Origin of the sequence: uncultured Paraglaciecola sp., from assembly GCF_937123705.1 — a bacterium.
GTDB lineage: Bacteria > Pseudomonadota > Gammaproteobacteria > Enterobacterales > Alteromonadaceae > Paraglaciecola.
In genome coordinates this window covers 1-47,003 of sequence record NZ_CAKZKO010000142.1, presented here as the reverse complement: position 1 = coordinate 47,003, position 47,003 = coordinate 1, and the positions used below count along the sequence as shown (strand labels likewise).

The 47,003-nt window shown below is 41.1% G+C and carries 42 protein-coding genes, 1 tRNA gene, 1 other RNA gene and 1 pseudogene; 19 read left to right on the top strand and 26 right to left on the bottom strand.

The features are described 5' to 3' along the window. A partial coding sequence (locus Q0688_RS19795) for a hypothetical protein (RefSeq protein ID WP_299081388.1) occupies nucleotides 1–236 on the bottom strand: 236 nt, incomplete at its 3' end. A gap of 145 nt (nucleotides 237–381) precedes the next feature. Here Q0688_RS19795 and Q0688_RS19790 point away from each other — a divergent pair. Beyond that, entirely contained in the window at nucleotides 382–807 is a 426-nt protein-coding gene (locus tag Q0688_RS19790; protein ID WP_299081385.1) for a hypothetical protein, read from the top strand. Between the two features lie 405 nt (nucleotides 808–1,212). On the opposite strand, the gene Q0688_RS19785 is transcribed toward Q0688_RS19790, so the two are convergent. The 7 genes from Q0688_RS19785 to ssrA all read right to left on the bottom strand — a co-directional run bounded on the left by Q0688_RS19785 (nucleotide 1,213) and on the right by ssrA (nucleotide 6,758). Next, entirely contained in the window at nucleotides 1,213–2,499 is a 1,287-nt protein-coding gene (locus Q0688_RS19785; RefSeq protein WP_299081382.1) for a VapE domain-containing protein, read from the bottom strand. Then, nucleotides 2,496–3,527: a hypothetical protein gene (locus Q0688_RS19780; protein WP_299081379.1), complete on the bottom strand. Its 1,032-nt coding sequence runs from the start codon at nucleotides 3,525–3,527 to the stop codon at nucleotides 2,496–2,498. The genes Q0688_RS19785 and Q0688_RS19780 overlap by 4 nt, the downstream gene beginning before the upstream one ends. A gap of 59 nt (nucleotides 3,528–3,586) precedes the next feature. Then, nucleotides 3,587–3,922 carry a hypothetical protein gene (locus Q0688_RS19775; protein ID WP_299081376.1) on the bottom strand — a complete coding sequence of 112 codons (336 nt, stop codon included), beginning with the start codon at nucleotides 3,920–3,922 and terminating at the stop codon, nucleotides 3,587–3,589. Nucleotides 3,923–3,924: 2 nt separating this feature from the next. Beyond that, a complete protein-coding gene (locus tag Q0688_RS19770; RefSeq protein ID WP_299081373.1) occupies nucleotides 3,925–4,209 on the bottom strand; it encodes an AlpA family transcriptional regulator in 285 nt (94 codons plus the stop codon). Between the two features lie 96 nt (nucleotides 4,210–4,305). Continuing rightward, complete coding sequence (locus Q0688_RS19765; RefSeq protein WP_299081370.1) at nucleotides 4,306–4,986, bottom strand: hypothetical protein; 681 nt, start codon at nucleotides 4,984–4,986, stop codon at nucleotides 4,306–4,308. Beyond that, nucleotides 4,983–6,224 (bottom strand): integrase domain-containing protein, encoded by a 1,242-nt coding sequence (locus tag Q0688_RS19760; RefSeq protein ID WP_299081367.1) that lies wholly within the window; start codon nucleotides 6,222–6,224, stop codon nucleotides 4,983–4,985. Before Q0688_RS19760 ends, Q0688_RS19765 begins: the two co-directional genes overlap by 4 nt. Before the next feature lie 176 nt (nucleotides 6,225–6,400). Then, nucleotides 6,401–6,758: a transfer-messenger RNA gene (ssrA, locus tag Q0688_RS19755) on the bottom strand. 154 nt (nucleotides 6,759–6,912) lie between these two features. Between ssrA and Q0688_RS19750 the strand changes: the two genes are divergently transcribed. From Q0688_RS19750 to Q0688_RS19725, 7 genes and pseudogenes are all read left to right on the top strand, one after another. Next, nucleotides 6,913–8,151, top strand: a complete 1,239-nt coding sequence (locus Q0688_RS19750; RefSeq protein ID WP_299081364.1) for an NADH:flavin oxidoreductase/NADH oxidase family protein — start codon at nucleotides 6,913–6,915, stop codon at nucleotides 8,149–8,151. A gap of 258 nt (nucleotides 8,152–8,409) precedes the next feature. Then, on the top strand, nucleotides 8,410–9,801 hold the full coding sequence (locus Q0688_RS19745; RefSeq protein WP_299081361.1) for an efflux transporter outer membrane subunit: 1,392 nt from the start codon (nucleotides 8,410–8,412) through the stop codon (nucleotides 9,799–9,801). Continuing rightward, nucleotides 9,794–10,999, top strand: a complete 1,206-nt coding sequence (locus Q0688_RS19740) for an efflux RND transporter periplasmic adaptor subunit (protein WP_299081358.1) — start codon at nucleotides 9,794–9,796, stop codon at nucleotides 10,997–10,999. The genes Q0688_RS19745 and Q0688_RS19740 overlap by 8 nt, the downstream gene beginning before the upstream one ends. Further along, nucleotides 10,996–14,247, top strand: coding sequence for an efflux RND transporter permease subunit (locus Q0688_RS19735; protein WP_299081355.1), 3,252 nt, complete (start codon nucleotides 10,996–10,998; stop codon nucleotides 14,245–14,247). The genes Q0688_RS19740 and Q0688_RS19735 overlap by 4 nt, the downstream gene beginning before the upstream one ends. 243 nt (nucleotides 14,248–14,490) lie before the next feature. Then, nucleotides 14,491–14,955: a DUF4124 domain-containing protein gene (locus Q0688_RS19730; protein ID WP_299081352.1), complete on the top strand. Its 465-nt coding sequence runs from the start codon at nucleotides 14,491–14,493 to the stop codon at nucleotides 14,953–14,955. A gap of 198 nt (nucleotides 14,956–15,153) precedes the next feature. After that, nucleotides 15,154–15,417: pseudogene (locus Q0688_RS27675) on the top strand (type II toxin-antitoxin system RelE/ParE family toxin); the annotation flags it as partial. A 27-nt stretch (nucleotides 15,418–15,444) separates the two neighbouring features. Continuing rightward, on the top strand, nucleotides 15,445–16,215 hold the full coding sequence (locus tag Q0688_RS19725) for a tRNA isopentenyl-2-thiomethyl-A-37 hydroxylase MiaE (protein ID WP_299081349.1): 771 nt from the start codon (nucleotides 15,445–15,447) through the stop codon (nucleotides 16,213–16,215). Between the two features lie 17 nt (nucleotides 16,216–16,232). Here Q0688_RS19725 and Q0688_RS19720 read toward each other — a convergent pair whose 3' ends face one another. The 4 genes from Q0688_RS19720 to Q0688_RS19705 all read right to left on the bottom strand — a co-directional run bounded on the left by Q0688_RS19720 (nucleotide 16,233) and on the right by Q0688_RS19705 (nucleotide 18,731). After that, nucleotides 16,233–16,841, bottom strand: a complete 609-nt coding sequence (locus Q0688_RS19720; RefSeq protein ID WP_299081346.1) for a FlgO family outer membrane protein — start codon at nucleotides 16,839–16,841, stop codon at nucleotides 16,233–16,235. Then, nucleotides 16,838–17,362, bottom strand: a complete 525-nt coding sequence (locus Q0688_RS19715) for a FlgO family outer membrane protein (protein ID WP_299081343.1) — start codon at nucleotides 17,360–17,362, stop codon at nucleotides 16,838–16,840. The genes Q0688_RS19720 and Q0688_RS19715 overlap by 4 nt, the downstream gene beginning before the upstream one ends. A 202-nt stretch (nucleotides 17,363–17,564) precedes the next feature. After that, a complete protein-coding gene (locus tag Q0688_RS19710) occupies nucleotides 17,565–18,257 on the bottom strand; it encodes a FlgO family outer membrane protein (protein ID WP_299081340.1) in 693 nt (230 codons plus the stop codon). A gap of 9 nt (nucleotides 18,258–18,266) precedes the next feature. Continuing rightward, nucleotides 18,267–18,731: a FlgO family outer membrane protein gene (locus Q0688_RS19705; RefSeq protein WP_299081337.1), complete on the bottom strand. Its 465-nt coding sequence runs from the start codon at nucleotides 18,729–18,731 to the stop codon at nucleotides 18,267–18,269. Nucleotides 18,732–19,031: 300 nt separating this feature from the next. On the opposite strand from Q0688_RS19705, the gene Q0688_RS19700 reads away from it, so the two are divergent. Beyond that, on the top strand, nucleotides 19,032–19,583 hold the full coding sequence (locus Q0688_RS19700; RefSeq protein WP_299081334.1) for an NAD(P)H nitroreductase: 552 nt from the start codon (nucleotides 19,032–19,034) through the stop codon (nucleotides 19,581–19,583). A 12-nt stretch (nucleotides 19,584–19,595) separates the two neighbouring features. Here the strand turns inward: Q0688_RS19700 and Q0688_RS19695 are convergent, their stop codons facing one another. The 4 genes from Q0688_RS19695 to Q0688_RS19680 all read right to left on the bottom strand — a co-directional run bounded on the left by Q0688_RS19695 (nucleotide 19,596) and on the right by Q0688_RS19680 (nucleotide 23,539). Beyond that, entirely contained in the window at nucleotides 19,596–20,627 is a 1,032-nt protein-coding gene (locus tag Q0688_RS19695) for a GGDEF domain-containing protein (protein ID WP_299081331.1), read from the bottom strand. Nucleotides 20,628–20,764: 137 nt separating this feature from the next. Then, nucleotides 20,765–22,090, bottom strand: coding sequence for a DEAD/DEAH box helicase (locus Q0688_RS19690; RefSeq protein WP_299081328.1), 1,326 nt, complete (start codon nucleotides 22,088–22,090; stop codon nucleotides 20,765–20,767). A gap of 68 nt (nucleotides 22,091–22,158) precedes the next feature. After that, the gene (locus tag Q0688_RS19685; RefSeq protein WP_299081325.1) at nucleotides 22,159–22,815 is read right to left on the bottom strand and encodes a 3-oxoacid CoA-transferase subunit B; all 657 of its coding nucleotides are present in this window, start codon (nucleotides 22,813–22,815) and stop codon (nucleotides 22,159–22,161) included. A 10-nt stretch (nucleotides 22,816–22,825) separates the two neighbouring features. Next, a complete protein-coding gene (locus Q0688_RS19680) occupies nucleotides 22,826–23,539 on the bottom strand; it encodes a CoA transferase subunit A (RefSeq protein ID WP_299081322.1) in 714 nt (237 codons plus the stop codon). A gap of 124 nt (nucleotides 23,540–23,663) precedes the next feature. Here Q0688_RS19680 and Q0688_RS19675 point away from each other — a divergent pair, with 124 nt between their 5' ends. Next, nucleotides 23,664–24,593: a LysR family transcriptional regulator gene (locus Q0688_RS19675; protein ID WP_299081318.1), complete on the top strand. Its 930-nt coding sequence runs from the start codon at nucleotides 23,664–23,666 to the stop codon at nucleotides 24,591–24,593. Between the two features lie 13 nt (nucleotides 24,594–24,606). Here the strand turns inward: Q0688_RS19675 and Q0688_RS19670 are convergent, their stop codons facing one another. Together Q0688_RS19670 and Q0688_RS19665 are read right to left on the bottom strand one after the other, a co-directional pair. Beyond that, on the bottom strand, nucleotides 24,607–25,374 hold the full coding sequence (locus Q0688_RS19670; protein ID WP_299081315.1) for a hypothetical protein: 768 nt from the start codon (nucleotides 25,372–25,374) through the stop codon (nucleotides 24,607–24,609). A gap of 68 nt (nucleotides 25,375–25,442) precedes the next feature. After that, on the bottom strand, nucleotides 25,443–26,135 hold the full coding sequence (locus tag Q0688_RS19665) for a HAMP domain-containing sensor histidine kinase (protein WP_299081312.1): 693 nt from the start codon (nucleotides 26,133–26,135) through the stop codon (nucleotides 25,443–25,445). 240 nt (nucleotides 26,136–26,375) lie between these two features. Here Q0688_RS19665 and cysB point away from each other — a divergent pair, with 240 nt between their 5' ends. Continuing rightward, complete coding sequence (gene cysB, locus Q0688_RS19660; RefSeq protein ID WP_299081309.1) at nucleotides 26,376–27,350, top strand: HTH-type transcriptional regulator CysB; 975 nt, start codon at nucleotides 26,376–26,378, stop codon at nucleotides 27,348–27,350. A gap of 109 nt (nucleotides 27,351–27,459) precedes the next feature. On the opposite strand, the gene Q0688_RS19655 is transcribed toward cysB, so the two are convergent. From Q0688_RS19655 to pabB, 3 genes are all read right to left on the bottom strand, one after another. After that, nucleotides 27,460–28,833 (bottom strand): L-serine ammonia-lyase, encoded by a 1,374-nt coding sequence (locus Q0688_RS19655; protein WP_299081306.1) that lies wholly within the window; start codon nucleotides 28,831–28,833, stop codon nucleotides 27,460–27,462. Between the two features lie 145 nt (nucleotides 28,834–28,978). After that, entirely contained in the window at nucleotides 28,979–29,545 is a 567-nt protein-coding gene (locus tag Q0688_RS19650; RefSeq protein ID WP_299081303.1) for a CoA pyrophosphatase, read from the bottom strand. After that, nucleotides 29,538–30,980: an aminodeoxychorismate synthase component I gene (pabB, locus tag Q0688_RS19645; RefSeq protein WP_299081301.1), complete on the bottom strand. Its 1,443-nt coding sequence runs from the start codon at nucleotides 30,978–30,980 to the stop codon at nucleotides 29,538–29,540. The genes Q0688_RS19650 and pabB overlap by 8 nt, the downstream gene beginning before the upstream one ends. A gap of 160 nt (nucleotides 30,981–31,140) precedes the next feature. Between pabB and Q0688_RS19640 the strand changes: the two genes are divergently transcribed. Together Q0688_RS19640 and rmuC are read left to right on the top strand one after the other, a co-directional pair. Further along, the gene (locus tag Q0688_RS19640) at nucleotides 31,141–32,658 is read left to right on the top strand and encodes a fumarate hydratase (protein ID WP_299081298.1); all 1,518 of its coding nucleotides are present in this window, start codon (nucleotides 31,141–31,143) and stop codon (nucleotides 32,656–32,658) included. Nucleotides 32,659–32,736: 78 nt separating this feature from the next. Beyond that, nucleotides 32,737–34,212 (top strand): DNA recombination protein RmuC, encoded by a 1,476-nt coding sequence (gene rmuC, locus Q0688_RS19635; protein ID WP_299081296.1) that lies wholly within the window; start codon nucleotides 32,737–32,739, stop codon nucleotides 34,210–34,212. A gap of 821 nt (nucleotides 34,213–35,033) precedes the next feature. Here the strand turns inward: rmuC and Q0688_RS19630 are convergent. Next, the gene (locus Q0688_RS19630) at nucleotides 35,034–35,936 is read right to left on the bottom strand and encodes a LysR family transcriptional regulator (RefSeq protein ID WP_299081293.1); all 903 of its coding nucleotides are present in this window, start codon (nucleotides 35,934–35,936) and stop codon (nucleotides 35,034–35,036) included. A 143-nt stretch (nucleotides 35,937–36,079) separates the two neighbouring features. On the opposite strand from Q0688_RS19630, the gene Q0688_RS19625 reads away from it, so the two are divergent. The 3 genes from Q0688_RS19625 (at nucleotide 36,080) to Q0688_RS19615 (ending at nucleotide 39,955) form a co-directional block, all read left to right on the top strand. Continuing rightward, the gene (locus tag Q0688_RS19625; protein WP_299081290.1) at nucleotides 36,080–36,529 is read left to right on the top strand and encodes a MaoC family dehydratase; all 450 of its coding nucleotides are present in this window, start codon (nucleotides 36,080–36,082) and stop codon (nucleotides 36,527–36,529) included. Between the two features lie 275 nt (nucleotides 36,530–36,804). Next, nucleotides 36,805–39,498 (top strand): TonB-dependent receptor, encoded by a 2,694-nt coding sequence (locus Q0688_RS19620; protein WP_299081287.1) that lies wholly within the window; start codon nucleotides 36,805–36,807, stop codon nucleotides 39,496–39,498. 157 nt (nucleotides 39,499–39,655) lie between these two features. Next, a complete protein-coding gene (locus Q0688_RS19615; protein ID WP_299081284.1) occupies nucleotides 39,656–39,955 on the top strand; it encodes a 4a-hydroxytetrahydrobiopterin dehydratase in 300 nt (99 codons plus the stop codon). Between the two features lie 196 nt (nucleotides 39,956–40,151). Here Q0688_RS19615 and Q0688_RS19610 read toward each other — a convergent pair whose 3' ends face one another. After that, nucleotides 40,152–40,763: an ester cyclase gene (locus Q0688_RS19610; RefSeq protein WP_299081281.1), complete on the bottom strand. Its 612-nt coding sequence runs from the start codon at nucleotides 40,761–40,763 to the stop codon at nucleotides 40,152–40,154. Between the two features lie 298 nt (nucleotides 40,764–41,061). Between Q0688_RS19610 and Q0688_RS19605 the strand changes: the two genes are divergently transcribed. From Q0688_RS19605 to nusA, 3 genes are all read left to right on the top strand, one after another. Further along, nucleotides 41,062–41,138 (top strand) — tRNA-Met (locus Q0688_RS19605). 449 nt (nucleotides 41,139–41,587) lie between these two features. Beyond that, the gene (rimP, locus tag Q0688_RS19600; RefSeq protein WP_299081278.1) at nucleotides 41,588–42,046 is read left to right on the top strand and encodes a ribosome maturation factor RimP; all 459 of its coding nucleotides are present in this window, start codon (nucleotides 41,588–41,590) and stop codon (nucleotides 42,044–42,046) included. Nucleotides 42,047–42,096: 50 nt separating this feature from the next. Then, entirely contained in the window at nucleotides 42,097–43,629 is a 1,533-nt protein-coding gene (nusA, locus tag Q0688_RS19595) for a transcription termination factor NusA (protein WP_367179822.1), read from the top strand. A gap of 5 nt (nucleotides 43,630–43,634) precedes the next feature. On the opposite strand, the gene prfB is transcribed toward nusA, so the two are convergent. The 3 genes from prfB to Q0688_RS19580 all read right to left on the bottom strand — a co-directional run. After that, nucleotides 43,635–44,760 (bottom strand): peptide chain release factor 2 gene (prfB, locus tag Q0688_RS19590; RefSeq protein WP_299081275.1). Its coding sequence is split into 2 segments (ribosomal slippage): nucleotides 43,635–44,684 and nucleotides 44,686–44,760, totalling 1,125 coding nucleotides; the frame shifts between segments, so codons are not numbered across the junction. 96 nt (nucleotides 44,761–44,856) lie between these two features. Then, nucleotides 44,857–46,635 (bottom strand): single-stranded-DNA-specific exonuclease RecJ, encoded by a 1,779-nt coding sequence (gene recJ, locus Q0688_RS19585; RefSeq protein WP_299081272.1) that lies wholly within the window; start codon nucleotides 46,633–46,635, stop codon nucleotides 44,857–44,859. Between the two features lie 21 nt (nucleotides 46,636–46,656). Then, the coding region (locus Q0688_RS19580; RefSeq protein WP_299081269.1) for a thioredoxin fold domain-containing protein at nucleotides 46,657–47,003 on the bottom strand (347 nt) is incomplete at its 5' end.

Below are 47,003 nucleotides of genomic sequence, written 5' to 3'. Positions count from 1 at the left end.
GTTTGCAGGGGGACAGGTATTTTTCTGTCATTGATAGTAAAAATCATAGCCCTCGGCCATTCGTCCGGCGCTATTAATTCAAATATACAATGCTCTTCGCTTTGCTTAATACCCTCAAAGATATAGCTGCCTACCTTAGCATCAAGCATCTTCTTAAATGAGTTTGCTTTCAGTTTTTGATATGACTCAATATAGTTGCGCGTTTGCGCATGACTTACATGAAAACCTTTAGGCATTATTCAACCTTAATTTTTTAATGTTTTTATTTTAACTATTTCTTATATGTTAAGCCGCTATTATCTTCATTTTTCTATAATAGATTGTTTGTTGAAAAATTTATGTTATCGTAATTTACGGAACACTTTATTTAAGGATGAAAAAATGTATAAATACTTATTTTTATTAATTAACACGTTTGCATTATTAGGCTGTGCAACATCACCAAGTTACGAGTCAAAGTCTTCAGTAAATTCACAACCACCTTCTACAACTATTACAGTTAATAAACCTGATAGTTCTACCTTTATTAGTCCAACAGTATATAAAGAATATACATGTGAAGAATTAAATGAGGAGTTTATCGGGGTGTCAAAAGCTTCTTTAAATAACTTACTTAATCAAGTTGATAACTTGTCCACAAACTCTAGAGAGACAGCATTAGACAAATACAGTAGAAACCAAAAATCACAAAATTTAGATAATAAATCAGAAGATCTTGCTGCTAGAAAATATGCGATAGTTAAAGCGGCAAATAAAATTAGTTGTGTAATGTATGTAAACAATAAAAAAATTGTATTAGCAGAGTAGTCAAAATTATTTATTACGAAAAACAGGCGCATTCTTACAGTTATTGATTTTATGTGGTCTAGATAAGACTGCCGAAAACTAACTGGTTACCTAACCATCACTTAACCATTTACTTAACCAAGCTATAGGCTATATAAAATAAGACTTCGTTAGCTTTGGTTAAGTGGTTAAGCATTTTACTACTCTACAGAATTATTAGCCTTTTCTGTGTGCTGATACTCATATTTGCACCACTACCACTGCTATTTACTATTAAAAAATCTTTATTCCTACTTTTACTTAACCACCTAACCAATACTTCGTTAAGCCATATAAATAAAGGGTTGTAGCGTGGTTAAGTAAATCAATTTCACCTAACCATCACTTAACCCACCTAACCATTCACAAGGATAGAAACGGCTAATACTACGGAAAATGGTATTCAGTTCTGTTAGCACGCCCTTTGCGGGTTCTGATTAAATCTTCATTGGCGAGTTTCTTTAACGCTTTGCCAATTAGACCAGTTTCACGGCTGGTTAAATTGTCATCTTCGTCGACTAATTCACCTGCGGTAATCCAGCTCAACCTAATATTTATATGGTCATTCTCTTTAACGTACTTATCTTTGATATATTCGTACCAACTGCCTTTGTCATTGAATGATTCATTAATTGATTGAGCTAAAGTAATTTCATGCTCTGACAACATCCAACCAAAACCATCTTGATAAAGTTGTTTAACCTCAAGCCAAAACTGTTTTAACAATTCAGGGTTAGTTTGTTTAATAGATCCAGTGCCGTCATAGTGCCAACCTAATATTGTATTAAGCTTGTCCATATCAGCGGCTTTGTTCATGGCTAACACGACAAAGCGACTTGAACCCGTTTCATCTTTTAGAAAGTTGTCACCGTTCACCGTCGCGATAAAATGCGTTTGTCTTGGCTTTTTAATGTCCGTTCTTGCATATGGAGGGCGCACTGTATCAATGCTCTTTGTGATAAATGCCTTTAGTGAGCCTTGAGAATTTTTATTAGTCCGTTCTAATTCCCCAAGCTCAACAATAAACGCTCTTGTGCAAGATATAAGGCTGTCTTTATTATCGGGATTAAGTTCAGCCCCTTCTAAAAAAGCATGAGGCATAATACTAGCGATACGCTCAACATAGGCGGTTTTCTTGTAAGACTGACTGCCTTGTAATACAGGCACAAGCTTACTTTTGAAACTTCCTTCATATAGCGAAGCAACACAACCCACCAGCCAGTGTTTTATAACAGCAACGGCTAATGATTCATGTTCGGCATTTAAGCACGTTACAACCCGATTCAGTCTTGCTATACCATCCCATTCGCCACTATCAAGCCAGTGTTTTACAGGATGGTACTTATTGTTTTCTGCTAACGCGACTAAGTGATCATCTATTGCGGCTTTTGGTAATCCGAATCGACTAGCAGCGGATACAAATTCACTTCTTAATTGGTCAAAAGAAAGATCTAACTTATCACCTGTTAAATCATGGGTTTCTGGCACAAATTCAAGCATGTTAAACCTAAAACCTACACCACAATATGTTGCTAACTCTTGTAAATTATCTGCTGTATTGACCACTCTTGGCGTACCACTTGCGCTAACAACAATGTCGCTAAATTTTGGCCTATCTCTAGTCGTATTTTCTGGTAGTTCTATATCTAATGGTTTGCTAGGTGCTGGCATCATGAGTTCACCACCTTATTAAACACAGACTTTGCTTTGGTGTTCTGTTGGTGAATCGCCCATTCTTTTTTGTTGTGCTTATCGACGGCGGTAAAGTGTGTTTTTGCGATGTCCTTAATTGCTTGCTTAGCGTCGCCGCCGTAGCTGCGAATAGTTATAAAGTCGAACTGGTCAATACATTTTCCTGTCGCGCATGGATCGCTTTCATGGTGCGAATAGTAACGAGGCCTGTTGTCTGTATGACTTGTTAATATATACGCACCAGCTTTATTACTGGCTGATTCAGGTGGCAGAAATGCCGCACCTTGACGTTTATAGCCATAAGATAGCAATAAGCTTTCCCATTCATAAGACGAATTCACAGCATCAATGATAGAGACTTGGTTACCAATTAAATTTTCATTAAAAGTAGGCTTGATTGGTGCGGTTTGTTTAGCCGTTTCTTGTTGTGCTTCCTGCTCACTGCCAAATACTTTTGCATCTGCTAATAGTGCTGAGTTTTGCCCAATAAAGGCATCGCCATCAATAATAAGATGTTCGTATTTATCACCTTTAAATCGTGCGGGTAAATACATAATTTGTTGAGGTCTAGTGGCGCAGTCATCAGCCATAAACACAGAACTTAAATAACTCTCTATGGCTGCCCAATCGGCATAACGTAAAGCAACGGCTAGTTGTATGTATACTCGATAACGATTGCCATTGTCGCCTTGCTGGTGGCTTGCTGTGCTATGAATGATGTAAGAGGTAAAACCTATATTATTAAGCGCATCACTAATGCTATCAATATCAAGCTTGGTATCATCCAAATCCAACCTGAGTAAGGTAAAATTATCATGTAGTAGCGCAGTTTCTTTAAGCTTGTCCGGCGCATCAGTGGCGGCTATCACCTCTGATTTATCTTTGGCCTTTTCTGGTGTGACACTGCCTAAATCAATGGGGATTCGTATTTTATCGCATAACGTTTTCCAATCAATATAAGTAAAGTTAGACGTCACGTTATGGCTTTTTGCTGTTAAATAAATAAGCATGGTATATACTCAATTTTGTGCTGGTGGACGGTCGCCAAACTCAATCCACCAGCTAAGTTTTAGGAAGGTCGCTTTAAATTGATTTTTTTAGCGGCTTTTTTATTGTTATAAATAATGATTTGCTCAGGTGTCATAAATACAATATCTACGTTCTGGGGTGGTGTTGTTTTGGTGTAATAGCATTTAGCTAAGTCATGCACTAATGTAAAATCCAGACCACTTTTAGCCAGCTTTGACACAATGCTGTGCAAATTGTGAATCCCGATATATCTAGCCAATCTAGTATTAAACTTATAGCCATTAGAGATTAGTTTTAAAACATAGGCGATTTGAGTGTCGTAACTTTCAGGCTCAGGTAATCCTAGTTCTAAACATTTGTCTTTATGGATGCTCATAATTAAAGTCCTCCTATATTGAATTTACGTTGTTCAACTAAGGATTTAACAAGGACTTTTATTTCATCTGTTGGTATGCCTGCTATTAAGGCTTGTAATACAAGTTCGCATTCGGATTGAACAAAGCCAACACTTCTGCCGCCTAAATTTACAGCTGGCGGAAAAGTACCGTCCTGATTGCGGTTATATAATGTGGATTTTGAAAAACCTGTCATTTGTAAAACGGCAGGACGTCTGATTATTTGAAGTGGTGTGTTATTGCTGTTTATGTGAGTGTTAATGCCCATAATTAATTCCTTGTTTGATTAATTATGGTTAGTCTAGGCATTTTCTGATAAGAATTATAAGAGTATAAGGCTCGCTGAAATGACGACCGATAATCTCTATTTTTTAAACTTATAATTGTCCACTAAATAAACTCCAACCCCTTTAGCCCAGTTAGAATGGTCAACTTCATCATAATGATTACGGATATCTGCCTTGTTGTTTCCAATGGCTACCGCTTGGAGTGCGTCAGTCTTTTGGCAGCCATCGACCATTAACTTTTGTACGTCAAGCCATATCATAATTTTTTTGTTTTCATTCTCAATAGTTTTCTTCTTACTTCTGTAACTTATTTCTGTTTGTTCGATATACCATAATAATAATTCATGAAAGGCTGGGTCTAACCATGTGTCACCACTGGCTTTAAGTAGGTATTTTGTTATATTTGTGTGAGCTAACGAGTCTGGTCTTATGCTATCTTTAGTATTTGGTGTGTAATATGAAATTTCGATAATACTCTTTACTAAATTTCTAAAACTGTTTACTTCCCATATTTCATCTTTGGCTATGGGATGGTTAATTGCTCGGAGAAGGGACTTATTAGTCTTGAAAGCCTCAAAATAATCTAACACCTTATAAATAGCACTCATTAAATAATGCTCTTTGGAATGCTTTATTGCAAAGTCCTTGTCGTCAAATTGAGATAACTTAATATTGTATTGGGATTCAAAGTCTAAAATAGCTTGAGCAATTATATTTTTCAGCCAATCTTCGAAAGATTTTTTACTTGTGAATATCATAACCCTACAACCTTTAGGCCTTGATTAGATATAGTTACCTTTCCAGTTTTAGCCTGTTCTATGTGTTCAGACCACCAAGTCATTAATATTTGTCTGCGTTCTAAATATTCTGCTCTATTGTATGCACGTCTTACTTCATTCTTGTCTACATGAGCTAGTGCGGCTTCAATGACGTCACCGTCAAAACCTTGTTCATTTAAGGTTGTGCTGGCTAATGCTCTCATTCCATGAGCAACAAGCTTTTGATGGAATCCCATACGTTTTAGTGCCATGTTTGCTGTTGAACTATTTATATGTAAACGGGGATTTCTGTCTGCTGGAAAAATATATTCTCTATGACCACTAATAGGTTGTAACCGTTCTAATAATTCTATGGTTTGTTTTGTTAGTGGTACGGCGTGTTCACGCTTCTTTTTCATGCGTTCTGCAGGAATAACCCAAAGTTTATTTTCTAAATCTATCTCTGACCACTTAGCACCAGCCGCTTCGGTTGGCCTAACCATTGTGTGAAGCTGCCATTCAATTAAACAACGAGTTACTATTTTTATGCTGGCGTAACTGATAGCGGTCATCAATTCAGGAAGTTGAGAAGGGGATAGGGTGGGCATGTTTTGTTTTTCAGGTTTTTTAAATGCCGCCTTTATTCCTGTTAGTGGATTAGCATGTATAAGGCCAGTATTAACTGCATAATTCATTATTTCATTCAAACGCTGTGTTAATCGCTTAACTGTTTCAAGGCTGCCTTTTGCCGCAATTGGTTTTAGTACATCAATAACTATAGGCGCGCTAATTTTACTTATTGGTTTTTTAGCTAATGCTGGAAAAATATGTAATTCTAATGAACGCCATAAGTCTTTAGCATGATCTGGACTTATTTCTGAATTCTTTACTTGAAACCAATTGGTCGCCACTTGCTCAAGTGTGTTACTCAACTGATCTGTTTTGTGGCGGGCTAATGCGTCTTTATGCTCTTTGGGATCAATATCTTTGGCTAACAACTCTCTAGCTTTATCTCTTAAAATTCTAGCCGCGGCTAATCCTATATTTGGATAAGTCCCGAATGCCAGTTCTGCACGCTTTTTAATAAATGGTTTATTGTAAATAAATACCCACGATTTAGATCCGTTGGTTCTTACTTTGAGCACTAACCCAAAGCCATCAAATAGTTTGTATGACTTATCTTTTGCCTTAGCTTGTTTTACTTCTGTAGGTGATAGTGGTTTAGTGTTTTTAGCCATAATAGGGGGCTCATATTGTATGTTTATATAGCGAACCCCCCAAAGACTACCCCAAAAAGGTTGAGTGTCAATAATTATAAATAAGCGTAAATAACCTCTGAATAGCCTTGTAGTCTGGTTTTTATTGATTTTTAGGCATAAAAAAAGCCGCTAAAAAGCGGCTTTAATTATCGAGTTGGTGGAGCTGGCGGGACTCGAACCCGCGTCCAAAACACGTCAACCGTCGGTACTACATGCTTATTTTGTCTTTTATTTAACTACGTGGAACTCCGACAAACAGGATTTCGTTGCAGCTGGCCTAATACTGTTTCGCGGTTCACCCTTAGACAAGGTTCCCTCGCTATCCTGCTGGGATGACCTTCCGAACCTCTACTAGCAGAAAGAGTATGAGTGGAAGGGCTTAGCCGGTTATTAAGCGGCTAGAGCGTAGTTTTCGTCGTTTGCGACTATTTAAATGCGGCTTTTTACGAGGCAAACCGCTCCTCGACATGCACCTAAAGCGTCTAGAATCTTGTCGAATCCAAAATCAGCCCCAAGTTGTTGGTTGCAAACTACCAACAGACACATACTAACATAGGCTGAGGTGCTGTGAATACCGTGTTTTGGGAAATCTTGTTACAAAGCTTGTTTGCTAAGCAAATAGCCCAATATAATGAGCATAATTTATGCAGTAATTAACAGGCTCCCCATGACAAGTTCAATATTCACGTCTTTCACATTACCCAATGGTCAAATTCTTAAAAATCGTATGGTGAAGGCGGCCATGGAAGAAAACCTTGCCACAGTTGAACATCTACCAGGAAAAGAGCTTAAGCAGCTGTATAAAACCTGGGCTGACGGTGGAGTAGGGCTGATCATTACCGGCAATGTGATGGTTGATCATTTAGCCATGACTGGCCCTGGTGGGGTGGTGTTAGAGCAAGATACTGATTTAGTCCCTTTTACAGAATGGGCGGCGTTATCAAAAGCCAATAACACTAAAGTCTGGATGCAAATTAACCATCCGGGGCGGCAGGTGTTTAAAAAAATGGGCGGCAAAGTATTGTCGCCTTCTGATGTGGCTTTGAATATGGGTAAACATTCGGGGATGTTTTCTACGCCAACGCCTATGGATGAAACACAGATCCAAGATGTGATTCAACGCTTTACCACTACCGCGCAAAAAGCCCAGCAGGCGGGTTTTGATGGCGTTGAAGTACATGCTGCCCATGGCTATTTGTTGGCGCAGTTTTTGTCGCCTCTTACCAATAAGCGTCAGGATAAATGGGGGGGGAGTCTAGAAAATCGCGCCCGGTTATTAATGGACATCATTCGCGCTATTAAAGCGGTATGCAGCGAGGATTTTGCCATAGCAGTTAAACTAAATTCTGCCGATTTTCAGCGAGGTGGTTTTGATGTAGAAGACGCCGAGCAAGTGGTAAAAATGTTAGCCGATTTGAATGTTGACCTCGTTGAGCTATCTGGTGGTAGTTACGAAGCACCTGCCATGCAAGGACGTTCGGGGGACGAGCGAACCTTAGCAAGAGAAGCTTATTTCTTAGAGTTTGCCAGTAAGATTGCCGAAAATGTGGCTATGCCTATTATGACCACGGGTGGTGTTCGCCGCTTAGAGGTGGCCAATCAAGTAATAGAAAGTGGCGTGCAACTTGTGGGCATAGCGAGTGCCTTGGCCATTACCCCAGATTTACCTAATAAATGGCAGAAAAATCCTCATGAACTAGGGCATATCCCTGTAGTGAATTGGAAAGATAAAACCCTAAGCGGATTGGCAGTCATGGCTTTAGTTAAACAACAATTACGCAGAATAGCGGCAGGAAAATCAACCAAAACAAAGGCGTCACCATTGTGGGCCGTTATTTCTGACCAATTACGCAGTGCAAAATTAACTAAGCGATATAAAAAACAACACAGCCAAGAGGTTTCGTAATTGATCTAGGCAGTCTATGCGTTAGGGGAAGCTTTTAAAAGAATTTACATTCCAAGTTTGAAAGTCAGCCCCTTTACGCCTCTACCTTATCCCAATAATGGATTTAAAATATATTGTTTAGTTTTGACTGAACGTAATAAACAAAGTACCTTATAGGCCTATTTAAAGCATCACTTAACTGCGTTTGTGATGAGATTATATGGATGAAAAAGTAATTCATATAAGCCATTACATTGCTAAATAATACAGAGCTTATTCATGTCTATTCGCTGCATCCCACTTTTTTCCATTATTTTTCTATCTGCTTGTGCCTCTGTATCTGTGCCTGATGACAGCAAAATACTTGAAAATGTGCCAAGTGAATGGGCAACAGACACAACCCAAGGGGCGGTAGAGGCCAGTTGGTGGTTAGGCTTTAACGATCCTGTATTAACGTCACTAATTGAAGAAGCCTTACTTAAGAATCCCCGATTATTGCAGACTAAGGCGCAAACTTCTCAGGCTTTGGCTCAAGCTACCATTGCTGGGGCGAACCGATTACCCCAATTGAGTGCCTCACTCAGCCCGTCTAAACAAAAAGTTTTAAGCAGTGGCGGTCAAGAGGGGACAAACAGGATCATTTCTGAATCCTATGGAAGTTCACTTAATGTGTCTTGGGAGGTTGACCTTTGGGGACGCCTAAGTGTGCTGTCGGCTGCGGCACAAGCAGAATTTTTAGCTTCAAAACAAAATTTTAGGGCAGTACAAACGTCAATTGCAGCGCAAACTGCTAAAGCCTATTTTAGCGTGATTGAAGCTAGGCAGCAGGTTGCTTTGTCCCAAAGTACAGTAGACATTATAGAAGAAACAACCCGTCAAGTGAGTAATAGGGCGGATGCAGGAGTCGTTGCCCCTACGGATAAGTTATTAGCCATTAATAACCTTGAAATGGCGCGGGCAGGGCTTGCTTTACGGCAAAATATGTTGCAAAACCTAACTCGACAGCTTGAAACGCTACTGGGCAATTACCCCAATAACAGTATTGAAACACCACAGCATTTACCGATCATTCCGTCTCTTCCTAAGGTGGGGGTGCCGGCAGATTTACTTAAACGAAGACCTGATTTGATGGCGGCCGAGCTAGGACTAAAGGCCGCAGGTTTTCGCGAAGCAGCGAGTCGTAAAGCGCTGTTACCTTCTATTACCCTTACAGGCTCAGCGGGCTTTCAAAGTAATGAGTTTTCTGAGCTTTTAAAAGGGAATTTTTCAGTATGGTCTATCGCTGGGCAGCTAGTTCAGCCTATATTTCAGGGGGGACGTTTGCGAGCCAATGTGGACTTTTCAAAAGCTCAACAGCAAGCAGCAGCGCAAGCCTATGTAGAATTGGCGCTGAGTTCATTTTTTGAAGTGGAGGCTGCTTTAGCCAGCGAAGCATTTCTACAAGACCGTGAAACCGCATTTGTAAAAGCCTCCGATGCCTCGTCCGAGGCCCAGCGTATTGCACTCAACCGCTATGAACAGGGGGTAACTTTGTTTTTAACTGTGCTTGAATCACAACAAAGAGCGCTGGATACCCGTAGTGCTTTAATTGAAACCCGTTTATCCCGCCTTAACAACCGAATTGACTTGCACCTAGCATTAGGTGGTGGCTTTGAGGCAAATCATGACTGAGACATTAACAATGAAACAAAAAGTTATAATATTGAGTGGGTTAGCATGGCTATTAAATGCCTGTGGCCAAGACGATAACCTCCAAGAATCTGCCGAGCCAACGCCTACCGAAATTAGCGTTGCGGCCACAAATGTTGTACGTGCTGATGTACATACTTGGATATTTGCTGAAGGCACCGCGAGGGCGCTTAATCGAGAGTTCTTGAGTTTTGAGAGTGCAGGGCGCATTGCCTTTGTTGATCCAAATTTAAAAGAGGGTGATAGGGTTAAAAAAGGGCAGCTAATTGCTTATCAAGAAAAAAACCTTCCGGCTAATGGCAACAACAGTGCAGAGTCGTTGTCTCATGCCTCGATTCGAGATGCTCAAGCTAATTTAAAGCTGGCAGAAAAAACCTATAACCGTTTTAATAAATTACTGCAGCAAAAGTCTGCTTCGCAACAAGAATATGACGAGGCAAAAGCGAAATTTGAGCAAGCCCGAGTGGCTTATCAAAATGCGTCTATTGTGGCTGACGAGTCACGTATCGTATCACCTATAAATGGGATGTTGGCGCGCTTAAATATTCAACAAGGTTTTTATTTTTCCCCTTCCCAAGTGCAGTCTACCAGCGAAGCTGGCGCCCTAAGCACAGTGCCCATTGTTATTATTGACCCTTCAGAATTTGAAGTGACAGTTAGTTTGCCGGCATTTTATTATCGTCAGCTTCAAGTCGGCTCGGCTGTGCTTTTTCAACAAGGTCGCGTGCAAAAAGCGTCAATGAGTGCCCTTGAATCGCAAAATGAAAGTGCAATTAAAGGGTTTGTGTATGCCATCAGTCCCTCAGTTGATCCAGATACCCGCACGTTTTCAGTAAAGCTTCGTAGCACTCAAGGTGAACAATTTTTACAAGATGGAGAGTATTTATCGGCTTGGATTGCCGGCCCGGTTAGTGAAAACGTATTAACAATTCCTATAGGAAGTACACGATTTGAAAATAACCAGCCCTATGTGTTCGTAGTCGATCCTAATACTAATAAAGTCGAAAAAGTATTTGTTACTCTGGGTTTACAGGGGCGAGATCGCCGAGAAGTATTAAAGGGCCTTGCCCTTGACGATATGGTGATCACTAAAGGCAGGTCGCGCCTGTCTGATGGCGATTTAGTGCGCATCATAAGCGATGATAGTAAAGCCAGTACTAAGCAGGGTACAGTATTGTGAGTCCCACTCAGCAACAGGTAACGGAACCAACAGCGGCCACTAAAAAGCCAATAAAAGAAAGCAAAGAAGTGGCTAGTGCCCATTCGTTAGCGCGCTTCTTTTTTCTGCAAACTACTTTCGGTATTTTATTTACCTTACTGTTAACTGCCGGTGGTTTTTTTGCCTATAACAACCTTACCCAAGAATCATTACCTGATTTAGATATTCCTAATGCGACTGTTACAACCTTATGGGCCGGAGCCGATCCTCAAACTATAGAGGAGCAAATTACTCAAGAGATTGAAGATGAAATAGCCACACTGAAGGGTTTGAAGACGTTTTCAAGTGCATCTTTTGATTCTTATTCAATAATTGCGGTGGAATTTACCGCCGAATCAGACACAGCGCAGGCCATGCAACGGCTGCGGGATGCGGTATCTGATGCGCAAAGTAGTTTACCAAAAGAAGCGGAGTCGCCAGATATTCAGCAGGTAGCCGTTGACGATAGACCCATTATGACAGTGACTTTACATGGTAATGCATCTGACGTGTCTCTTAATAATCTTGCGGAAACCTTACAAGAACGTATCGAAACCATAAGTGGAGTAAGTGAGGTTAATCTTGGGGGAGCGCGAGATGAAATAATTCAAATATTGCTCGATCCTGAGCGTCTTTTAGCCCTTGGGATTTCACCTACAAAAGTAAGTCAAGGGATTAATGCCGCGAACATTAATCAACCGTTTGGTGAAATTGACAGTCAGAAAATTGGTGCCGTCGTAAGATTAGAAGGCAAGATCACCAGTGTCGACAGCTTAAGCGACTTACCTATAGTTCGACTAGGAGGAGCGTTTGATAAACGCCCAGTACGGCTTAAGGAATTGGGTTCGATAACCAGGCAATTAGAGAAAGAACAAACCCGCGCTTTTTTCAGTGAAAGCGGCAGTGATTTTGGTAAAACCATCGAAGTCAGTATCAAAAAAGCGCCTGGGGCAGATACAGTAAAACTGATTGCTTCAATAGAAGAGTCATTAACGGCTTGGCAACAAAATAATTTTTGGCCTAAAGATATCCAGTTTTCTGTTACTCAGAATGAAGCCAATCAAATTCGAGACTCGCTAACTAACGTTTTTTCAAATGGCTTACAGGCTATGTTGGCCGTGTTTGTCATTTTATTTGTGGTCCTCACTTGGCGTGAAGGACTCGTCGCAGGCATTTCTATTCCTTTGTCATTTTGTGGTGCTCTGGTACTGATTTGGATGTTGGGGTACAGCCTGAACGAGCTAGTCATTATTGGCATGGTGTTGGCGCTCGGGCTGTTGGTTGATGTGTTTATTTTGATGATGGAAGGTTTACACGAAGAAATTTACACTCATAAAAAGACGTTTGGTCAAGCCGCGTTGGCCACTATTGCCAAATATGGTATGCCCGCATTTGCTGGACAACTCACAACTATTTTGGCCCTAGCGCCCCTAATGGCAATTGGTGGGATCTCCGGTAAATTTATACGAGTGCTGCCAGTAACAGCCATTGCCTGTTTAGTGGTGGCTTTTGCCGTTGCCTTATTGGCAAGCGTACCATTGTCACGGTACGTATTAGGTCGCGTGGCTAAACACGGGGCCGATATTAAAAAAACGCAAGCCGATAGGGTGTTAGAAAATGTATCAAGTTCAGTCAAAAAATGGAGCCTTAGTTCAACTTTAAAGTCTAAAAAGCGCGCTATGGTTTGGGTGACGGGAGCACTTTTACTTTTTATGCTTTCTTTAATTGCTGCAAGTCGCATTCCTATGGAGTTGTACCCAGCCGCAGATGGGCTTAATTTGGGTATTAATATCGAATTACCCCCTTCGACAACTATAGATACTAGCCAACAAGTTGCTGATGCCGTGGGTGAAATATTGCAGCAAAAGCCTTACTTTGACAGTGTTATCAAATTAGTTGGCCGTAAAAGTCCTTTGGCGTCAGCGTCAATTCTTTCGGCACTAGAGCCATCTCAAGCTGAAAATTTTATCGGTTTTTCAATCACCTTTGTTGAGCCAGAAAACCGTGAAAAATCCAGTTTTGTATTAGTTGACGAGCTTAGAAGTGAATTGAGAGACTATTTAAGCGCTAACGTAGTAGGAGCAACGCTTTTAGTCGTGGGTGAATCAGGCGGGCCCAGTACAGGCGATCCTATATCCATAACCATTACTGGTACCGACATGAATCAATTGCGCTCGCTATCAGCCCAAGTACAGGCGCGTCTAAAAGAGGTGCGAGGTACAACAGATGTTCGCAACAATCTAGGCAGTGTGAAAGGAGAAATCGCGTTAATACCAAACCGTGAAGCGGCAGATTTTTTTGGCCTAAGTCAACAAGACTTAGCTTCACAAATTCGTTTCGCGTTGGCTAATGATAAGATTGGTACGTTTGCCACTGTGGGCCCTGAAGACGATATTGATATTCGCTTAGGACTGGATTGGGCAAGTCGAGCAGGTTCGGGAGGAGGGCCAACCGAAGTAAAAGAGTTTTCAATGATTAGGGCATTTACCGCTGAAGGTAATACAGTGGCTTTGGGGTCTTTGCTATCAGCCAATATGTCAGAAGCTCCTACCTCGATCATTCATAAAGATGGGGATCGCTCAATCAGTGTGTTGGCGAAAATTTCCAGTCGCAACGTAAACGAAATCACTGCCGAATTTACTCCCATATTAAAACGCATCAGCGAAGACTGGCCTGCGGGTTACAACTGGTCCATTGGTGGGGAAGCCGAAGAAACTGCTGAAACATTTGGATCAGCAGGGGCCATGCTCGTTGTGGCCTTGATTATGGTATTTGGCGTATTGGTCATTGTTTTTGACTCATTTAAGCAAGCCTTTATTATTTTAGTCACTATGCCACTGGCGTTAACCGGCACCTTTTTGGGATTTTGGCTCACTGGCATGTCGCTGAGTTTCTTTGCGGTTATTGGGGTGATATCACTGATTGGTGTTGTTGCTAACAATGGTATTGTCATGGTAGATACAATGAATAATCTATTGCGAGAAGGCGCTACTATTGCTAATGCCGCTGCCGACGGTGCAGCAGCTCGATTACGCCCGATTTTAACTACATCTATAACCACAGTAGTTGGGTTAGTGCCTTTGGCAATAGGCAGTCCAATGTATGCACCACTTTGTTATGCAATCATTTTTGGTTTAGTGGCTTCTACCATTTTATCTATCGTGATTGTGCCTTGTTTATATCTATTATTAACCGGTGATAATGAGCGAGAAGCGAGTAATCTTGATTAATTGTGAAATAGGCTGGGTGATGAACCAGCGTGGTTACAAACCTGCCTAAAGTGCAGTCGCCAGTCATTATAAACTTGCTAATAATCAGCCTAGTTTAAATACAAAAATATACCTTAGGATAAAACCAACTTTGGGAAATGAGCGAACTATATGCTATCACTAGGAGATGATTAAAAAGGTGCATGATCGACTCTCAATAACACCTTAGTGAGGCTCTGCACATGTTTTAGGAACAAATAAGCTATGTGGGTACGTTATTTCTTGTTTTTTATTCTTATCAATCTGTTAGGTACTTTTGCTGTTGCTCAATCTAATCAGGTTTACAAATGGACCGATGAATTTGGGGTCACCCATTTGTCTCAATATCCCCCTGAAGATAAGGGGGATAATCTGAAGGTAGAAAAAGTGCAGGTTTTTATCCCCACTACAGAATTAACAAAAGAGAAAAGCAACAAGGCGCGTATAGAAAAAATAAACCAATATTTCGACCAAAGAAAAACTGCTAAACAAACGCAATTACAAGCCTCAAAAGCAGCACAAACAGATAAAGAGAACTGTACACTCGCCCGCAACAATCTAAAACTTTACCAAAGTGGCCAAAGAATAAGAACCCGCGCCGATGCCAACAGCGAACCACAAGTATTAACTGAAAAAGAGCGCGCTAAACGTATCGAGCGCTCAGAAAAAAATATTCAGTCTTATTGTTGAGTTATAGACTTAGCCGTAAAGTAGCTAAATATGCACGCTGGCAGCAAGAAAACAAACCAGACAGTTGCTATAAAGAGCAGAAAATATCTATAATCTCATCAATAGTATGATTTTTCATGTTTTTGGGGAAAATATGTCATCAATACGCAAAACTATTTCGGTTACTGAACAACAGGATGAGTTTGGCTTTCTCCAAAAGCATCGCAAGATTTAGAACCTATTTGGACCTACTCTTTTGAGCGATGGGGTCAAGTGAAGGCCGATCACTATACCGATAGTTTATTTTCAGCTTTTGGTGAGCTTGCGAACTCTTCTAAACTGGCAATTTCATGTGACCATATTAGGGTAGGGTATCGATTTTGTAGGGAAGGCAAACACGTTGTTTATTTCAAAATGACTGTTTATGGCATTGCGATTATCCGAATTTTGCATGAGCGCATGCTACCTAGTCTTCATCTTTAACGTTTAACCAACACTGGAAACGCTTTTTTGAATATTTCAGAACTACTTTCACCAATAAACTTTTTTCTACAATGTGAAACACCAGAAACCTGGATCCATGAAGCCATCAAAGCTGAAAACTTAGCTACTTTATTAGTTGATCACGCAAATTGCGAATTAAAAGCCGCCCAAACCGCGATGTTGTTACTGAGACGCTATGCGGTTGATCAGCAAAGTAGTGACGCATTGCTTGCTTGGTTAAAACCTTATGAAGATTTTGTTTATCGTAAAATTGGCAAGGGCGATTTTAGTCAGTATAAAAGTTTGTCAAAAAAGCTGATCAGTAAATCCGATTTTGAACATGGCGATGAGTTAATCAGCAAAATGGTGTTGTTGATTAAAGAAGAGTTGCATCATTTTCAACAGGTTTGGGAGATCATGCAGAGTAGGGGAATTGCTTACGATAACCTTGCCGCTTCACGTTATGCTAAAGGTTTGATGAAACATGTGCGTACCCACGATCCTGTAAAACTCAGTGACACGTTAATTTGTGGTGCTTATATCGAAGCGCGCTCTTGTGAACGTTTTGCCACACTTGCCCCTTGCCTTGATGATGAGCTAAATAAGTTTTATTTGTCATTATTGCGGTCAGAAGCTCGCCATTTTGAAGACTACCTTGCGTTAGCGAAGCAAATTGCTGATGAGGATATTAGTGACCGAATCCAATTTTTTGGAAAAATTGAATCAGAGTTAATCTCTACACCTGACACAGATTTTAAGTTTCATAGCGGAATGCCTGTGCTCAGTCGATCGATTTAATTTTCTATTATTTGTGGTTAATTAGCGCGAAGCTGAGTTTGGCCTAAGTGCTCTATTACAAAGTAAGGGATCACTAAGGTAGATGCTGCTATGACCCTTTTAGTGTCGATATCAAACAGTTTACTGTTCACTCGTACCCCATTACTTTGGTAAATAAGATTACCTGATAATGCACAGCATAGGTTGTTAAATTGTGATTGCTGCTTCCGAGAAAAAACAAAGCCTCCCTGGGTATTCACATTTATTGCCCCTGAAGCGTTTATATCGGCTACTGCGTATCCAGCTTGGTTCATTTCAATTAAAAAAGCTTCAGCTAATTGGTTACCTAGCATATTAGTTTTAATCAAAGAGTCATCAAACTCTACAAAAGAGGAAACTGCAATGGCTTGATTAAATGCGGGACTAAATTGAAAGTCCATGACCATTTGTTTGGCATAGTCGTTTAAGCTTTTGTTGTGATGGCGTGGCGCGTACAAAGAATAGTCACGAATATCCATTGCCCTGCTGGATTCGGCGTCAGCTTCGAGTAACTCAGATGTCACACTAAAATCCTGATTTTGATTGGTGGATAAGCAACCCGTAAAGACAATTGCTAATACTATGAAGCATAAAGTGTTTTGGTTCATTCGGAGGCCCCTTTTACTATGTTCGCCGGTTCGGCTCGTTTTTCGGCGGCGAGCATATTCACTAACTTACTAGGAATAAGGGTTTGCGCTGCAGCTAATATGGTTTTATTGGCGACATCAACAATTCTAGCGTGCAAAATATAGCCTGTTTTAGCATCAGTCATAGTGCCTACTAATACGTAATCGATATTGGCTTCATCTTTTATTTCAAGATGATCACGGGATAATGAAAAGTCTCCTTCTGGGGTAACGCGAATAAAATCGGTCACTTTATAATCCAAGGTCGTAATTCCCTGTCGATGAAGCTCTTGCATACAAGCATTAGCCAGAAAATGACCCAAATCATTAGTGGTTTGGTAGTTAGAGTTGGCAAAAACAAAATTGGTTACTGCTACAGCGTTAGATGACTCTAGGGATTGCAAATTACCTTCCATATCAGCAATAAGTTGGGCAACATAATCTTGCAACGCTAAGGGCCTATCAGTAATTGTTGGCACTGCCAATGTAGTATTTTGAAACATAACACCAGAATGACTGACCTGTTCAAAATTGTGGGTACATGCGCTGCTAATAAATAATAAACTGCAGCTAATGAATAGTAAGGGTTTCAAATTTCAAACCTCAATGTTGATAAGTAGTGTAAGTTAGCAGCATGATATTTTGTTAAGGTCATGTCACAGACTTCGGCTTAGTTAGTCACTTTATACGATTGATTTGCGGATGTTATTCACTAATCAATTTTATCCCGCCTTGATTGCTGTTATTCATAAGCGAGTTGGTTATGTGAGACGGCAAGAAGCCTTGGGCAGATGCCATGACTGCCTTTGTTTTGAACGCGACTATGCGAGCATTAACTAAGGTGCCACCTTGTTGTTTAGTTAGTGTGCCAAGCAGCACGTATTCTGCAGCTATTTGGGTTGTTAACTCCAAATAGTCGCGGCTTAATACAAAATCTCCGCTTTTGGTTATGCGGATATAATCTGTGGTTTTAAAATCGATGGCTGGGATCCCGAATTTATGAATTTCATGGATAAAACTTTCAGCTATTTGATTGCCCAATGTACCCGAACTTGATAAGTCATCATCAAGAACCACAAAGCTAGATACTACTATGGGAGATGTGTTACTCACTCCTCGCATATTTGAGACCAAATCTTGCATTATGTCGCGCACGTAATGGTTAATGTTCACATTTTTGCGAGAGATATTACTGTTGAGCTTATTGTTAGAGTGCGTGATTTGATGTTTATACTGATTTTGAAAAAGAGTACTGGCTTGGTACGGGCTCATTTCATCAGTATTGACTGCAATAACAATAGGTTGACTCTGAGTTTGCCTATCTTCACGTACTAAATCTGTGTTGGAGCAACCACATATAATAGAGCTGATAAATAATCCTACAATTAATGATTTCATTGGGCTCACCTAATAGTTGCTTCGATAAATTTGGTTGTGCTTAAGTTTAACTTTTGAATCACTCCACATCACATCATTGGGTACATAATCTGTGGCCGCGGCAAGTACGATGTTTTCTGGTAATTGTATTAAGCGAATATTGACCATAGTGTTGCTTTCTTGTTGGCTGTAAGTACCTGTTAAAAAGTAATCTGCAGAAATAGAAGCATGGAGCTGATCTACATCTCGGCTCAGCATTTTATCAGCCTGTCGCTCAATTTTAATATTTGGCATGGTCTTAAAGTCTATGACTTTTAAGCCTGCTTGGGTGGCAAATGTCATTAAGCTTTCTTGAATTTGTAATCCTAGAGCCGCATCAGAGGGCAAAGGTTCGCCGCTTGTAGGCAGAGCCGGTAAAATAGTGCCTACAGCAATGGTATGAGCGGGATCGATAAACTGTGAGGTGGTTAACAGCTGCCGAGTGAGCTTTTCCACATGGTGATGCAATGAATTTGATGGGTGATGGAAGACAACCCTTGCATGCGCTACTCCATGATTATCATGAGTTTCAGCGCAGCCCCCAGTTAAAACTGCGATTAGGAGGAGTAAACATAATGTTGGTTTAGAGTTCATAGCTTTGATTAAGGCTTTTATTAATTTCTATGGAAATATAGCAAATAAAGTGCCAAAAAAGGTGGAGCTAAAGTATTTTCGATAAAGCATTAAAAAACAACGGCAGCTATACGCCTTTTTGATTAGGATAGCGCACAACAACAATATTTATGGAAAAGGCCAATGCAGGCACTAGATTTATTACTGAATCGTAGCTCTCAACCTCGATTACAAGCTCCGGTTCCCCAAGGGCAGGCGCTTGAAAATATCAAACAAGCCGCTTTACGGGCACCAGACCATGCTTGTTTAACGCCTTGGCAGTTTGTTGTGTGTCAAAATCAAGGATTAATACGCTTAGGACAAGTCTTTGAGCAAGCAGCCATTGCCGCGAAGAAAAGTGACAAAGATATTGCGCGAGCTCCGCAGTTACCTATGCGAGCCCCTATGGTCATAGTAACTATCGCCAAATATAGCGAGCATGAAAAAGTACCTTGGGTTGAACAAATTGCTTCAGCATCCTGTGCGGTACACAGCATGCAAATGGCGGCCCTTGCCCAAGGTTTTGCTGGCGTATGGCGTACCGGAAGTTATGCCCAAGACAAAAATGTCAAACAGGCCTTCAGATTGTCTGAGCAAGACGAAATTGTAGGTTTTCTTTATTTAGGGTCGTCACCAATCAGCCCTTTAAGTAAACCCAAAAAAGCCAGCGGCGATTTTTTTGAACACTGGGATTAGTTTCCTTAACTTTTAGGGGGTGGCGACGTGAACTTGGTTTCTTCCGGCCTCTTTGGCTACGTAAAGTGCTTGGTCAGCTCTTTCAATCATGGTGTTAAGATTATCGTTAGCGCGTTTTTGGGTTACACCAAATGAAGCGGTAACTGGTGGTATTCTTTCCCCGGTACGTTTGTTGCTAAAGGGGACGGCAGCGAGTTTTCTTCTAATATTTTCAGCAAAAAATTGCCCTTGTTCAAGTTTTACTTGAGGGCATAAAAGGGCAAATTCTTCGCCACCAAGTCGCACTGGGATCACCGGCTCATTGCATTCTCTTTTTAACAATTGCCCAATAAATTTTAGGATTTGATCACCCATTAAGTGTCCATAAGTGTCATTAAATGCTTTAAATTTATCTACATCCATCATGATCAGGGTGATTTCATCTGCTTGGTTACTTTGTTCCATGTACTGGTGATACATGGTTTCGAAAACACGTCTATTATATAAGCCCGTTAGCGGATCGGTACTTGCCTCTTTTTTACTATTTTCAAGTTCGGTTTTTAAGGCACTAATTTCAGACTGTGCTGCAGAAAGTTGTCCTTGAAACTCTGTATTTGCACTACAAATTGCACTGGCATTAGCACTTAGTTTGTTTAAAATCGGTGCCATAGCGTCATCTATACTATAAGCGCCGAGCTCATTTAGGTTGCTCATCAAGGCTTGAGAAAAATCACTTGTTTGCTGGACAGTGTGGTCCATAGAGTCAGATAGACCATCCACCAAGTGAGAAAATGCTTTTTGGAAATGCAATAAATGCTTTTCATTGTCATTATCTAACTGGCTAATATGACGAAAAAATAACGATTCAGAGATATCAGGGGGGCAGGTGCCATAGCGTTTTAGCGTTTGATCTAACTCCTCATTTAACAATGGAAAAACATTGGAATAGTAGCTGTACCACAAAGTATAATTCAGGGGATTAGGGACAATTTTATGTTTAACCATCATAGGGACCGCTTGACGCAGGTAACGTGCAGCTTGATCTGAATTATCAGAAAATTTCATATTGACCTTCTAGATGTAATACAACAAAAAAACAAATAGTTCACTAACCATTGATAGTATTAAATTTCGAAACATAAACCAATACGACTTTAGGGGTATACGCAGTGTGGCCTCTATATTTACGCTTTTTCTCTTGATTACTCTTCTTCAGGCTTTAAAACAGCCCTTGGCTTGCGTTTCATCGGCATATCACCTGCGTCTTTACCTTGCATAGTTTGGACTCGGCTAGGTGCGTTTTGAGGTTTTACCTTTGCTTTGACTTTTTTATCGGCCATTTTTTTGCCCGTCGCTAGCTTAGTTTTAGCTGGTTTTAAGCCTTTAAATTTAGCTGCTAGGCTTGCAATCTCGCTAAATTCTATACTTTGCTGCATAAAGCTTTTAATGGCCAAAAAACTAAACCAGTCTTTTGGACCCACAAAAGACACCGCTTGACCTTGGTTGCCTGCGCGTCCGGTTCTGCCGACTCTATGTACGTACTCGTCGGCTAATTTGGGTAAATCAAAATTCACTACTAAAGCCACGTTCAATAAGTCTAAACCGCGAGAGGCAATATCTGTGGTGACTAAAATATGGTGCTGACCTCGGCCAAACTCGCTCATAATATTATTGCGCTGGCCTTGGGTTAGATCGCCACTGAGTGCAGCTGCGTGTAAGCCTTGCTCTTTGAGCAAAGCTGTTAGTCTTTCTGTATCAGCGCGGGTAGCGGTGAATACTATAATTTGACGGTATTCTTGTTGATTGATTATGTGAGTTAATAATGCTTCTTTATGGGTAACATGGTCGGCTAAGTAAAACTGCTGCTGAATATCTTTATGTTCTTCACCGGCAGCGCCTACACTAACCCGTTGGGGACTTTTTAATAAAGATTGGGTTAATTCGTGCATCGCAGCACTATCTAAGGTGGCCGAGAACATCATTGATTGGCGTTTCCTATGATCGGCAGCTTGATTAATAAGTCTAAGCTGCGGAGCAAAACCTAAGTCTAACATGCGATCTGCTTCGTCTAATATCAGCATCTCTAGGCCGTTTAAAAATAAGGACTTGCCCGCTAGGTGATCGGCCACTCGGCCCGCTGTGCCTACAATAAATTGTGGATGATGTTTAAGGGCTTTTACTTGATCGTTAAAGTTCTCACCACCTAATACCAAAGCAGCTTTTAAAGGCTGTTTGGCAATAAGCCATTTAAGCTGCAAAAACACTTGTTTGGCCAGCTCACGGGTAGGGGCTAAAATCAGCACTCTTGGATCGCGGCGGCTTAAAGGTTGTTTGGTTAACACTCTATGCACAGCAGGTAACAAGAAGGCTAAGGTTTTACCCGACCCCGTTTTGGATGAAGCAATGAGGTCTTTACCCATTAATCCGTAAGGTATGGCCTTAGTTTGGATCTCTGTTGGGGTGTTAAGCCCTTTGATTTCAAGGGCTTTTAATAAATTATGATGTAATGGTAAGTCGGTAAATTGCAAGAGACACACTCTAAAAACGAATATGTCAGCAATTATACAAGGCTATAGACAAATAGTGTCGGTTTATTTTAAAACATCATTTCTGGCACGTTTTCAGCAACCACTAAATTGCCTGCCGTTTTCCCTTTGATCTCATCAATTGAGACACCAGGAGCCCGTTCAACCAAGTGAAATGCGCCGTCTTTTATTTCAAGCACTGCCAAATCGGTAATGATTTTGTTTATACAATTTACCCCTGTTAAGGGTAAGGTACATTGCTCTAACAGTTTGGAGTTACCGCGTTTATCGGCGTGAGTCATAGTCACAATGATGTTTTGCGCGCCTGCCACTAAGTCCATCGCGCCGCCCATGCCTTTAATAAGCTTGCCGGGTATCATCCAAGAGGCAATATTGCCATGGTGATCGACCTCAAAGGCACCTAAAACAGTTAAGTCCACATGGCCGCCGCGGATCATTGCAAAACTTTCTGCGGAGTTAAAAATAGATGCGCCTGTTGCGGCAGTCACCGTTTCTTTACCAGCATTGATCATATCGGCGTCTACTTGCTGTTCTGTAGGGTAGGGTCCCATGCCCAGTAAACCATTTTCAGATTGCAACATCACTTCAATATCAGCTGCCACATAGTTGGCAGCAAGCGTAGGAATGCCTATGCCTAAATTAATATAATGACCATCACCAAATTCTTGAGCGACGCGCATCGCAATTTGTTCTCTGCTTAATGACATAATAATTATCCTATTGATTTGCAGTGGCTGACGAGAGGATTTTGCGTTCGATACGCTTTTCAAAATCGCCGACTATGATTCTGTCAACGTATATACCAGGTGTGTGAATTTCACTTGGTGATAACTCGCCAGGCTCCACTATTTCTTCTACTTCTAATACGGTAATTTTACCGGCGGTAGCGGCCATAGGGTTAAAGTTTTGCGCCGTATGGCGATAAATGCAGTTACCGTAGCGGTCGGCTTTGTAGGCTTTCACTATGGCAAAATCACCTGTGATTGATTCTTCAAGAATGTAATCACGGCCATTAAATGTTCGCGCTTCTTTACCTTCACCTACTGGTGTGCCAAAACCTGTTGCGGTATAAAAAGCGGGAATGCCCGCACCGCCAGCGCGCATTTTTTCGGCCAGTGTGCCTTGGGGGGTGAGTTCAACTTCCAACTCGCCATTAAGTAATTGCTGTTCAAACAGGGCGTTTTCACCCACATAAGATGACACCATTTTTTTAATTTGTTTATCTTCTAGCAACAAACCCAGTCCAAATCCATCCACACCACAATTATTTGAGACAACGGTTAGGCCCTTAGTTTGCATTTTTTGTATTTGTGCAATTAGCCCTTCTGGTATGCCACAAAGGCCAAAGCCGCCAGCTATTACTGTCATATTGTCTTGTAAGCCGGCCATCGCCGCCTCGTAACTGTCTACTACCTTGTTAAAACCTGCCATGATTTGCTCTCACGTTGAAAAACTAATTAGAGTGTAAAAGATACAAACTAATAGTAAAATTAATTTAATGTCTGTATTAATAAGTTTAATTTATTAATATGGTTAATGATAACGAGGGTGAACGGTGTATAACGTGTCTTTTCGACAACTCCAAATATTTGTATGTATTGCTCAGTCACATACCTTTGCCCAAGCAGCAGACAAAATGTGTCTATCGCAACCCGCTTTATCCTCATCGTTAAAAAAAATGGAAACACAATTGGGGGGGATTTTATTTTCACGTTCTACGCGTAAGGTGGAGCTAAGCCCTGAAGGTCGGCAGTTTCTACCCGTGGCAGAACGCCTTATTGCCGATTGGCAAGACGCTTTCTCAGATCTACATAACCTATTCTCACTCGGACAAGGTAAACTATCCATCGCCGCAATGCCTTCTTTTGCTGCTGGTTTGTTGCCAGATATCTTGCAACAGTTTAAAACAGCATTTCCGAATATTAAATTGTCTGTGACCGACGTGGTGATGGAATCAGTAATTAAAGACGTGCAAGCGGGCAGGGCTGAGATTGGTTTTTCCTTTGAACATGAGAATATGGATGGATTGCAGTTTCACCCTATATTTACAGATAATTTTATTGCTGTATTACCTGCTAATCATCCGTTATGTATACACCAGACTTTAGCCTGGTCGCAAATTGCATTGTATCCATTTGTTGCTATGAACAAAGGCTCGGCTATTCGCCAGTGGATAGATGCCTACATAGATATCAATAATTTATCGTTAGATATTGAAGTAGAGGCGAGTCAATTGGCTACATTAGGACAATTTGTGAAGCATGATTTAGGGGTGTCTGTGGTACCGGCTTTGTGCCAAGAGCAAATGCGCAGTAAAGATTTGCTTTGTCTTGAGATCCATCAAAGTGGTTTACGTAAAAGAGTAGGGATAATACGGCAAAAAAATGCCAATTTATCATCGGTAGCGGCGTCATTTTGGCAATGGACAGTAGAAAATATTTCTTATCCCGAGTTCGGGTTAACTAGAGTTCAGCCTTCCATATAAGGTTCTAGCATCACTACCATTTTTTCTTCTCACCAAAAAGTTCATCGATTTCGCTTCTTTCTGATTCTTCTTTTTTGGCGACATCTTGGCTATTGGTATTTTTTAAATTGCTCTCAAGATTATAAAGTTGCTCTTCTAATTGCGCCTTTCTGGTTGTTATATATTCATCTTGATTAGGTTGAGAAGCGAGGGCTCCAATGGCTTTTTCTAAACATTGTCTGGCGGATCCCATCTGATTGTTTTTTACAGCAATGTCGCCACGTCTAACTAAGGTTTCAACATTGGCTCGTAGTTGCAAGCGTTCGAGGAGTTTGTCTTCAGCTAAAAATACTCTACTTTCAATTCGACCTTTCTTAAACTCAGCACGTAATAACGTTCTTAAGTTTTTAATCCCGCGAATAAACACGATGACATGTTTATCCCCTTGAGGTAATTGAAAACTATCTTCAGAAGGAGCTGGCCTACTGACATCAATTGTTTTTAGCGTTTCTTCCATCGATTTTATGCGCTCATTAGAGCCCGTCGATGTATCACCAATTTGTTTAGCGGCTTTCATTGCCGCTAAAATTCTGCGCTGCATTATAAAGTTTAATCTTTGGGATGTGGGGATTTGTTCAGCGCCTAATAGCGCTGCTTCAGTATTGTCGATAATACTTTTTTGCTTGGAAATCTCAGTTCTACGATCACTTTCTATCTTGTTTTTATGTTGCTGGATCGCGTTTACTATTACGCCTACTAGCACTAGCCCCACAATCAACACTATTATTATTGTAAATACCATAATTCTATAATTATTCCACTATAGTAGGGCCAGGCCCTGCGATATTAATTTGCTCAGTCTTTAATTAACTAAGGGATGCTTAAAGTAAAAACACTACCACCTAATCTACCGCCATTCTCGAGAGATATCTTGCCGGTAACCATAGCTTTACTATGGGCTTGGGCAATTAACCTTGCGAAAAACAAACCTAACCCAGTTCTACCATGAGCGATATCAAACTGTTGCATCTTAATATTATTCGTCTCTAGCATACTTTCAGGGTAACCTGGACCGTCATCTTCTAACTTAAATACTAAGTAGTCATTTTCTTTGTATACACTCAATATTATCTGTTTTTGGCAATAACGCGTTGCATTCATTAATACATCATTGAGTAAAATGCCAATTAAATCAGCATCTAAGTACCATACTAAATCGGCTGATTGGTTAACTTCTAAAATCATATTTTTATGATTTAGGTAACTTTCATTGGTTGCGAGCAAATCATCAATAACGTTTTCAATATCACATTCGTCAATATTAATAGGTAAACTATCTATTCCTGCACGGTATAAAGATAGTAATTGCACTAGGCCGGTATTAAGTTTTGCTGCTTCGTAATGCGCTGATGCTAAATGTTTTCGTGAAAGCGGGTCGGCTTCAACTAAGCTCTGGTTTAAGCCTTCAATAGATTGCATCAGAAGACTAAGGGAATTCTTCATATCATGCACAGTTGAAGCTAATACAGTTGGGAAATCAATTGATGTATCGTCTTTTAGCATTGAATAATTCCATGGTGTGATTTAACTAAAACAAAAGATGTAATCGCACAAATATATAATTTATTATTTGCATCTTATCAGACCTTTTTCTGAAATTGACATTTGTTTGTAAAGCTTAATAACTGACAGTATTTTTTATAACCAAAAGATATTTATAAATATTAATGGAATTCATTTGGTTAAAGTTATATAACGTTTTAGTATAAAGAAGCTCCCAAGGTCAACAACTAAGGTCAAGGCATGAAATTACAACAACTCCGCTATATTGTTGAGGTTCTCAATAATAATCTAAATGTCTCGGCTACGGCTGAAAGCTTGTATACGTCTCAGCCCGGGATCAGCAAACAAGTGCGGATGTTGGAAGATGAACTGGGCGTACAAATTTTTGGACGAAGTGGTAAACATCTCACCCATGTGACCGAAGCGGGTCAAGATGTAATTAATATTTCCCGTGAAATTTTGGCCAAGGTCGAAAGTATCAAAGCGGTATCTCGCGAGCATACTTTGCCAGATCAAGGCAAGTTAAATATCGCTACTACCCATACTCAAGCAAGATATGCGTTACCCGAAGTGATAAAGGGCTTTATGAATAAGTATTCAAAAGTGTCTTTACATATGCATCAAGGCACTCCTTCGCAAATAAGCGATCTTGCTGCGAAAGGCGAGGCAGATTTTGCCATTGCCACCGAGTCATTACATTTGTATAACGATTTAGTCATGTTGCCTTGTTATCACTGGAATCGCAGTATCATTGTTAACCGCGAGCACCCTTTGGCCAAAAAGACCACTATAACCATCGAAGATATTGCAGAGTATAACTTAGTGACCTATGTATTTGGCTTTACCGGTCGTTCGTCCTTAGATCAAGCTTTCAGTAGCGCGGGGATCGAGCCAAAAATTGTATTTACCGCTACCGACGCTGATGTAATCAAAACCTACGTGCGACTTGGAGTTGGGGTAGGGGTAATAGCTTCCATGGCGATGGATGACAAGTTAGACTCAGACTTAGTTAAAATTGATGCCAGTCATTTATTTGAGTACAGCACCACTAAAATTGGTTTTAGAAAAGGTTCGTTCTTACGCAGTTATATGTACGAATTTATCGAACGCTTTGCCCCGCATCTCACTAAATCTGTGGTTGAACAAGCCATGATGTTGAAAAATAACGAAGAAGTAGAAAAAATGTTTAAAGGCCTCACTTTGCCGGTGAGGTAAAGCTTCGAGCAACGAGTTTCTAGCTAAAGATCAATAAAAAAGGCATTATTTTTATAAAATAATGCCTTTTTTATTACTTACATTTGTTCTTTGTGCTAGAAGCTCGCCCCTAACATTCAATAATATTCACTGCTAAGCCGCCTCGGGCGGTTTCTTTGTATTTTGATTTCATATCGTTGCCCGTGTCCCACATGGTTTTAATCACTTTGTCGAGTGATACCTTGTGTTGGCCGCTGCCTCTTAAGGCGAGTCTTGAGGCATTGATCGCTTTAATCGCGCCCATGGCATTACGTTCGATACAAGGCACTTGTACTAGGCCGCCAACGGGATCGCATGTTAGTCCTAGGTTGTGCTCCATGCCAATTTCGGCGGCGTTTTCAACGGCATCCACCGAGCCACCAATTATTTCAGTTAATGCCCCTGCCGCCATTGAGCAGGCTACGCCCACTTCGCCTTGGCAGCCTACTTCAGCACCTGATATTGACGCATTCTTTTTGTATAAAATGCCAATGGCCGCGGCGGTTAATAGGTAACGGCTGACAATGTCTTTATCTACAGGTTTCACAAATTTGTCGAAATAACACAATACCGCAGGAATTATACCCGCCGCGCCGTTTGTTGGGGCTGTAACTACAGTGCCGCCCGCGGCGTTTTCTTCGTTAACGGCGAGGGCAAACAAGTTAACCCAGTCCATTGCCACCATAGGATCGGCGGTTTGTTCACTTTGCAAACGACGGTACAAGGCAGGCGCTCTACGAGTGACTTTTAAGCCACCTGGTAATATGCCTTCGGACTGAATGCCGGTTTGCACACTTTGAAACATCACTTGCCAGATATGCCAAAGTTTTTCGATGACCTGTTCTTTGCCTTGAAACACTTGTTCGTTTTTCATCATTAAGGAGCTGATACACAGGCCATTGTCTTTGCACTTCTCGAGTAATTGAGCGGCGCTAGAAAAATTGTAAGGTACAGGCTGCTCTTCGTGAATAAGGGCTGCGACTTTTTCTGAGGCAAAGTCTTGCTCGCGAATAATAAAGCCGCCACCTATGGAAAAATAGGTTTGCGAAAAAAGTACTTTGTCACCTTGTAATGCATGCAAAGTCATACCATTGGCGTGTTGAGTAAGGGTTTTACGACGATGAAAAACAATGGCGTTTTTAGCTGGAAAGTCGATGTCTGTAACACCGTTAAGATTGAGTTTTTCAGATACTCTAACTTGTTCCAGAAGTTTGTCGATAATTGAACTGTCTATTGTCTCGGGGCTATATCCTAATAGTCCCAGTATAACTGCTTTACCTGTACCGTGGCCCTTACCTGTTTGCCCGAGAGAGCCAAATAATTCGACTTTTATTTGCTTAGTTTGAGAAAAGAAATTTTGCTCTTCTAATTGTTCGCAAAATGCTTTGGCAGCCCGCATTGGGCCAACGGTGTGGGAGCTAGAGGGGCCGATGCCAATGCTGAACATATCAAAAACGCTGATCATTGAGTGTAATTCACATGGAAAAATAAAAGGCAATTGTGCTAGTTATATGCCTTTATAACAATAGCAATGATGACTCTATTGCGTATAAGAGTGTAAAGAATACTTTAATACCCTATAGTGAATAGGTGTTTTATTTGGCGATTGCTTAGAAATGGTTCGATAGGTTTCGTACAAATGCAGCTGTTGCGCCCCAGATGTTGTGGCGCTTCCAAGGAATAAAGTAAATAGGAAACTGTCCATTTTGTCTTTTAACCCAGTGAATTAAGTGATTTTGTTTATTCAACAAAAAACTCAAAGGTACTTGGAAAGTGCTGTCCACTTCGTTTTTATCTAGTATTAAAGTTGTTGTATCAGCAACAAAACCTATATAGGGAACCACCTCATAACGGCTGACAGTGCGATATAAAGGTAAATTTCCGATTATTTCTACTTCATTGGGTAGTATGCCTACTTCTTCATGGGTCTCTCGCAAAGCGGTTTCTATCAATGAATTATCTGTTAGTTCTTGCTTGCCACCTGGAAAGCTAACCTGACCTGCATGGTGCTTCAAATGACGGGATCTGACTGTAAACAACACAGTTAATTCACCGGTGTTTTCCAATATAGGTAATAACACTGCAGCGGGTTTTCCTGGTTCTTTAAGCGGGAAATCGGCTTCACTATTGATTTGTTTCACATGATGAAATCGCTCGATAAATTGTGCTTTATTCATGTTCTTGTAGTCCAAAGGCAACATGAGGAGTACTGAGAATAGGTAATATTTTCGACACTTTATCTAAGCTCTCTTGATATTCATCTTGTGGGATTGAGTCGAGCACTATGCCTCCACCGGCCCAACAATGTATTTTGTGTTGGTTGTTCGTATTTTCGCACAACAAAGTGCGGATACAAATATTGGTATCCATATCACCTAACAACCCTATATAGCCAATACTACCGCAGTAAATATTTCGATTGTTGGGCTCTAATTCATCAATGATTTGCATCGCGCGAATCTTGGGTGCGCCTGTAATGGAGCCTCCTGGAAAGGCGCCTTGTAATAAATCCAAAGCGCTACTATCTGGCAACAGCGTTGCGGTTACGGTACTCACTAAATGATGGACCGCGGCGAAACTTTCTATTTTAAACAGGTCTGGCACAGCCACACTTCCTGGCTGGCAATGTTTGCTTAGGTCATTTCGCAGTAGATCAACAATCATCAAATTTTCAGCGCGATCTTTTTCTGCGTTAGATAATGTGGCGGCTTGTAACTTATCTTGTTTCGGGTCTTTACTTCGTGGTCTGGTGCCTTTTATAGGTTTAGTTTGTACTTTTTGTTCATCTACAGATAAAAAACGTTCAGGAGAAATACTCATGACTACGTTATCACCGAGACGAATAAATGCAGAAAATGGGGCTTGGTTTGCCAAACGCAGGCGTTGGTATGCTTGCCATTCATCCCCTTTATAGCTTGCAGAAAACCGTTGGGCCAAATTGATCTGATAACAGTCTCCAGATTGCAAGTAGTAGGAAATGCGCGATAGCTTTTGGGTATATTCATCTTTACTCATATTCGCTTGCCATTGCCCAGTCAAACTAAAGCTTTGTGCTGTCGTTTTGGCAGTAATGAGTTGCTGGATATCAACACACTCAGGGTGAGGGTATTCGGACAGATAACATAGGTAAAACTGCTGACTCACATTGTCTTTAATGATACTCCAGCTATATATACCTACTGCCATATCGGGTGTGGTGTATTCGTCAGCATTTTTATTTGGCAATGTTTCAAAGCATTTTCCCAAGTCATAACCAAATAACCCTAAGGCACCTGCTAAGAATGGCAGTTTGGTTTTTGGCTTGTATGTTACAAATTCGCGGGGCATGTACTGCTGGAGTAGGTTGTTCACTAAAGATAAGGGTGGGAGTTGGCTTTTTCTCTGTTGCTGGGTGTTGAGGTGCCATATATCGCTAGTGCTATCTTTGGTGGTAACAGTGGCAATAGGGCTAGCAACCATAATATCAAAGCGACCATCTTGCCTTTGGCTATCAGCAGAGTCTAAAAGCATTGCCCATGGTTTATGGGCAAAATGTTTAAAAATGTCTGAGATTGAGGTGTGAGCTGGCAAATTAAGAGGGCTGACTGCCAATGTGTCTCTGTGGTTGTTCATTTTGACTACTTCTATGCCCCTAAAAAACGTGTTTATGTCATTGCAATGATATTGATATTTTTGACCTCTACTGCGGCCGAATTGTCGTGGAGCAAATTGCTGGTTCAGGTTATCATATCAAGCAGTAAAATTTTAACCTATGAAAATTTAAGAGGCATCTATGGCTGTTATCCGTCAGCAGGACTTTATCGATAGTATTGAAGAGTCGTTGCAGTTTATTTCTTACTATCACCCCCTTGACTACATCAAAGCCGTTGAGAAGGCCTACAACAAAGAACAAAGCCAAGCAGCAAAAGATGCCATGGCACAAATACTGATAAATTCTCGCATGTCGGCAGAAGGTAAGCGTCCTTTGTGTCAAGACACAGGTATAGTGACCTGTTTTGTGAAAATTGGTATGGCTGTGCAGTGGGATAAAACCGATTTAACCGTTCAGCAAATGGTAGATGAGGGCACTCGCCGTGCCTATTTAAACCCTGATAATCCATTACGAGCATCTATCGTCGCCGATCCTGCAGGTAAACGAAGCAATACTAAAGACAACACGCCAGCGGTGGTACATATCGATACTGTGCCAGGAGGCGAAATTGAAGTGATGATAGCGGCTAAAGGTGGCGGCTCTGAAAATAAATCTAAGATGGTGATGTTAAACCCAAGCGATGATATTGCCGATTGGGTCGTTAAAACCTTACCTACTATGGGCGCGGGTTGGTGCCCACCAGGCATGTTAGGCATAGGCATAGGCGGTACCGCTGAAAAAGCAGCGGTGTTGGCCAAAGAAAGTTTAATGGATCCTGTAGATATTCAAGAGCTAATGGACAGAGGTGCACAAACTACCGAAGAAAAACTACGTTTAGATATCTTCAAAAAAGTGAACGACTTAGGTATTGGTGCCCAAGGGTTAGGTGGATTAACCACAGTGGTCGATATCAAAATTAAGTCTATGCCTACTCACGCGGCCTCTAAGCCTGTGGCGATGATCCCCAATTGTGCCGCTACTCGCCATGCGCACTTTTATCTTGATGGTTCTGGCCCAGCTGAATTTACTCCGCCTAAATTAGAAGATTGGCCAAAAGTGACTTGGGAAGTTGCCGAAGATACTCGTCGGGTTGATTTGAACACAGTGACCAAAGACGATATTCAAGACTGGAAAGTCGGCGAAACCGTATTGTTGTCAGGTAAAATGTTAACCGGCCGTGATGCGGCTCATAAACGAATTCAAACCATGATGGACAATGGCGAAGGCCTGCCTGAGGGCGTGGATTTAACCAATCGTTTTATTTATTACGTTGGCCCAGTCGATGCGGTAGGTGATGAAGTAGTCGGCCCTGCAGGCCCAACTACGGCTACGCGTATGGATAAATGGACCGATATGATGCTAGAAAAAACCGGATTAATTGGCATGATAGGCAAAGCCGAACGGGGGCCGGCGACAGTAAATAGTCTGGCTAAGCATAAGTCGGTGTATTTGATGGCAGTAGGCGGCGCCGCCTATTTAGTATCTAAAGCCATTAAAAAATCTCGAGTGGTGGCTTTTGAAGACTTAGGTATGGAAGCGATTTACGAATTTGATGTTGAAGACATGCCCGTTACGGTGGCAGTTGATAGTACAGGTGCCAATGCTCACGAAACCGGCCCAGCTATTTGGAAAGTTAATATAGCCGAAATGGAAAAGTAAACCTGAGTTAAAAGTAGGGCGGTATTATTACCGCCTTTTTTATGGATAGACATCACAACATCAATGGTACAGAACCTTATGACTCAATTTAATTCTCCTCTTTTTTATGCTGTTTTTGTAGGCCTTCTTTTATTAGGCGCTTTGTTGGGCGCATTAATTACACACCGCAAAGCCAACAAGCGTGCAGAGCTGTCGATTGCACAGAGTAACTTGATTTTCAGTCAACAAGAAACTCAGTTACGAGAGCAGATTAGCCAGCAACAGATAATGATTGAAACATTAACAACTGAGCAGAGAGCGGCTCAACAAGAACAGATGCAAAATCAAAATAGCTTAGGCCAATTGACTCAGCAAGTTGCACGTTTGAGTGAGTTAGAAGCAGAAAAACGACAGTGGCAACAAAAATACGAGCAAAGCAACAAGCGAACCAGTGATTTACGTACGCAACTTGAGTCCCAAGCCGCACGCTTTGAACAAGAGAACATTGCCAGTCAGGACAAACTGCAACTTTTGGAAGCCGCAGAAAAGCGCTTACAAGAACAATTTGAGAACCTTGCTAATAAAATTTTTGAGCAGAAACAAGAAAAATTTAGCCAATCGAGTAAGGCAGGGTTGGACTCAATATTATCGCCACTAAAAGAGCAGATTGAAGGCTTTAAAAAACAAGTAACCGATCAATATGTTAAAGAAGGCCAAGAGCGCGCTTCATTAAAAACTGAAATCTCAGGCTTAAAAGATCTCAATCAACAGATCACCCACGAAGCAGCCGCATTAACCAAAGCATTAAAAGGTGACAACAAAGCGCAAGGTAACTGGGGTGAAGTGGTACTTGAAAGGGTATTAAAAGAATCTGGTTTACGTGAAGGCCATGAGTTTGACACTCAAGTTGCGCTAAAAAATGAATCAGGCAAGAGCTATCAGCCCGATGTAGTGGTGCACTTACCCAATGATAAAGACGTGGTAATTGACTCAAAAGTATCTCTTGCCGCCTACGAGCGCTATTTTAATGAACAAGAAGATGAAATCGCCCGAGCCGTGCATTTAAAAGAGCATGTTAATTCACTACGTAATCATATAAAGGAGCTAGGAAAAAAAGATTACCAAGATTTAAAAGGCATTCGCACTTTAGATTATGTGTTGATGTTTATTCCCATTGAATCGGCGTTTTTACTGGCGGCAGACCAAGCACCAGAATTAATGAAACTGGCCTTTGACAACAACATTATGCTGGTAAGCCCTACTAACTTGTTGGTGGCGCTACGCACGATTAATAATATCTGGCAATACGAATATCAAAATCAAAATGCCCAGAAAATTGCCGATAACGCCGCGAAGTTATACGACAAATTTCATGGATTTACTGTGGATATGGAAAAAATTGGTAAAGCGATAGAATCCACTCAAAAAAGTTATGACGGCGCCATGAATAAACTCACCTCGGGTAAAGGCAACCTTGTAAGACAAGTTGAGCAATTTCGTAAACTAGGGGTGCAGAGTAATAAAAAACTGGATCAAAATTTAATGGATAACGGCGAAGAGAGCAGTAGTGAATAATTAAATCCTAGCAGCAGTAATCGAGATGTCTGTAAGCGGCAGCGCATACTTATTTATGCCCTAAACGGGCACGATATCCCTATCGTTTTTCACATAGAATCCCTTCTATGGGACCTACTTTTTTTCAACAGCCAAAAAAAGTAGGCACAAAGTGTTCGGGAAACACTTTGAACATCTGAAAGATGGCCTGTAGGGTGAAATACATGGAAGTATTTCATAAAAAAGGCCGCTCGACCCAATGCTCTTCATCCGCAAATTTACTTATTTTTGTAGGTCGTAATAAATCGTTCCCGACGAGCTATTACTCAATCGCCTATCCATGCGATTGCCCTACAAAAATAAGCAAATTAGCGGCGAGCCTTCATTCGAGGGAAGAGCCAGAAAAGCATCGGCTTTGCCGATAAAGCTTTGTTTTCTTTGGTGGCTCCGCCACTGCTTTTTTCGCCTTTAAAGTTTTTTGTGCGGTTAAGAACTTTTGTCGCTGGCTCGAAGGGAATCAAGTCAAAAACAGGCAAACGACCGTCACGGATTTAGTTTTAAGACATACTAAACATAAAGTCACTGGGTTCGCGATAACAGCATTCGGGAACGATCTTAGTTGTTTTACGGGTGTAGGTCGTCCTCGCGCATGCGGGGACCCAGTGACTTTACAATGGCTTCAAGCACGGGTGGCGGAAGTTAGAATAACGCAGGAGCAGTTATCGAGAAGCCTGTAAGCGCCAGCGCTGCTTTTTATGCACTAGAGGGCACAGCCCTCCATGCAGGTTTCACCATTTATAAGCAAAAGGTACATGCTCGAAACTCAAAAACTGTTTTTTCCATTACTCAGGATGAAACGCTTGTGCTACTTGGGCGATTTGTTCTCGCATCCAGATATGGGCATCGTCTAAGTCTGCGCTCATGTGCCAATATAAAAAGTATTCAAGTGGGGGGAGCTCAAAGGGTAATTCGTACATGGCTAAATCATAGTGTTTTGCCAAATGATAGGGTAAACAAGCGATCAAATCGGTTTTTACTAAGGTAGAAGGTACTGTTAAAAAGTGTTGGCTACGCATCACCACATTGCGTTTCTCACCTGCTTTATCTAAGGCCACATCTATGGGCCCTGCACCGGTTTTTCTATGAGACACATGAATATGTCCCAGCTGTAGAAATTCCTCCATATTTAAGCCATGTGACAATGAAGGATGATTGACCCGAGCAAGTACCACAAACCTATCTTCAGCTATTTTTTGTTTACATAAATGCGGGTCGCTAAAAGAAGAAGCGTCGGCATAGAAATCTAAATTACCACTGGCCATAGCAGAGACAATATTTTTACGCTCAATTTCATAATTGGTTAGGGATATTTTTGGTGCACTTTTTTGCAATTGCCCTAATAGGCGGGGAATAATACTCACCTCAAGCAAATCTCGGCACGCAAAGTTGAAGGTTTTTTCTGCTTTGAGGGGATCAAATATGTGGCTTTCCTGAACACTTTTGCGTAATAAGCTTAAGGCATCTCGTGCGGGGCCAATAATATTTTGTGCAACAGGTGTGGGGGTCATGCTGTGCCCCGTGCGCACGAACAAAGGGTCGTTAAGCATTTCTCGTAATCGCGCCAATGAGTTGCTAACCGCGGGTTGTGTGATACACAACACATCCGCGGCTTTCGTTAAACTGCCAGCAGTATAAATAGCGTCAAAAACAGCAAATAAATTTAAGTCTATTCGGTGCAAATTCATATACATTACCTCTACAAAAACTCTGCAAGCAGGATACGTTATTTATTAGTTAAATCAATGTTTTGCTATAGCTAATATTCATTATATTGATATAGATCGAATTGCTAGACTATTTCACTTATTAAATAAAAGGACACAATAGTATGACCAAAACCCTATTAGCTTTAACTGTTGGCGAGCAACTTCCTGTTGGTGATTGGATCAACATATCTCAACAAGAGATTGACCTGTTTGCTAAAGCCACCAATGACCACCAGTGGATCCATGTTGATCCCGTGCGGTGTGAAAAAGAGAGTCCATTTAAAACCACCATTGCCCATGGGTACTTAACTGTTACTTTAATGCCTAATTCTCTGTACCAATCTATAAAACCAGATCCTAAATACCCGTCTCTACTTAATTACGGTGTCGATAAAATTCGATTTATCGAAGCAGTCCGAGTAAACGACAAAATTAGGTTTGTCTCAACTCTAATTAAAACAGAGAAAAAATCCTCTGGAATGTTGTTTCATTTTGAAACCGTGGCCGAGATAGAAGGACGAGATAAACCAGCAATGAAAGGGGTATTCTTGACACTATTAGTGGGCGCTTGAACCTAGATAATTGGCTGTCTATGGTTAAGTAATTATGTTCGTTTTGACTTGCTGGTCAGACCATGCAATTAATTGATGTTTACATATAAGTAACAAGAAATTTACAAGTGTTGTCCTCCAACTTACTATCAATATGAGTGCCTATATATTTTATATATCAGGCACTTAGTAAGCATTATTATTAGAATAAAACATTTGATACTTTTTATTGAGAGGGTCATCAAGTATCCGTTTATTGGATTATATGGCTAATAGCTCACCTATTGGGGACACGTATGAATATGAAAACTAAGTTAACGGCACTAGCAGTGGCAGTCTCTGCACAGCTTTTACCTTCGGTGAATATCGCATTTGCTCAAGAGCAAAGTGCGGAGCAGGAGCAAGAAGTTGAATTGATTATGGTAACGGGTAGTTTTGTAAGGCGAAGTGAGAATTTTGAATCACCTTCCCCTTTAGCTATTATGGATGCTGGCGATATAGAAGCGATTGGCGCGAAAAGTATTGGCGATATCACTCAAACCTTAACGATTAATACCGGCGCAGAAAACACTCCAGACGCATTTACACAAAATGCCACGGCGGGAACATCTAATATCAACCTTCGCGGTCTTGGGGTTGCATCAACATTAGTATTATTAAACAATAAACGTCAGGTGGTAACAGCTCAGCCAAATAATGGGGGAGTTAATTTTGTTGATACCAGTTCTTTGGTTCCTATGATTGCTTTAAATAGAATGGAAGTGGTCAAAGATGGAGCCTCTGCGTTATATGGCTCTGATGCTGTTGCGGGTGTGGTTAACTTTATCACCAAAGATAATTATGAAGGTGCTCAGGTTTCGATGGATTACCAAGATGGTGCTCATGGGGATAACAAAGAATACACCCTCCAAGGTTTATGGGGCACTGTTGGCGACGAAAGTAGTATTTTGGCTGCCGTCAGTTACACCAATAGATCGCCGTTGTTTACAGGTGATAGAAGGTTAAGCCGCCCTCAAGATGATACCAGTTCATTAGGTGGCCCTGGCTCTTACTTTTTAGGTGCGACCCCTTTTATAGACCCTACAGGTTGCGCAGAGTATGGCGGTCATCCAAACTTACTTGCACCATCAGGTACAGTGCCTGGACTTGAAGTCGGGTTTTGTGGATTTGATTTTGGTACAACCTATTCTTTTGTTCCAGATGAAACCCGTTTAACTACTTTCTTCCAAGCGAAAAAGCAACTTACAGATGATATTGAATGGGTAACCGAAATATCAACCGGCAGAAATAGAGCCGAACGTGGGGGCTCGCCTAGTTTCCCAATACTAACATCGCCTACAGTGCCTGCTAGTCATCCAGGTAATCCGTTTGGGGCAGATGTGGCTTATTTTGGCCGCGAAATTGGTAATCGGGCAGATGGTACTTCTCATCCAGGCGATCCTGCCAACACCGAATCAGATACTTTTAGAATTAGCACTATGGTGCAAGGTGAGTTGGAGTCAGGGTTTTGGGAAGTAAGTTACACTTCGGCTAAGAATAACTTCCTCTTTTCTGTAAACGACACCCTAGCAAAAGAATTTCAAAATGCGTTACGTGGATTTGGTGGACAAGGCTGTGATCCGGTAACAGGCACTGCAGGCGAAGGTCTTTGTGAGTATTTTAATCCTTTCGCTACTTCCTACACGGTATTACCTAATTCCCAAAATGTGATTGACTCTTTTACAGGCAGAGAGCAAATAGACTCTGAATCTAGTTTAGAAGTGGTTGAAGCTTTTGTTTCTACTGAATTATTTGATATGGAAGGAGGTACAGCCGGTATTGCATTTGGTGCGCAATATCGTAATCAAGAATTGACCCAAGACTATGATGCTCTTGCTAACCAAGACAGGTTTTCGTTTGTTATTGGTAACCCTGATATTTATGGGGAGCAAGACGTGTACGCTTTGTTTGGTGAATTAGCCTTACCTGTTAGTGATGATCTAGACATTCAAATAGCCTTAAGATACGAAGATTACGGCGGGACGACTGGTGATACTATCGATCCTAAGGTTGCCGTTTCGTGGCGAGCAACGGAAGACTTCTCCCTGAGAGGGTCGATTTCTACTTCTTTCAGGGCGCCTTCTATATTCCAAAGAGATGGCGGTGGAACCAGTTTGAATCAAATGGTTGACCCATTAACAGGCGGAGCGGCATTTGCCGCAGCTAGGGCAACAGGCAATAAGGATTTAGTTCCTGAAGAATCCACAGCTTATAACTTAGGGTTTTCTTTAGAGCCAGTTGACGATTGGTCTGTTGAAGTGGATTACTGGAATTTTGATTTTACAAATTTAATCATTCAAGAAAACTTCCAAGCTATATTGAATGCTGATCCACAAGACCCTGACAGAATTGTTAGGGCAGGCGATCCACTGAACGGCCCTTTATTACAAGTTAATTTGACGTACGTGAATGCCAGTTCTTTGGAGACATCTGGTCTAGATTTTGTCAGTAGCTACAAAATGGAAACAGAAGGGGGAACATTCACTCCTAGTTTTACTGCAACCTATATTTTGACGTATGATTTAGTTGACCCACAAGCTGGCCCCGTTGACGGTGCTGGATTGAGAAACTTTGGTAATATAGGTGTGCCAACACCTGAATTACGGGCTAATTTAGGTCTAAATTGGAAACATGATGCGTTTTCTGCCAACATTTTTGCTCGCTATGTAGATTCTTATAGTGATGATCAAAACTGTGCTGATGGAAGTGCCTATTCAGCTGCATGTACAGTGGGTTATAAAGCAATTGATAGTCATATGACCTGGGATGCTCAAGTAAACATCGACTTAGGGGCAATGCTTGAGACAGATGGAGCTTACATTTTGTCTTTAGGTGGTGTTAACCTTACTGATGAAAATCCGCCACAAGTGTTTACCAATGCCGGCTTTGACTCTAAAGTACATGATCCTAGAGGTCGTCAAATTTATGCTCGACTTGCAGTTGAGTTCTAACTTCACACCAAAATCTAATCATTCCCGGCAAGTCCGGGAATTTTTTTGTCAATATTTTGTGCCAGCTAGGTTGTGCATTTATTAAGGTTTTAGTTTTATTCTTATGGCTGCTCGATAGATAATATTGAGTAAATCACCAAAATAGAGAACAGCAGATATGGAAAAATACTCTGAACAACAAATTCAGACTGAATTGCAAAAACTTAACGCACAGTTAGAGAGTGACCAACAATGGCGTGTTGTTGATAACAAACTCAATAAAACCTTTAAGTTTAAAAGTTTCATACGCGCTTTCGGTTGGATGACACAAATGGCTATTTGGGCTGAAAAACTCAAACATCATCCTGAATGGTTTAATGTTTACAATAAAGTGGATGTTCAGCTTACTACCCACGATGTTGGCGGTATCAGTGAACTGGATTTTAAACTAGCCGAAAAAATGGATGTGTTTTCTTAACTAACCCGAAGTCGTGATAAGGAATGTCGAGAAATAAAAATTACAACTATATTTCAAAGGCTTACATTTATTAAACTTAATGCAATTATTCAAATTATGGGTAAGTGGTGCTAGTTTTGTTTTTATCCCGAGTTCGGGTTAATTACAAATAAGCAGGGTGTATAGATAAATTCGCTTCGCTATGATGCTTGATTTCTCAAGCATCATAGCGGTCTAGTGTTCTTTTAAGGCGGCGCCGTAAGCTTATTGCCCAAAGCGTAGGCACGAGCGCAACCAATAATCCAAACATAAAACCTTTAACGGTAAATTTCATTGTTTGCGGTGTATCGATGTCATGTCGATGATTCCAGATCTCTATAATTTTTCCTTCTTTAAAACGGAAAACGTTAATGATCTGCATGCCACCCTCTACTGCTAATAATTTACCAAGCATTGTTTTTGGTTCATAGAAACCTCGCCATTTAGTTGCGACTAAATCCCCTTCAGCAATTTGGTATTGAATGTCACCGGATAGATCTCCATTTTTCCAAAAAAAATCAGCAATGTGTTTTTGTTCAATTGCATGCTCCGTTACATTTTTACGATCTCCAGTATCGTGAACCACATAGGTATCGGCGACATATTTATCATATTTTTCAGTATTATTACTAAACCACAAATCGTTATAAAAATTACGTGCTATTTGCTTGTTTTTTTCCAGAATATAAGTGTCATTAGCCTGAACTTGGCAGTGAAAGCAGAACAACACTGTAGACAATAGCCAACAAAATGCAGAGTTATAGATCTTTGCCCGTGTTATTAAAATCATCATTTTTGCCTTTGGGTTGTTATAAACGTCAAGCCTTAAATGTAGTTCATAAAAGCTTGTTAAATAGAGAGGCCATTCAGAGTGGTATTAGCAAAATCTATTAATGACATTTTCAAATGTTCTTCATTTAACAAGAAATGCGTTTCTTTATTCGGCAGGTTGTTCGCCAATTGAGCGGTTAAACATGTTTTTAATATTTATCTTTATTAACCGCTTGCGCGCCTAAGTTTGCTATGTATAATACGCCCCACTTGAGAGGAGGCTGCTATAAATAGTTTCACTCATTAAAGATTTCAAGCGCGGGATGGAGCAGTCTGGTAGCTCGTCGGGCTCATAACCCGAAGGTCGTAGGTTCAAATCCTGCTCCCGCAACCATATTAAAAGCCCTGATTGAGTCAGGGCTTTTTTTTATGTGTTTTTTAGTCTTATAGTCCGCTAGATGAAACTCCAAAAATGCGTTGCATTCGATTCTCATAAAAAAATAAATAAAGATTCAGTTATTGGGCTTGTTGCAACTGTGCGTGGTCATCTGTAGAATACGTCGCACTTGAGAAGCGAACTCCCTCATTTTTATGACAGTAACGCTAACTATTGTGAAAATCTTTCGGGATACTTTGTTTGCAACTTTAAATCTAGTTGTTAAGACACTTTCACAACCACTTTTTAAAAATGGGTGTATGGCCGATTTTTAGTAGAATAGTGGACTAGGGTCCAGAATCAAATAACCCCGCTAGTACGGGGTTTTTTGTCTTTAAAATTTCGATTTTCTTTCTGGGCATTTGGCCCTTTTTTTGTATTTGGCCCTTTTTTATTGGAGTAAAGCTTTGTCGCAACTCGAACAAAAGCTAACAGATATGTTAACTGCACCTGTTGAAGCATTAGGTTTTGAAATGGTGGGCGTAGAGTTTGTACGCGCAGGTAAACATTCTACGCTACGAATTTACATTGATCACCCAGATGGAATTGGAGTGGAACATTGTGCTGAGGTGAGTCATCAGGCCGGTGCTGTGTTAGATGTAGAAGATCCTATCAGCACTGAGTATAACCTTGAGGTATCGTCCCCTGGGATGGACAGGCCCTTGTTTAAAGAAGCCCATTATCTTGATTGTTTAGGTGAAGTAGTAACATTGAAGTTAAGAATGCCTATGGATGGCAGACGTAATTTCAAAGGAAAAGTGTTGGCTTGCGAAGCAGGTAATTTAACATTAGAAATTGATAACCAAACTCATGTTTTGGCTATTGCGAATATAGAAAAAGGTAATCTAGTTCCCTCTTTTGATTAAAGAGTGGAGTTAGCTAACGCTGTCGAAAGAGAGTAATTAGTGAGGCAACAATGAATAAAGAAATTCTGTTAGTGGCTGAAGCCGTTTCAAACGAAAAACAGGTTCCAAGAGAAAAAATCTTCGAGGCGCTAGAGTTTGCTATCGCCAGCGCTACCAAAAAGAAAAATGAAGGCGAAATTGAAGTACGGGTTAGCATAGATCGCGAAAGTGGTAATTTTGACACTTTTCGTCGCTGGTTAGTGGTAGCCGATGATCACGAACAAGAAAACCCTATGGCCGAGATGTCAATTTCTGCTGCTCAGCTAGATGAGCCAGACATTCAATTAGGCGATTTTGTTGAAGACCAAATCGAATCTATTGCTTTTGATAGGATCACTACCCAAACCGCTAAACAAGTTATCGTGCAAAAAGTACGTGAAGCTGAGCGCGATCAAGTGATAGCGGAGTACGAAGACCGCGTAGGTGAGCTGGTAACAGGTACGGTTAAAAAAGTGAATCGTGACAACGTCATCATTGACTTAGGTAACAATGCTGAAGGTGTAATTTATCGCGACGATATGTTACCTCGCGAAACATTCCGCCCAGGTGATAGAGTGCGTGGTTTGCTTTACGTTATTCGCCCAGAAGCGCGTGGGGCTCAATTATTTATTAGTCGTACGCATCCAGATATGTTGGTTGAGCTGTTCCGTATAGAGGTACCAGAAATTGCCGAAGAAACCCTAGAAATTAAGGCTGCTGCCCGAGACCCAGGTTCAAGAGCAAAAATTGCCGTTAAAACAAACGATAAGCGTTTAGATCCTGTAGGTGCTTGTGTAGGTATGCGAGGTTCTCGAGTACAAGCTGTATCCGGTGAATTAAGCGGTGAACGTGTGGATATTGTGTTGTGGGATGATAATCCTGCGCAATTTGTTATCAATGCTATGGCGCCCGCAGAAGTGGCGTCTATCGTTGTTGACGAAGACAAACAAGCTATGGATGTGGCGGTTGAAGCGGATAACTTAGCCCAAGCTATAGGCCGTAGTGGTCAGAATATTCGATTAGCTAGCCAGTTAACAGGCTGGGAATTGAATGTTATGACAGTGGAAGATTTAAGTGCCAAGCATGAAGAAGAAAACGCGAAAGTGCTCACTGTGTTTACCGCAGGTTTAGATATTGATGAAGATTTTGCCTCTGTATTGGTAGATGAAGGATTCAGTACTCTTGAAGAAATTGCTTATGTACCAATCAATGAATTATTAGACATTGAAGGCTTAGAGGAAGAGATGGTTGAAGAGCTACGTAATCGTGCTCGAGCAACCTTAACCACCCGTGCATTAGCAACCGAAGAAACCCTTGAAGCTGCAGAGCCAAAAGAAGAATTGCTCAATCTTGAAGGTATGGACAGACATGTAGCCTATACCCTAGCAAGTCGCGGCATTACCGATTTAGAAGGTAAATTTGCCAAGCTGGAATCTATGGGCCTACGCGTCACCGAAACCCGCGTCGCGGGTGGCGCCGATTTCACATTCATAGAACAGGCTTTCGTCGACCCCGATGGACATTTGGTCGTGTGTTATGAGGTTTTGCCGGACAATAGCCCATAAGCCAGCTAATTGCCCTCACCCGCCTCATCTTCAATGCGGGCGGCTAGGGAGCTTTCTAGGAACCTATCTATATCCCCGTCCAGAACGCCATTAACATCACTTGTCTCTGTGCCTGTACGCAAATCTTTGATCATTTGATAGGGCTGGAGGACATAGGAGCGGATTTGTTGGCCCCAGCCGATTTCTGACTTATTGTCAGCTTCGGCCTGCGCGGCATCCTCGCGTTTTTGCAATTCCATTTCATAAAGGCGCGCGCGCAGCATATCCCACGCTTGGCTGCGGTTCTTATGCTGGCTACGGTCAGATTGGCACTGCACAACAATGCCGCTTGGCTCGTGCGTAATACGCACCGCAGAGTCTGTTCTGTTTACGTGCTGACCACCAGCGCCAGATGCGCGATAAGTGTCAATTCGCAAATCAGAAAGATTGATTTCAATATCAATATCATCATCGATTTCTGGGTATACAAACGCCGAAGAGAATGACGTATGACGGCGGTTACCCGAGTCAAATGGCGACTTTCTCACTAAGCGATGCACGCCTGTTTCAGTGCGCAACCAACCATAGGCGTATTCACCCGTATATTTTATAGTGCAACCTTTGATACCAGCAACATCACCATCGGTTACTTCAACTGCTTCAGTTTTAAAACCGTGTGCTTCGCCCCAACGCAAATACATACGCATTAGCATTTCAGCCCAGTCTTGTGCTTCTGTACCACCAGAACCTGACTGAATATCAAGATAACAGTTATTCGCATCTTGATCGCCACTAAACATACGACGAAACTCAAGCTTTTCTAAAACGGCATCTAATGTATCAGCCTCACGCTGGGCGTCATCAAAAGTTTCTTGATCTTCTTCTTCTATCGCAAGCTCAAGTAGACCTTCAATATCATCACAACCATTTTCTAGTTCAACTATGGTATTAACCACTTCTTCAAGTGAGCTGCGCTCTTTTCCTAACGCTTGCGCCCGCTCGGGTTCATTCCAAACATCAGGTAACTCTAATTCTCGTGAAACTTCAACTAAACGTTCAGCTTTAACGTCGTAGTCAAAGGTACCCCCGAAGTAAGTCGGCACGTTCGCGAATTTCTTTTAATTTATTTATTATTGGATTTATTTCAAACATAGATCTTCAGGTATAGTTTTAAAATTGTGCTAACAAGCGTTAAACTGTGGAAAAATAGGCGCGCATTATAGCGTATAAAGACTAGTAAATAAATGCTTATGCTGCGGTGATATTTTCAACCATTAATTGCACTGTGCGTTTACCGCGAAACTCATTAATATCTAACCGGTAAGCTAAATGAACTTGCTTTGCTTGAGAGTTTGGCCAAGTTTTTAAATCAACATTAAAAGCAATACCATCAAATACTTTACCTTGTTTTTCTACCACTAATTTAAGGTGTTTTTCGCCGACAATGCGTTGCTGTACAAGTATAAAAAAATCATCAAATAATGGTTCAGGAAAATTTTGCCCCCAAGGGCCAGCGTCTCTAAGCTGCTCCGCAAAAGCGAGTGTTAATTGATTCGCAGCTAACTCACCATCCGATAAAATAACACTTTGTAAGTCTTCTGCTTTGAGCCATTTATTTGCTTGTTCATTAAAGATTTGCTCAAACTGATCAAAGTTATGTTGCTTAATAGATAAACCTGCCGCCATAGCATGGCCACCAAACTTTATAATTAAGCTAGGATGTTGACTGTCAATATGCTCCAACAAATCACGGATATGTAAACCAGTAATAGAACGAGCAGAGCCTTTAATTTCTTGCAGCTCTGGAGCAAGAGATTCATCCTCATTACCTTTTGCAAAAACAATACAAGGGCGATGAAATTTTTCTTTCAAACGACCTGCAACAATCCCTATTACTCCTTGGTGCCAGTCTTGTTGATAAAGCGCAATAGCACTAGGTAGCTTATTTTCATCAAAATGTGCTTCATTAAAATTTAAAGACTTAAAAATTTGCTCAGCTTCTAATTGCATGCCTTGCTCTATTTCTCGGCGAGCTTTATTTAGATCATCTAAATCTCGAGCCATCACCCGTGCACTTGCTAAATCAGGCGCAAGTAAACAATTGATGCCGTAAGCCATGTCATCTAAACGCCCTGCTGCATTTATTCTTGGCCCTAAAGCAAAGCCAAAATCTGACGCAACTAACTGCTGTTGATTTTTATTCGCCACTTCAATTAAGGCTTGTATACCTGGACGGGTTTGCCCTGCACGAATACGTTTTAACCCCTGCTCTACCAAAATACGATTATTGCTATCGAGTGAAACTACATCAGCCACCGTGCCTAAGGCAACTAAGTCGAGTAATTGGGCAATATTAGGTTCGTTTATATTGTGATTAACAAAGTATTCTTTATCTCGAAGGTAACTGCGCAGTGCTAACATCACATAAAAGGCAACCCCAACACCCGCAAGTGATTTACTTTTAAATGGGCAATTAGGTTGATTTGGGTTAACAATAGCATCCGCTTTTGGCAACTCATGACCAGGTAAGTGATGATCGGTAACAATCACTTGTAAACCAAGCTCTTTAGCGCGCATGACACCCGCAACACAGCTAATACCATTATCAACGGTAATTAACACTTGTGCACCTTGACTAGCCGCAATATCAACTATTTCAGGTGTTAAGCCATAGCCATATTCAAAACGATTAGGCACTAAAAAGGTATGGTTTTTACTGCCCATAGAAGCAAGCGCTTCCATCATTAATGCGGTACTGGTTGCACCATCGGCATCAAAATCTCCGACAATAACAATATTGCTTTGTTCAAGTAATGCTTGGTGTAATAAAGTACAAGCATCGTCTAAACCTTTTAATGCTTGTTCTTCTTTTTTATCAACGCTTAAGCCTTGCAAGTTAGTAACTTTCAACTCAAGCTCTTGCGCTGATTCTACTCCTCTACGTGCATAAATTTGTTTAATAATAGATGGCAAGCTATCAGGTAAATGCTCATCAGAAACATGCTCACGACGAATTACTTTTTTCATCAAACAGTACCTGATTATGCTTTAAAGACTTTTTAATAATTGCTCTAATTGCGCTGGTGGTTGGTATCCAGGCACCATCATACCATTAGATAAAACAATAGCGGGAGTACCATTTACCCCAATCTGACGTCCAAAATTAAATTCGCCTTCAATAGGTTTATCACAAACGCGGTAGGCAACATTTCGACTATTTTTTGCATTCGTCATTGCCGCTTTAGGGTCTTCAGCACACCATACAGAGCGTAGATCTTTAAAACCTTGGCTGTAATTTCCTGTTTGATCTTTACTACCCGAACGAGGGTAAGCTGAGTAGCGGAACGTAATGCCTCGGCTCTTGTAATCCTCCATTTGCTTATGCATTTTACGCC

What these genes read in the sequence shown, in the direction of transcription:
- Q0688_RS19665 (WP_299081312.1), bottom strand. Translation starts at nt 26,135, where the DNA reads ATGCTAAAAGACGATACATCAATTGATTTCCCAACTGTATTAGCTTCA.
- Q0688_RS19640 (WP_299081298.1), top strand. Translation starts at nt 31,141, where the DNA reads ATGGCTGTTATCCGTCAGCAGGACTTTATCGATAGTATTGAAGAGTCG.
- Q0688_RS19790 (WP_299081385.1), top strand. Translation starts at nt 382, where the DNA reads ATGTATAAATACTTATTTTTATTAATTAACACGTTTGCATTATTAGGC.
- nusA (WP_367179822.1), top strand. Translation starts at nt 42,097, where the DNA reads ATGAATAAAGAAATTCTGTTAGTGGCTGAAGCCGTTTCAAACGAAAAA.
- pabB (WP_299081301.1), bottom strand. Translation starts at nt 30,980, where the DNA reads ATGAACAACCACAGAGACACATTGGCAGTCAGCCCTCTTAATTTGCCA.
- Q0688_RS19610 (WP_299081281.1), bottom strand. Translation starts at nt 40,763, where the DNA reads ATGATTTTAATAACACGGGCAAAGATCTATAACTCTGCATTTTGTTGG.
- Q0688_RS19620 (WP_299081287.1), top strand. Translation starts at nt 36,805, where the DNA reads ATGAATATGAAAACTAAGTTAACGGCACTAGCAGTGGCAGTCTCTGCA.
- recJ (WP_299081272.1), bottom strand. Translation starts at nt 46,635, where the DNA reads ATGAAAAAAGTAATTCGTCGTGAGCATGTTTCTGATGAGCATTTACCT.
- Q0688_RS19750 (WP_299081364.1), top strand. Translation starts at nt 6,913, where the DNA reads ATGACAAGTTCAATATTCACGTCTTTCACATTACCCAATGGTCAAATT.
- Q0688_RS19680 (WP_299081322.1), bottom strand. Translation starts at nt 23,539, where the DNA reads ATGGCAGGTTTTAACAAGGTAGTAGACAGTTACGAGGCGGCGATGGCC.
- Q0688_RS19765 (WP_299081370.1), bottom strand. Translation starts at nt 4,986, where the DNA reads ATGATATTCACAAGTAAAAAATCTTTCGAAGATTGGCTGAAAAATATA.
- Q0688_RS19670 (WP_299081315.1), bottom strand. Translation starts at nt 25,374, where the DNA reads ATGGTATTTACAATAATAATAGTGTTGATTGTGGGGCTAGTGCTAGTA.
- Q0688_RS19630 (WP_299081293.1), bottom strand. Translation starts at nt 35,936, where the DNA reads ATGAATTTGCACCGAATAGACTTAAATTTATTTGCTGTTTTTGACGCT.
- Q0688_RS19710 (WP_299081340.1), bottom strand. Translation starts at nt 18,257, where the DNA reads ATGAAATCATTAATTGTAGGATTATTTATCAGCTCTATTATATGTGGT.
- Q0688_RS19775 (WP_299081376.1), bottom strand. Translation starts at nt 3,922, where the DNA reads ATGAGCATCCATAAAGACAAATGTTTAGAACTAGGATTACCTGAGCCT.
- Q0688_RS19625 (WP_299081290.1), top strand. Translation starts at nt 36,080, where the DNA reads ATGACCAAAACCCTATTAGCTTTAACTGTTGGCGAGCAACTTCCTGTT.
- Q0688_RS19785 (WP_299081382.1), bottom strand. Translation starts at nt 2,499, where the DNA reads ATGATGCCAGCACCTAGCAAACCATTAGATATAGAACTACCAGAAAAT.
- Q0688_RS19780 (WP_299081379.1), bottom strand. Translation starts at nt 3,527, where the DNA reads ATGCTTATTTATTTAACAGCAAAAAGCCATAACGTGACGTCTAACTTT.
- Q0688_RS19740 (WP_299081358.1), top strand. Translation starts at nt 9,794, where the DNA reads ATGACTGAGACATTAACAATGAAACAAAAAGTTATAATATTGAGTGGG.
- Q0688_RS19700 (WP_299081334.1), top strand. Translation starts at nt 19,032, where the DNA reads ATGCAGGCACTAGATTTATTACTGAATCGTAGCTCTCAACCTCGATTA.
- Q0688_RS19730 (WP_299081352.1), top strand. Translation starts at nt 14,491, where the DNA reads ATGTGGGTACGTTATTTCTTGTTTTTTATTCTTATCAATCTGTTAGGT.
- Q0688_RS19695 (WP_299081331.1), bottom strand. Translation starts at nt 20,627, where the DNA reads ATGAAATTTTCTGATAATTCAGATCAAGCTGCACGTTACCTGCGTCAA.
- Q0688_RS19655 (WP_299081306.1), bottom strand. Translation starts at nt 28,833, where the DNA reads ATGATCAGCGTTTTTGATATGTTCAGCATTGGCATCGGCCCCTCTAGC.
- Q0688_RS19650 (WP_299081303.1), bottom strand. Translation starts at nt 29,545, where the DNA reads ATGAATAAAGCACAATTTATCGAGCGATTTCATCATGTGAAACAAATC.
- Q0688_RS19770 (WP_299081373.1), bottom strand. Translation starts at nt 4,209, where the DNA reads ATGGGCATTAACACTCACATAAACAGCAATAACACACCACTTCAAATA.
- Q0688_RS19685 (WP_299081325.1), bottom strand. Translation starts at nt 22,815, where the DNA reads ATGTCATTAAGCAGAGAACAAATTGCGATGCGCGTCGCTCAAGAATTT.
- Q0688_RS19745 (WP_299081361.1), top strand. Translation starts at nt 8,410, where the DNA reads ATGTCTATTCGCTGCATCCCACTTTTTTCCATTATTTTTCTATCTGCT.
- Q0688_RS19615 (WP_299081284.1), top strand. Translation starts at nt 39,656, where the DNA reads ATGGAAAAATACTCTGAACAACAAATTCAGACTGAATTGCAAAAACTT.
- cysB (WP_299081309.1), top strand. Translation starts at nt 26,376, where the DNA reads ATGAAATTACAACAACTCCGCTATATTGTTGAGGTTCTCAATAATAAT.
- Q0688_RS19715 (WP_299081343.1), bottom strand. Translation starts at nt 17,362, where the DNA reads ATGTTTCAAAATACTACATTGGCAGTGCCAACAATTACTGATAGGCCC.
- rmuC (WP_299081296.1), top strand. Translation starts at nt 32,737, where the DNA reads ATGACTCAATTTAATTCTCCTCTTTTTTATGCTGTTTTTGTAGGCCTT.
- Q0688_RS19720 (WP_299081346.1), bottom strand. Translation starts at nt 16,841, where the DNA reads ATGAACCAAAACACTTTATGCTTCATAGTATTAGCAATTGTCTTTACG.
- Q0688_RS19760 (WP_299081367.1), bottom strand. Translation starts at nt 6,224, where the DNA reads ATGGCTAAAAACACTAAACCACTATCACCTACAGAAGTAAAACAAGCT.